This is a genomic window from Nibribacter koreensis (assembly GCF_039541795.1).
Classification (GTDB): domain Bacteria; phylum Bacteroidota; class Bacteroidia; order Cytophagales; family Hymenobacteraceae; genus Nibribacter; species Nibribacter koreensis.
Map to the genome: position 1 here is coordinate 1 of NZ_BAABGX010000003.1, position 57,671 is coordinate 57,671.

The following is a 57,671-nucleotide window of genomic DNA, read 5'->3' on the forward strand; positions in this document are numbered from 1 at the left end:
GGCTCTTGCTTTTTAACCATGCCCAGGTAAAGGCTCCCCCTTGCTTTTCACACTCCCTAAAGGTAGATTCTCCTACTAACAGTATCTGAATTTGTTTTTCTTATGAATAGAAGTCCTTATTCTTTATAGTTGACCTCTACTTTTATTTAACTTTGTTGGAATTTCCTCATTTGATATTTATATAAACAAGAAAGGCTCCGTATACGGAGCCTTTCTTGTTTATATAAATATCTCTTTAATTCCCTCCTGCAACTACATACAATAAGTTTTCCTTAGATATATACTTTGCAGCGGTTGCTGAAACTCTTTCTGGTGTCATATCTAAGAAAGATTTAACCAATGCATGATAATGGTCTGGAGCTAACTTTAAGAATACCGTTGATTTATACCTATCAACTTGATCAAATAGAGTTGCCTCATCAGAGATAAACTTACCGCTTAGGTGCTTTTTCACAGTATGCATTTCATCTTCTGTAACAGGTTCTTGTTTTAACCTATCTAACTCTGTCTCTATTTCAGCAATTGTCTCGTGAGTTTTATCTCCTTTAACTTCAGTGCCAATGGTAAAGGTTGAGCTATGCTCTTTTGTGGATAAGGAAGCATAGATGCCATACGTGTACCCCTTGTCTTCTCTTATATTTTTCATCAGTCTGGATCCAAAATATCCACCCAATAAGTGAGTAGTGAAATACAGGGCTGGAAAATCTTGATGGGAAGGTGATATAACTTCATTGCCAACCCGTAAGGCTGCTTGTAAGGTATTCTTAGTAGTTACTCTCACCAATGATGTGCTGACCGGTTTACTACTTAGTTCTTTGTGTGCTTGGTTAGGTTTTAAGGGGGGTACAGTTTCATGGTGAACTGCCTGTAATATTTGTTCTTTGGCTGAGGGAGATATGTCTCCTGTTAAAAATATATGGCAATCATGTAAATGGTAGTGTAAGGCATGAAAGGCTCTTACCTCCTGCAATGTAACTGCATTTATCTCTTCTTCAGAAATGAAAGTTGCGTAGGGATGATTAGCACCATACAGTTTTACTGAATACGCCTCTGATGCCAAATAACCATTTTTTTGCTTATCTACAGATAGTGCTTGATTCAACCTTTGTTTAAGTAACACCAATTCGTATTCAGGAAAAGAAGGAGCCTGAATGACTTCTAATACTAAAGGAATCAAATCCCCTAGGAATTTTGACAGACAGTATAAGGTAACCGTAGATCTATCAAATCCATGGGATACATCTAAGGTTGCCCCGTAGAAGTCAGCCATTTCTGCAATTTGTCTGGCTGTTCTAGTAATGGTCCCTTCTAACAACATTTTTGCTGTTAGTGATGCTATTGCGGGTTTAGGTTGAAACCACTTACCCGCTTTAAACACAAATTCAACCCGTGCTATGGGTTGAATTGTGTTATGAGCGATATGTATAACCGTACCAGAGTTGGTTGTAATTACCTCTGGGATGAGTAAAGGAATATCAGCTGTGTCAAGAATACCTGGTGCTACCGTACGATTCAAACTCATATAAAATTATTATTGCCCGTCAAACTTGAAATGTAAAGAGAATCTCAAAGTTTTAGATAATGGGTTATTCTGCTCATTTGGAATTAAGTAAGCCGCATCAAGTCCAAATTGTTGGTATCTGATACCTAATCCCATTGATAGATATTTTCTGCCGCCTTTTAACTCGTTTTCAAAAAAGTAACCAGCGCGGGCCGCAAAGGTATTATCATACCAATACTCTAAACCAGTAGATAGAGTGATTTCTTTAAACTCTTCACTTGCACCACCTGGGGCATCATTAAATGATTTAAAAATTCCAGCAAAGACATTGGTCTGGTCATTGGAAGAGGCGTCCTCTGGCGCAGAATATGGCACTAAGAGCTTGTTCCCATCAATGGCTAAGGTGATTTTGTTGTAAGGATCCATCTCCATGGTCAAGGCCGTTCCTAAGCGTAAATTAGTAGGCAGAAAGTCTTTTCTTCCGGCAGTGCTATAAGAGATTTTGGCGCCTAGGTTAGAGATGTTACCACCCAACGCTAGGTTAACATTTTTACTCCCTATGCTCAAATCTCTTGTATAATAGATACCCAAATCAACAGCGGCAGAGTTGCCAGGTTGTGACTCATAGTTACCGCTTGGATTCACTACATTGGTGTTGCCAGCCAAGTTGGAACGAATATATCGAGCTCCTACGCCCAAGCTCAAGTTTTCACTAAGCTTTTGGCCATAAGACACGCTTACTGCATATTCCTTTGGGTTAAAGGGTTGCTGGTCTGTGCCCGTTTGTGAAAACACAATTTCACCTAGGTCAAAATACATCAAGGAAACAGCGATGGAGGAATTAGGCGTCAGCCTTTTGTGACCTGACAGGTAGGCCAAGTACATATCATTGACAATTTCTTTTAACCAAGGAGTGTAGGACAAAGAAGCTTCAAAATCAGACTCTAGAAAGCCCAGTTTAGCTGGGTTCCAGTAAGGGCTGTTGGCGTCTGGAGAAGTGGCCACGCCGGCATCACCCATGGCCGCTGCTCTGGCATCTGGCGCTACTAACAAGACTGGCACCGCGGTGGTAATTGGGCGGTAATTTTCTACATTCTGACCAATTGAATTTTGACCCAACACAGTTAGGCCAGACGTGGCCACTAGTAGAAAACAAAGCAAGGTAGACCTGAGCATGGTATGGTTCATGTGGTATAGATTGGTATAGCGTAGGTGGTTATTTCAGTAAGACTAATTTTTCAAACGTAGAGGTAGAAGACCCGTCTACACGAGAACGGACATTCACCTTATAAATATATACTCCTTTCCCTAATTTACCATTATAATCATCTCTGCCATCCCATGTAAGGTCAGAAAAATGACTGCTTCCGGTGCTGGTGCCATGGAGCGTCTTCACTAATATACCTGATACGGTAAATATTTGAATAAGTATATCTAATTCCTGACCACTCCTATTGTGATCAAAATGGAAAGTAGTCTTCTCTAAAAACGGATTGGGGATGTTAAAAACATGGTCTAGTGCTAACTTCTCTGTAGAAGCAACAATAAACTCTATACGAGCCAGCGCAGAATTGTTATGCGTGTCCCAAGCTTTCAATTGCAGGGAATGCGGCCCCGGTGACAGATTCTTTAAAGAGTAACGGACCTTGCCAGATTGGTAGCTGTCAAGATCTGCGGTGTAAAAATCATTTAGTACCAATGGGTCAGAGGTTTTGTCATCCAGAATAGCCGTTATCTCATGGCCAATCCCCGCGCCGGCCGTGTTGATGCCATTCTCATCAGAGAGGTGAGCCAAGAGCACAGCATTGCTCCCCGTCGTCCCACCAGACACAAATGACTCGTCATTCATATACAACTGAATCTGCGGTATGGAATTGTCTGCTGCCACCTGAGCATCTGCTCCGCCCACTGGCACAAAAGATGCTCCGTTGCCATCTGTAGTAGAAGATAAGGCATAGAGGTGCACCTTGCCCTGACCAATCTGATAATTGATGTCCTTAGGCACGACAAAGGTGATTTGAAACAGTCCATTCTGTACGCTGGCAATGCCGTCATAAAGAAGATTATCCCGTATGGTTACCTTCCTGACAGGGTCTTGATCGCCTAGGGTAGAGATAGTATTGGGCTTGTCATACACAGACACATGCACCTTGCCTTGAAAAGCCTGTGCAATTTGACCTTGTGCATCTGTTACCTGCCCTTGCAACACCACCTTAGACAGTGCATGTAAAGTGTCTGTAGTGGCGGTAGAAGCGGGCTTGCCGTTTACGTGCGTAACCGCCACAGTTAAGGCCGGATACGCCAGTCGCATGGTAGGGTCTCCCAGCAACGCGAAGTTGCGGTTATTTACCTGTGACAAGCTGTTGTTTTTGGTATAGCGCGTCAGGTATCCTAAAGTAGGCATGGCACCAGAGGCCAACGGCGTAAAGGCAGCCTGAAAGAAACTGATATTCAGTTTACGGTTACCATCAGAATACACTGGCCGCGTGGTGGTCAATAAGCCCACGGCACCGCCCCCAGGGTGTAGTAAGGCTGTCTCTGCGCCTGAGTTTCTTCTGGGGTCATCATAGCGGCCAATCTCACAAGTAGCGGTGAGCAGAAACGTCAGCTTGTCAGGGTTCTTCCAGGCCAGAATCTCATTGATGGTTAGAATCTGTTCATCAGCCAGACTTACCTCGTTCCCATGCCCCGTATAATTCACAAGCAAAGCCCCCTTTTCAATGGCATCCTGTAAGGCCTTGTTAGTAGCTGGTGAACGCTTGCCATTAGGCACAGATATTTGCGGATACAAATCCAAGTACAGTTTCTGTGAAAGATATGCCGGATGGTTCTTCTCCACGTAGGCAGACAGGTTCTCCGCATCCCCTAAATGTTCGTTTACCTCGCCGTCATCTGCCAGGAACACTAAGCGGTTGCGCCAGTTGCCCTTAGAAGCCTCGCTTTCATATTTTAGAATCTTATCTACCAATAAATCAGCCTCGGCAGATGTCTTGGCCGGCAAGCGCCCTATGCCAATATCCAACATTTCTTGGGCAGAGAAATTGGTCTCAGACCATTCTCCCTCATGTGCGTCCAGTAACCCGAAGTAATCGTCTGAAGAATAGGAAAACACCGGATGCAACGATTCTCTGGACTGGTAAATAGGTACAAGATGCGCCGAAGCGTTGATTCTAAACCTTGGGTCATAGCTGGCGTCTCCCAGCAACAACAGATTCAGTTGTTGCTCACCCTGCTTCTGGCTGCGGTCATACAGCATCTTCATGAAATCCCGGATAGCCGTCCAATCCCGCTGTCCCGAGGCGAATTCCTCAAACACCTGCGGCAAGGACACTACTTCTACTTGTAAGCCGTTGCGCGACCTTCTGTGCGCAGCCAGGCGTTGCGCTTGGGGCAAGAAGGCAGGCGGCGCCAGAATCACCAAATCCAAATCGCCGGCCGTGTTCAAGCTGTGCAGATTCTGATTAGCCACCTTCCCAATGAAGGCAGGAGCCGGGAAGCTGTTGCCGGTAAATGCAATGAACTCCCGCAACTCTGTGCTGGTGGCCGAAAACTGACCACCGGCAAACACCTGCTGCACCGGTTCTGTCACATTGGTCACATCCCAGATTTGTGCCGAGGCAGGTACATTCCCAATTTGATACGTAGTGACGGGCTGTTGTAAACTGGCCATTGACCGGAAGGTAGTTTGCGAGCCGTACAACTTCAACTGCCGCTGCGCAAACAAAGAAAAGTAATTCAAGTAGCCCACCGCTGAAGAGCTTCTGCCTGGCTGAAAGGCATATGAAACCGCCAACTCTCCAGAATAAGCGAGGCTGTTAAGGTTCTGAACAAAGGTTTTAGAGTTATTGAAGCCAGCGTCATGGTAGGGGTCACCCGCGTCATAGCCCTGCATGAAATGCTCACCCAATACTGAACCGTTCAAAGAGACTTTAAACGAAGAGGTTTCTGGGGAGCTACCCATCACGGCAGAGGAGAGATAAAGCAGGCTGCTCGGTACCAAATCAGACGCAGAAAAAGTGAATGGGTTCTGTTGGGTAAACGCATTAAACTCTTCCCCGTACCACTCCCTACCCGATTGAATCATGTTCTTGCTGTCCACCTCATGGTGCCACCGCTCGTCAAAGCTGGACACCACAGGATATGAGCCGGGCACAGAAACTCTGGAAGCCACCCGTTTTCCCTCTGTGGGCCCAACCGTTAAGTAGTAATAGGTGGTGTCACTGAACAGGTTTTTGGAATGGACAAAAGGTGCCCCGCCGGCTGTGCTCACTGCCCAGGTGCTGGGTCCTTGTCCATAGAAAAGAAGGTAATCATTGGCATCAAAGGCGCCGTCCTGCTGGCCTTCTACCCAGATGGCATTCTCCGTCAAGTCATCGGGTCTGGGGGCGCTGTTGGCTTGGGGTAACATGCCGCCGCCGTTGCCAAAGAGCCGCAAGAATCTGGGGTTGAGGTTCTGCACGTTCACGCCCATGCTCTGCAAGGCGGCGCGGTCTAGTTTGTACATACCCGTAGCCGGTACGCCAATCTTAAACCACTCGCCAGAACTCAACACAGACCGCGTTACATTTCCTCTCAAAGGTTGAGGAACCGCACCGCCTGTTTTTCTGCTAGCTGGGGCTGGAGGACTACCCGCTCTATACCTGTAACTAAACTTCACCAATAGCTCCACCGCCCCGGTCTGCGCATTCAACCTATACGGCTGAAAAGAAACGGTGCTAATAGTCTGTCTATTGGAGGTACCCGTGCTTACCTGCGGCGTGATGTCCGTTTTTAGGCTGTTTTTAGGAAAAGAGCCCAAAAACGAAGAGGGCAGGGACGTAAATTCCTGATGCGTGAATTCAACCGAGGAGACGGCAACACCGGGAATAGTAAAATCATAAAAAGGAAGCGCTCCCGGTTGACTGTAGGAGGCTTCCTCAAAGGTTGGATGCGTAGAAATAGATTTGCCTGTAGTACCAGTGGCAGGTGTTGAACGCCAGGTAATGGTACGGGGCTCCTCCTGTTGGGCAAAAACAGCCGCAGCAGGAAACACCCAAAGGCAAAGGCCTATCAGTAGGTTTCTAAACAGGTGCATGTACGCGGGGTAAAGGTATTCACTCCGCAACACAGCCCATATAGCATAGGTTCAGCCAGATAGGGGCGTTTGGCAACAGAACGGTCTGCTTAGTTTGCTGTGAGACGGTAAGAAAACGACTCCATAATCATGTTGGCCAACAACTTCTTGCAGGCCTCTTCTACTTTCTGGGCGGCGGCCGCCTCGTCCTGCGCCTCAAGTTGCAGTTTAATGTGCTTTCCAATGCGCACATCAGACACTTGCTCCAGTCCCAAATGCTCCAGTCCCAGCATCACGGCTTTTCCTTGAGGGTCTAATAATTCAGCATGAGGCATGATGTCAATCTCGGCAGTGAATTTCATATAGAAGAAGGTTTTATGAGCGATAACAAAATGTATAGGGCCACCAGCAAAGGAACCGCGGTAAAGTTAAGCCAAGCCAGCAACACTATGGTCAAGATCATGAAGATAAAACGGATCTGGTTGCCTTCCCACTTAAGGTTCTTGAACTTGAGCGCAAACAGCGGCAGCTCAGATATAAGCAGGAAAGAAAACAGCACGGTGATGCCCAGCAAGAACCAAGGATTCAAGATGATGGGCGTGAGGCCGTAGGTGTCAAAGGCCAGGATCAACGGAAAGCTCACTATGAGCATGGTGGTGGTAGGCGTAGGCACCCCAATAAACGAATCTGTCTGGCGCGTATCTAGGTTGAACTTGGCCAGACGCAGGGCAGAGAAAACCGTCAAGATAAAACCAGCAAAAGGCAACAACGTGTCCAAGGTGAGCCCAAAGTAGCCGGACTGCACGCTTTTCTCCAGCAGCTTGAACATGACCATGCCCGGCACCACGCCAAAAGACACCATGTCTGCCAGAGAGTCTAGCTGCTTGCCAATCTCTGAGTGCACATGCAAGATGCGCGCCACCATGCCGTCCCAGAAATCAAAGAACACCGCCAGGGCTACCAGATAGGCGGCGCCCACTAACTGCCCCTGAAAAACAAACGTGATGGCCAGACAGCCGCAGAGCAGGTTCAGGCAGGTGATAAAGTTAGGAAGGTGTTTTTTCATGTGATGAATGGCTGGTGGTCGTTTTTGGCTTGTTTTCCAGAAACTAGGTCAAAAACGGATTATGCCTTTTCTCTTCGCCAATGGTGGTGCTTGGGCCGTGTCCTGGATGTACCGTCACATCATCAGGTAACGTGAAGAGTTTGGTTTTTATGCTTTGGATGAGCGTCTCGTAGTTTCCGCCGGGCAAGTCTGTGCGGCCAATGCTGCGCTGGAAAAGCACATCACCGCCAATCAGGTTCTTGGAGGCTTCGTGGTAGAATACCACGTGCCCCGGCGCATGGCCCGGCGCAAAAATCACGTCCAGTTCCGTATCGCCAAATGTTACCGCTTCGCCTTCCTTCAAGAATTTCTCGGGTAGCTGCTCTGCGTACATAGGAAAACCATAGGCGGCAGAATAGGTAGGCACGGCGCGCAGAACAGATAAATCGTCCTCATGAATCTCTAACGGCACGCCGTAGGTGTCTGCCACAAACTTGTTGCCCAGCACGTGGTCAATGTGGCAATGGGTGTTGAGCAAGCGTACCACTTTCAACCCCTCAGTCTGGATGAAATCCTTTAGTTGTTTTTCCTCTTGGGCGTTGGAACAGCCGGGGTCAATCACCACGCATTCTTTGGTGGCATCATACAACACGTAGGTGTTCTCAGAGAAAGGATTAAACGTAAAGCTCTTGATTTGCATAACAGAAGGTGCCTGCGCACATTTTGAAGGGGCTAAGTTACAGATTTCAGCGGCACAAGCCGTACCTTGGCATATGATTTATGATTACATGGTAGTAGGCCACGGCCTGGCCGGCGCAATTTTGACCTGTTTTCTGGAAAAGAACGCAAAAACGGTCCTGGTATTGGATGTCAACAAACCCAATGCCGCCTCAAGGGTGGCCGCTGGTCTCATCAACCCCGTAGCCGGCAAGCGCTTTGCCAAAAGCTGGCAGGTAGACGCCTTCCTGCCCGAGGCCAAGCAATTCTACCAGGAGCAATCTCAGGTGTTCCATACACCCTTCTTCCATCAGAAACCCATCTTAAAACTGTTCTCTACGCCAGAGGAGCAAAACACCTGGATGGGCAAATCTGCCGAGGCTATTTGGGACGATTACATTGAAGCCACGCATCTGCAGTTGCCGCCCTCAGATGACGTCCACCAGGAACTGGGCGGTTTGCTCATCAAACAGGGCGGTTATGTAGAACTGCGTAAGTTTTTGCAGTTACGGGAAGAGGCCTTGTCCCAGCGGCAAGCCATCCGCAGGGAAGCCTTTAACTTTTCTGAGTTAGAGCTGTTACCAGACGGAGTGAAATACCAAGACGTACAGGCCAAAAAAATCATCTTCTGCGAGGGAGCCGGCGCGGTCAAAAATCCGTACTTTAAGTGGTTGCCCTTTTCTTTGAACAAAGGCGAAATTCTGGACATTTCTGTTGAAGGATTTGCCGCGCCCTATATCTATAACAAAGCCGTTTACGTTGTTCCTTTAGGAGAAGAAAAATACAGAATTGGAGCCACCTATAATTGGCGTGATTTAGAGGAAGTTACCACGCCCGAGGGGCTGCAGGAACTGGTTCATAAAACAAAGGATATAATAAAGAAACCTTTGCAGGTCACAACACAGTATGTAGGAGTACGGCCCGCCGTGCGTGATCGTAAACCCTTGGTTGGCCTTCATCCAGAACTACCGCAGTTGGCGGTGTTCAACGGCATGGGGTCTAAAGGCGTTTTAATGGCTCCCTTGCTGGCGCAACAATTGATTGGGTTATTAGAAGGGCAGGAGCCGCTTTGGAGGGAGGTAGACATTGCCCGGTATTTTCCTTTATATTTAGCATCTAAGTCAACCATATGAGTCAACTCTATACGCGCTTTGTCTGTGTGCTTTGCCTGGTGCTTCTAGGACTAGGAGGCAACCATGCCGCGCAGGCCCAGGCTACCAGTCCAGATGATTTTGGCAAGAACCGCATCCAGTACAAACGGTTTGCCTGGCAGTACTACAGCACGCCCAACTTTAACGTGTACTATGCCCAGGGTGGCACAGAACTGGCCCAGCACGCCGCAGAGCACGCAGAGAAGGAACTCAAGCGCATCACGTCTCTCATTGGCTACTACCCTTACTCCAAGATCACCCTCATTGTCTACAACTCTGTCTCTGACTTAAAGCAGAGCAACATTGGCCTGGTGGATGACCCATACAAGGGCGGCAATGACGGCATGTTCATCAAAACCAAGATTGAGATACCCTATGAAGGTTCTCAAGCCGATTTGAAGCGCCAGATCAGCTACCGCATTTCTGAGCTATTGATTTCTGACATGATGTATGGCGGCAGCCTGAAAGAAGTCATCCAGAGTAATTACCTGTTGCGTTTGCCAGACTGGTTTGTGTCTGGCGCCGCCGCATACATCTCTGAAGGCTGGAGCGTGGAGATGGACAACTACGTGCGGGACATGATCTTGAAGACGGGCGGGCGCCGCGCAGATCCTTTGTTTGCACGCAACCAAAAAATGACCGGCCAGGCCATCTGGAATTACATCACAGAAAGGCATGGGCCCGCCGCCATCCAGAACATTCTCAACCTCACCCGCATCACCAGAGACATTGAGATTGGCATTGCCAGCAGCTTGAACATGCCGTACCGTCAGTTTGAAAAAAACTGGTTTGGCTATTATTTGCAGATGAACTCCTTTACAGAAGGACAGTTGGCCACGGCAGACAAGGACCACCGCCTCAGAAAAATCAACGCCCGCCATTACCAATTTTCAGAGCCGGTGTACAGCCCCAGCGGCAAGCAACTGGCCTACGTGATGTATGATCGCGGCGCGTATAAAGTGTTTGTGCGCGACATTGACCGCGGAAACCAGAAGCTCATCTACCGGGGAGGCTACAAAGTGCCCAATCAACAGACAGACCGCTCGGTGCCCATGCTGGCCTGGAAGTCCGAGACCGTCATTGGCATCTCAGACTACAGAAAGGGGGCTTTGAAACTACACCAGCAATCTGCCAGCAAGCGCTACTTCAGGTCCGTTGCTTCTGCCAAGCGTCTATTGGGCGGGGTGAACAATGAAATCAGCCTGAGCGGTTACAGCCAGATGACGGGTTTTGACTATTCAGATGACGGGCAGTTCTTGGTGATGAGCGCCGTCAAAAACAACCAGACGGATCTGTACCTGTTTAGGGGCAGCCGCCTGGCCCGCCAACTCACCAACGACGTCTATGATGACCTGCAGCCGGCATTCCTGCCGGGCACCGAGGGCAAGATAGTCTTCAGTTCTAACCGCATGGCAGATTCTTTGCAGGCCGCGCAGGGCAAGTTTGCCAACACCAACAACAACTTTGACATCTACCTGTATGACCCAACGGCTACCATTCAAAGGTTCTGGCAGCTAAGCTCCACGCCTGCCAAAGAAGAGATGCCCAAGGGGATTTCTGCCGAGGAACTGGTATACGTGGGGGAAGAGTCCGGCATCCGGTCATTGTATAGACACAACATCAACACCGGGGTCATTAACCGCGTGACTAACTTTGGGCAGAACATCAAAGCCTTTGACTACCATGCGGGTACGGGCAATCTAGCCTTTGTAGCGCTGGACCGCGCCAAAGAATACCCGTTTCTGTACCAAGGCCAGGCTTTGACGCCGGTGGGCACAGAGTTCAAGACAGAGCGGCAGCGCATCTTAGAGGCCCACTTGCAGCGCAGAAACCAACAAGAAGCAGACCGGTTAGCCGCGGCCCAGGCTACGCGCGCCCGGTTAGACTCCCTGGCCATGGCGCAGGTATCAGACTCTACTACTGTAACCACAGACAGTCTGGCTACTCCGCCAACTCCTGTCGTGACTCCACCACCGGCCAAACCCAGAACGGTGATGGCCTTGGGCTCTCCAGACTCATTAGACCTGCGCCGTTCCAGAGCCTATGACCTGCGCTTCGGCGTGAACAACATCGTCTCTTCTATTTACGCAGATCCGTTGCTAGGCTTCGGGTTTGTGATGGAGGTGGGCATGGCCGATTTGTTTGAGGATTACCGCATTAGAGGCGGCGTCTTTGCGCTCACAGATTTACGTACCACCAACTTCTACGCAGAATACTCTAACCTCAAAAACCGCTACGACTACCGCGTGGGCTATCAGAAGCAGAGCGTGTTCATTGATGAGGGAGGCGCCATTAGAAGACTCTCCAAGCATGAGATTCTCCCGGCGTTCAGCTATCCGTTGACCCACGCCATTAGCGTAAAAGTGTTGCCGCGGTACTCTAACATACGCTACACGGTTATTGAGAACTTCTCTGTGCCAGACGCAGTGCTGGACTTTGCCGGCATTGGCGGCGAACTAGTTTATGACAACTCTGTGGTGACCGGTATGAACATGCGTGAGGGCACCCGCATGAAAGTAGGCGTAACCCGTATGTATGGATTAGGCGCCGCATCAACCGGATTTGGCAAGTTCTACGCAGACCTTCGCCATTACCAGAAAATCCACAAGGAATTTGTCTGGGCCAACCGCCTGAGCTACGGACATTCTTTTGGTCCAGCACCCAAAAAGTACCTGTTAGGCGGGGTAGACAACTGGCTCACCGCCGATCAGGATGCTACTCCTATCTTTGACAATAACCTCACCATAGACACCTACCCAGCCGAGTTCTTCTACCTGGACTTTGCCACACCAATGCGCGGATTCAACTACAACGCCCGCAACGGTACGCGCTACGTGCTTTGGAACAGTGAACTGCGCCTGCCGGTCTTCCAGTACCTGTTTGAAGGGCCTATCAACTCGGGCTTCTTCCGGAACCTGCAACTGACGGGCTTCTTTGACGCCGGTACGGCCTACAACTCAGGTAACCCGTTCAGCGAGGACAATTCAGTGAATACCCAGCCCGTGCCGCGCCCTCCGTTTGAGGTGATTGTGCGCAACTTCAGGAACCCGTTCATGTTTGGCTACGGCGGCGGCGTGAGAACTACGTTGTTGGGCGTGTACGGCCGCTTTGACATTGCCTGGGGAGAGAAAGACTTGGTGCGCGAAGGACCTAAGCTATACTTCTCCATGGGCTATGACTTCTAAATCCGTTTTCGGCCTGTTTTCTAGAAAACAGGCCGAAAACGCCTAAAAGCAGAACGGCTTCTCTATCCAATAGAGAAGCCGTTCTGCTTTTAAAAAGTATCTGGTTTGTTTAGGCTTTTACAGTCTGGAGTAAGGCCTCAAACATCAGCCTTCCGTCAGTGTTGTTCAGCTCAGGATCTACGGCTCTTTCTGGGTGCGGCATCATGCCAAACACGTTCTTTCCAGCGTTAGAGATACCGGCAATGTTGTTGGCGCTACCGTTGCAGTTGGTGTCTTCGGTTACCTTTCCGTTGGCGTCACAGTACCGGAACATGATCTGCCCGTTGTCCTGCAGTTGTTTTAGCGTGTCTGCGTCTGCATGGAAACGACCTTCGCCGTGCGCAATCGGAATTTTATAGGCTTTGCCGGGCTCTAATAGAGAGGTTGGCAACAGGTCCGTGTTCTCTGGCGTGATGTACACGTTCTGGCAGATGAACTTCTGGCTGTTGTTGCGCAGCAAGGCGCCTGGCAACAAACCGGCCTCCGTCAAGATCTGGAAGCCGTTGCAAATGCCCCACACGTAGCCGCCGCTGTTGGCAAACTTGACCACCTCCTGCATGATAGGCGAGAAGCGGGCAATGGCACCAGAGCGCAGGTAATCTCCGTAAGAGAAGCCACCCGGCAACACTATAAAATCACAGTTCTGCAGGTCATGGTCTTTGTGCCACAGCCGTACAACTTCCTGCTCCGTGGTATGGCGCAGAGCATCAATTACATCTTGGTCACAGTTGGACCCCGGGAAAACGACAACTCCAAATTTCATGGCTCAAAGATAAAGAAAATACTAAGCTAGAACAGCCAGAAAACGGCCAATGTTCACTCTCTATCTTATCAACGATTAAATACCTTTATTTTTGTACTTTTACCTATTAAATACTTTTTCCAGAAGAGGTTATGCTACAATCCATGACAGGATTTGGGTCCGCGCAGTTGGAGACCGAATCATTTACCGTTTGCGTAGAAATTAAGTCACTGAACTCTAAGTCCATGGACCTGAGCGTGCGTCTGCCGCGCAGTCTATCAGATAAGGAGCTGGAAATCAGAAACATCGTCAGTAAGAGTTTGGTGCGCGGCAAGGTGAACCTATCAGTAGAGGTATCTAGAAACAGAGCCTCCGCCGGTCGCAACCGCATTAACACAGAGCTGTTGCAGACTTACTACAAAGAGCTGGAAGTTGCCGCCTTGAACTTGGGCGCCAAGTCCCCAGACTTGTTCAGGCTGGCCCTGCAGATGCCAGAGGTGCTACAGGCAGACACCGTAGAGGACAAAACCGAAGACCTGAACTGGGAGCAGGTGACGCCTTTGTTGCTGGAAGCCATTGATCGTTTGGTTGTCTTCCGAAACGATGAAGGCAAGGCACTCACCAATGAGATCATCTCCTACATTGACCGCATCAGAATCCTGCTGGCCGAGGTGGAAAAGCACGATCCTAGCCGCGTGGAGCAGATCAAGACCCGCATCCAGGGGCACATGCAGGAGTTGAGTTCTTCTGAGTCCTTCAACCAGAACCGCTTTGAGCAGGAGATGATCTATTACATTGAGAAACTGGACATTGCCGAGGAGAAAGTGCGCCTAATCAACCACTTGCATTATTTCACAGAAACCGTCTACCTGCCGGAACCAACCGGTAAGAAACTGGCTTTCATCTCTCAGGAGATAGGCCGCGAGATCAACACCATCGGGTCTAAAGCCAATGACTCTACCATTCAACACTTGGTGGTGGAGATGAAGGAGGAACTGGAGAAAATCAAGGAACAGCTCAACAACATTCTGTAAGCCTTTTTTCGTTTTTGCCCTGTTTTCTGGAAAATAGCCTAAAAACGCCCGCATGCTTAAAAATTTACTCTTCTCTGTTTGTCTTTTAGGCATGACCGTGGGCGCAAGCTTTGCCCAGTCCCGGGCCTGCGCCACCATGGAGTATGTGCAACTGCTAGAGAAGAACAGGCCGGGTCTGCGCGCGCAACTCAAGCAGCAGGCCAGAAACGTAAACCGCATAGACTACAAGCAACTGGACGGTAAACCGGTCTTAGGGCAGGTGGTCACCATTCCGGTAGTGGTGCACGTGCTCTACAACACCAACTCGCAGAACATCTCTGAGGCCCAGATCCAATCTCAACTAGACGTCCTGAACAAGGATTTCAGGCGCCTGAACGCAGATGCCAACAAAACGCCGGCTTTGTTCCAGGGCGTGGCCGCCGATGCCGAGATAGAATTCTGTCTGGCCAAGCAAGATCCCAACGGCGAACCCACCAACGGCATCACCAGAACTGCTACCACAGTCAAACAATTCTCTGGTCTTTCTGACTCTATGAAGTTTGACGGCTTAGGCGGAAAGAGTGCCTGGGACAGCAAGAAATACCTCAACATCTGGGTAGTGAACTTCTCTAATGATGCCAATATTCTGGGCTTCGCGCAGTTTCCTAATTCTGGGCCGGCGTCCACAGACGGCGTAGTGATAGATTACCAGGCCTTCGGGACTACGGGCACGGCCTTGAATCCTTATAGACTGGGCCGCACTACCACCCATGAAGTAGGCCACTGGCTCAACCTGTTCCATATCTGGGGCGATGAAAGCTGCGGAGACGATGAGGTACTGGACACGCCCACCCAGGAGGAAGAAAACACCGGTTGCCCCATCTTCCCCAAAGCTAGTTGCAGCAACACCAGTGACATGTTCATGAATTACATGGACTACACCAATGATGTCTGCATGAACCTGTTCACCACGGGGCAGAAGAACGTGATGCAGGCGGTGCTTAACTCAAGTAGAAGCGGCTTGTTGTCCTCTATTGGTTGCGTGGTACCGCAGGTGCCGGCCTTAGACGGTGCCTTGATTGGCTTTAAGGCACCCAGTGACATTGTCTGCAACAACAGTGTGGCACCGGTGGTGTATCTGCGCAACTGCGGGTCTTCGGCCTTGACCAACGTGCAACTCCAATACAAAATTGACAACGGCGTGGCCCAAAACTTTACCTGGACGGGGAATCTGGCCTCATTTACCACGCAAGAAATCTCTTTGCCTAGCCAGTCTGTGGCGGCAGGGGCGCACACCTTAACCGTTACCATTCTGTCTAGCAACGGACAAACCACAGACGGTAACAGTAGCAACAACACCGTGACGGTCAACTTTCAGGTGCAGGGCAATGCCTTGCCGCTGCTAGAAAGCTTTGAAGATGCCACGTTCCCGCCGGCGGGCTGGCGCATAAACAACCCGCAAGAGGACCTGACCTGGCAGCGTACTACCAAGGCGGCCTTTACCGGAAGCGCCTCGGCGTTCATGCAGAACATTGAGTATCCTGAGAATGGGCCAATAGATGAACTGGTATTACCGGCCATGGACTTGACGTCGCGCGCTGCGCCCAGGCTCACGTTCCAGTTGGCGTATGCCTTGCTTTCCAAAACAGGCTACTCAGACACTTTAGAAGTGCTGGTGTCTACAGACTGCGGTAACACCTACCAGCGCGTGTATAAGAAGTTTGGCCAGGCCTTGACCACCGTGACACCGTATTACATGGAGGATGAATTTGTACCCAATGGCACCTCAAAATGGCGTCTGGAGACGGTTGACCTCTCTGCCTTCAGTAACGCCAAAACCGCCATCATCAAGTTCAAGCACACCACTGACTTTGAGAACAACCTCTACCTGGATGATGTGAAAGTAGATGGCAATGCCTTGGGCACCGCTGAGGAGATAGCCTTGCAATCTGTCCAGATTGCCCCTAACCCTACCACTGAGTTGGTGCAGATTACCTCTTCAGAAGTAGCCATCAGTTCTGTGCAGGTATTAGATGCATTGGGCAAAGAACTACAAACCATCAACGTCTCCAGAACTGCCAAAGGCCAGCCTCTACAAGTGAATTTGGGCGGACTGCCAAATGGGTTGTACTTGCTGAAAGTAACCTCAGAAAAAGGCGTGACCGTGCGCCGGGTCGTTCTTTCTAAGTAGACTATTTAATGAAATCCGTCGGCTCGTTTTTAGCCTGTTTTCTGTAAAACAGGCTAAAAACGAGCCGACGGATTTTTAGTATAGACTGCTATTGAGGCAGGACCTGAGATGGATTGTTGGTGATAACACCAACAATGGCGACCAAGTGGAAGTGTTGAGGTGCCTAATTTTTTTTAGTTGGAAGAGTTTTTAGATTAAAAATAGTAAATAACCCTTGCCCTTGTTGGTGTTATCACCAACAAGCAGAACTACTTATCGGTTTAAATACAGGCCTGTATACCGGCGCAGATAATGACATCTCGCTTCTTTATAAGACCCTCACCTCCTGAATCAACAAAGAAAAGCACGTCGTTTTTGGCCTGATTTCCAGAAAACAGGCCAAAAACGGAAGGTGTATTTTTTCTGAAACGAAGCTTTTACAAAGCCTTGAAGAACGCCTGTATCAAGCCTATCACTTCCTTGAACTTGGTCAGGGGCAAGGTGCCGGCGGTATCTTTGGGGTGATGGTATTCTGTAGTGGTACCGCCTAATGTATAGAAGAAGAAAGAAGGAACGCCTTTCTCAGAGAAGAAATAATGGTCTGAGTTAGACGCCTTGCCGCGCACTTTCAAAGTAGGCAGAAACTGGTGCTGTTTGTTGAGTTGCTGGAGCAGGCTGAACTGCTTGGTAAAGACACTGCCGTTCACCACCATCATGCCTTCTTCGCCGGTGCTCATCAGGTCCAGGTTCAAGAGCATTTTGATGTTGGCTAGCGGGAACAGCGGATGCTCAGTATAATACTCAGAGCCTACCAGACCGGCTTCTTCGGCGGCGAAGGCTATGAAGGCAATAGAGTACCCGGGACGATTCTGAGGCTGGGCGTAATAGCGGGCCAATTCTAAGAGCATGGCGGTGCCGCTGGCGTTGTCATGCGCCCCCGGGAAGAGTACCTCTTTGCCGATGCGGCCTACGTGGTCATAATGCGCCGTCACTACCAGAAAAGAATCTGGCTTGCTGGTGCCGGGCAGATACCCAATCACATTCTGGCTACGGTAGTTTTTCTCCAAGCGCGCGTCCACGGCAAACTCTACTTTGTTGGCTTTGGCAGGCATTGAGCTTTCTAATACTTCTAGCACTGGCATTGGGTATTGGAAACTGCGCACCGTGCCCATCACCTTGGTGCCGGGTTGTAAGACAATGACCGCCGCAGCTTTCTGCAAATTCTTCTTGAACGGCTCGGGCAGGTTCATCAGATCCTGGAAGTGTCGCTGCCGCACCACCAATACCTGTTTGCGTAGGTTCTGGGTCAGGAAAGTCTGGGCTTCGTCTGGGTCTTGTAACAACAAGGTGTCAATGGGGTAGACAAAGCCAGAACCTTTGCCAGGGGCAGAGGCGGCGTACGCCAGAAAGTCTACACCCGGGGTCAATACCTTGCCATCAATCTTCAGGCTTAACTGATTGTCCAGGATGTTGACGGGCAGGGTGAAATGTTGCAAATAAGAACCGGCAAAAGACTTGAGGCCAATGCTGGCGTATTGTTGCTGTAGATAACTGGCGGCCAGACTGTCTCCTTTAAACGCGTAGCCTCTGCCGTGCATTTCCGGCGAAGCCAGTTGCGCAATGGTCTTCCGCACGCGCTGCATGTCCTGGGCAAAAGCGGGTAAGGCACTGAAAGCTAGAAGAAAGAAGATAAGCCGTTTCATGGCTACAAGATACGCAATTTCCGTTTTCGGCCTGTTTTCCGGAAAATAGCCTAAAAACGACGGCTCAGCCCCCAGAAGGCTAAGCCAAACACGCCGCCCACGGCATTGCTGATAGCGTCTACGGGACTGGTCACCCGGCCAAACGGCATGGCGCCCTGCAAGAACTCGGTGCCCACGCCAAAGCTGACGACGGCTAAGAAGGCAAGAAAAATAGTAAGAGAAGAGAGAGTCACCGATGGGTCTTTGTGCAAAGCCCAAAGCAAAAGAAACAGCTGGGTGCCGAAGATGATGGCATGGACCAGCGAGTCAAAGGTGAGAAAGTCCCACTCAGGAGCGGGCGGAAGCGCGTTGGCGGGCAGAAGCGTCCCAATTAGGATCACCACTGCCCACCCCAGCGCAGGTGCATAATAGCGTGTACGCACCCAGTTTTGCAATTAAGCTCCTACCAGTTCTTTGTACGCCTCGGCAGAAAGAAGCTCTTCTACTTCAGAAGCATTGTCAATGGACATCTTGATCATCCAGCCATCGCCGTAGGCATCTGAGTTCACCAGTTCTGGGTTGCCGTCAAGCTTGTCGTTGATTTCCATTACCTGGCCGCTCAAGGGGCTGAACAAGTCAGAAACAGTTTTCACCGCCTCAACGGTACCAAATACTTCGTCTTTGGCTACGTTTTTGTCTAGCGTGTCAATGTCTACATATACAATGTCACCCAGCTCACGCTGCGCGAAATCTGTGATGCCTACGTAGGCTACATCGCCTTCAATTCTTACCCACTCGTGGTCTTTGGTGTATTTTAGCTCTGCTGGAAAGTTCATGTGGTATGTGATTAAGTTTGCTTCAAAAATACATTCTTTTTTGGCTTGGAGGCAATGCTTAGTCAGATAAACTAAATCTAAGCTGAATACCACCCTCGGTCATGGTGTTTCTGAACGAGTTAGCCACTTTAGGGTCATTGATGTTCTTGGTGAAGTAGAACTGCAGGTTCAGGCGTTGGCTTACCACGTAGTCAATGGTTGGGCGTAACTGCACCTGCAAGCCACCGCTGGTCACCAGGTTGTTCTGGTATTCTTCGCCGTTAGAATCTACGCCAATGGTGCGTTGAATGGTCACGTTATCCCTGATGGTCAAGTCCAGGCGCATGGTCAATTCATTCTCCAAAGTTCTGCGCTGGCCGCCAATCCTGAACGGCACTCTAAAGTTGGTAGTGCTATACCCGATGCCCACTACGTAGTCCTTCACGCCGTTCTCGGTTACCTGCGCGTTGGTCATGTTCAAAAGCAAGGCGCGCTCGGTGCGGTATTCCATTCTACCCGTCAACTGGCCTTTTGTCCTGAAGTTAATACCAATCAAGGGCGCCATTGTTTCCGTGATGGACACCTGGTTGATGATGTGATACGGAATCACCTCGCCTAAGTCATTGACTCTGTCTGGGAAACCGGCCGGCTCAAACTGGTAGTCCAGCGATGAGCTGAAGTTGGCCAGCGTAAAGTTAGACTGGTACGAGTGGCTTAACGTGAACGAGCTGAAGTACTTCTGGAAGAACGGCACCTGTGACAGACCATTGTACTCCAGACGCCAGTTGGGCAACGGAATAGCATCAAACGGATCGCTAGGCTCAGCCTCATAGCCATCAATGCTCTTGCCTTGGTAGGCATGCACAAAAGATTGAATCAAGACATCTTGTGAGTTCAAGCCATACACCCCATTCGGGCTGACTGCATTGAGGCGGCTGGCCACGGTGGCGCGGTTTCTGATGAAGTTCTCAAATGCCGCAGAACGGTTGCCAGAATTAGATTCAAATAAGGTCTGCACCGCAATGAAGGACACGCGGTAAGAGCCCGTGGTGAACGGGTTCTGGCGCTGTACTACCTTGGCGGAGTCTCTTCTGTAGTACACCTCGTCAATCTCAGACTTGTTCATGGCCCCGTCCAGCGTGATGATGAAGTTACGGAATGGTTCTATGGTAGCCCGGGCGGTGATGTTGGTAGAAGACAGAGAGCTTAATGGCGTGTTCAGGTATTGGCTACTATCCGTGTACCAATTCTCACGGTCGGCGCGGTTATAGAGTTCATCTAGATTGTATTGCTTGCCCAAGACAAAGCCCAAGCCAGGTGCGCCAAAGCCATCCGCCAACCCGAAATTTCGGGCTGTCGGCAAGAAGCCCGGTAGCAAGGTACCCTCGGTCCTCGCGTAGGTCACGTTGATGGACCTGGCAGACATTAAAGTGCGCAGGATGCCGTTTAAGACTTTGCTATCTCGTTTCTGGGTAGTGTCTGCGGCCGCAGCGGTGCCCGGTCTGCCCACGGTTTTAGTATTGGTGGCGCGCAAGCCTGGTTGCGGGGTGGCTTCGTTTACCTTCTTCAAGATCTTTACCTTGTTGTAGAGACGCACCAAATCAATCTTACCCGTTAAGCTGGTCTGGGTGTTGTTTTCAATGGTGTTGCCCAGTTGCAGGGTGTCATTGTTGCGCAAAGCGGTAGAAGACGAGGTCCAGGTATACCCAGCCTCATACCGGGCATCCCCGCTAATCCAATCTGTAAGCGGGAACTTGTCCAAGGGCAACCGGTAGGTCATGGCCACCACCTGGTTGAAGTTGGTATTACGGCCAAAGCGTCTCAGGTTATGCCAAATGACTTTGTTCTTGTAGCGCAGAGAGTCAATCTCATTGTTCACGCGTCCGTCTGGCTCATCAATCACCGAGCGGTTGGTGGCCGTGTAATCCAGGCTTAGGCTACGGGTCAAATCCCACTTTACGTCATAGATACGGTTGAAGAAGAACGTTTTCTGGTACGTAGGCAGAATGCCGGCCGTGTCTGGCAAGGCATACGGACTGCTACGGCCCTGTAAGAACGTCTCATTGTAGCTCCTGTCCAGGTCGGCGCGCACGGCAATTCTGCTTGGCAACAAAGTCACGTTAAACTCCTTTAACCAGCGCAGGTACGGTGACTCAAAGGCAGCTATTTTAGCCAATGGCGTGTAGCTCTTCGGTGAGGCCGTGTAATTGTAAGCTACGCCCCCGCGGTGGCTCTTGGAGAAATTGCGGTCCGTGATGATGTCGGTGTGCAGAATCTCGCTGTAGGCATAGGAGAAGGAAAGGTTCTCAACATCGTAGAGACGTGATTTGGCCTCTGGGTTGGTCTTCTCCTTGCGTACGTTCAACAGGTTAATGCTCTTGGTAGTTGTCTGACTGACGACCTCCTTGCGGTAGGCGTCTCGTTCCTCGCCTTCGCCAAACTTGTCCAGGGACGTGTCTAGCGGGGTATCTCTGTCTAGTGGGTCATAGCGTGGTTCTGCCACCGTGGTACCATACTGCACAGACAGAGGCACTACTAGACCAGTACCGGCTGGTAAGAGCTTCTCTGCGGCAATGTTGGCGTTGATGTCAAACTGGCCGGTGTTCTCTCTGGAGCGCATGGCGGCTCTTTCCTGAATGCCGCCAAAGCCTACGGTGGTATAAGAACCCGTGGCGGTGATGTTGGCGAAGTCAGCGAGTTTCACGTTGGCTCTGGCGGTAGCCGCCCAACCGGCTTTGCGGTCAAAGTCAGACACGCGCAGCTCATTCAACCATAGACATACCGAATGCGACGCTCTGTCTGCGGTAGTAGGGTTCTGCAAGCCAATCATCAAACTCTGCACGTCTGAGAAGTCTGGGTTTCCTACCACCGTAATGGTCTTGCCGTTCACCGTGAGGCTGTAAGGCTTGGTGAGGTCAAATCCGGCGCGGTTTCGTTCAGATTTCACGCGCACAAACTCATCAAAGGCTACGTCAATGAAGTTGGCCTCGTTCCAGATAATGTTAGGGTCTTGGGTGCCTTCTGGCGTTATCTGCAACGGTATGGCGTACTCATAGTAGTTCTGGGTAAAGTCAGAGCCAATGCGCAGGAAGGCTACCATCTCACCGTCTCTGGTGCCGGTGGAACTTTGCGCGTGCACGTACATTTTCAGGCGTTTGTAAATGAGCATGTCTTGTGACACGTTCTTGTACACCGCCTTGCTGAAGTTGTCTCTCAGGTTCTCCACGCACAGTTGCAGGGACTGCTCGTTCTGGCGGCGGTTGTTAGCAGAAGAATAATCGCGTTGGCGTTCCACTCCCGGAGGTACTACATACGGGATGGTGCCTGCGTCTACCTCGCCGTTTTCTTCAATGTTGACGGTAGAGACCGTGAAGTTGTCTGCATCTGTCCCACAGTCTAAGCAAGGTGCCCCGTTGGTGAGTACCGAATTGTACGTTCTCCATTGGTTGGCCACAAACTGCATCTGCACAAAACGCAACACAACCGGCTGCTCAAACTGCGTCATGTACATACGCATGAACCGAATGGACTTGAACCCCTGAATGCCACCCACAGAGCCCGTAGGCTTGCGCACCGGAATCCTGAACTGGTACCAGCTTACGTTGGTGTTGTTGATTACCGTGTCTACTTTGTCTACAATGTAGTTCTGGCCCACGTTCATGGTAGAGGGACGCAGGTTCAGTTTGTACTCATAGTACTGCTCCAGGTCACTGATGACGTTGTCCCGGTTCAGGTCTTCCTTGTCTGGGAACGCGTAAGAAGACAAGTTGCTGTTGACCGGCGAGTTGCCCTCCATGCCGTTGAAGTTCTTGTAGCGCCCCAAGATGCCAATGTTTCGGTCATCATACGTCGCATCCAGGTGGTGCTTGAAATCATCTCCAGAAGGGTCAGTTAAGGTAGAATAGATGCCCTGGAAGAAGGCGCGTTCATCTGCGTTGTTTAAACCGTCTAACCCTATGTCCTGGAATTGTCTGGAGCTTGGGTTGTTGTCAAAGGCGTCTGTCAGGAACTGGTTACGGGTCACGCGGCCCCAGATGGTAGGGTCTGTGGTGGGTTGTGACGGATCTGTGGGCAGGCCGTTCTCAAACTGGTAGCGTTGGTCTTTGAGAATGTCTTCAGAGACGTTACCCAGGTTAAAAATCAGTTCGCCGCCAGTGCTGTTGTTGGTATTATTGCCTTCGCCGTCATTTATTCTACCACGGTCCCCGCTAATGAACGGATCCAGCATCCAGAACTCCAGGTACTCAATATTGGCGTTGTCAAAGTTGTTGTCAAAGGAAATCTCACGGCTAATGCCGGCCCAGTTTTGGCGTGGGTCACCCGGCAGGCGGTTGTTGCCTAGCAAGCCCGGGTTGTAGTTGTACTGCCCGCGTTCTGCTGGGTAATAGGCCAGGTCAAAAGTATACTCAAAGGTATTGCTGGCTTCGGGGTCACGGTTAGGGAACAACTCTCTACGCTGCACACCCCGGGTGTAATGGTTCTCTAGTTCCTCCTTGGTGATGTTGGACGGTCGTAGGTCATTAGGTGTATAGTAAATCTGGTCAATGGTATACCAGGCAATCTTGGCGCGTTTGAAGGCAGTCTCCAGGCCAGACGTTCCATTGGCAATAGGAGCCGGGGTAGCCGCCAGGCGCCAGATGTTGGTATTAAAGCCACCCAAGGAATAAGGCGTCTCTGCGTTCTCAAAGTCATCAATGTAAGAAACGCCGTCCTCGCCTTCAAACTCAGTGGTGTTAGGCACCAAGCGCGCGAACTCAGCTCCCAACGTCACGGTGGAGGGAGCTTTGGTAGTCAGGAAGGGGAGCTTATCAGTGAGGTTGGTCAGGAAGCGGGAATCACGGCGGTAATTGATGTCCATGCCGTAGATGGTGTTGTTGGTTGGCTCATCGCCAATGCTCACGCGGTTAATAAACGGCTGTTCGCCCTGGTGCATCACCGTCGCCCCAATGATTAGGTCATTGTCTACGCGGTAGTCAAATCGGGCACCCAATAGGGTTCTGGGTTGCACGTTTAGAATGTCTGCCTTCTCATACGTCACCCGCAGGTTGTTGGCATTGTTGAGGTAGCTGGGGTTCAGGATCTTTACGCGGCCTAAGTCATAGAACACCTGGTAATCCTGGCCTTCTACAAGACGTGTGCCACCAGAATAGACTGCCACAGATCCCTCGGCAATTCTAATGCCTGGCAACGTAATCTCATCTGTGCTGGAGGCTTGGTAGCGGCCGCGTAGAAAAAACTTGTTCTTCGCCGAAAACTGCTGCGCATCTGTCTGAATGGAGTCATACAAAGCTTGGAAGACGTATTTTTCGGTGAGAGGGTCTTGGGGGCCGGTGCCTAGTTTATTCTGTAAATAAGAACCAAATGGTTCCACCTCTGGGAAGTAGATACGGCCGTTCTCAGGGTCAATGGTGATGCCCGGCATGAAGTCAAAGTTACCATCGGCGGGCTTGTCATTATTAGTATTGACGTTGTCCAGGTTGAACACGCGCACCAGGGGAACGCCTTTAATGCGGGACTCGTCCTGCAAGCTGTTCAAATCGGCGCCAGTCTCATCATCTTTGTAGATAATGTTGAGTTGGAAGTTCTGGCGTTCTATCTGATTGGCGTTGAGTGCGTACACGTTCTTCATCATCAGGTCCCAGGTAGGAAACTGCAAACTAGGATTGGTAGCGCGCAGCATCTTCAGGAAGATGACCTGGTCTTCGGTGACGTTCTGATAGTCATCCTGCAATTCACCCACTTTATAGGTGCGGCCGTTCAAGGTGTACTCAAACGCCACGCCCAATACCTGCTCTGGCAACAGCGCCGAGTTCAACGAGATGTAGCCCAGCTGTGGGTTGAACTTGTACTCACGTTGATCTAGGCGGCGGGCGCGCACGTGCTCATAGTCCACGGTCTTCTGAAGACCCTGGGCGTCTAAGGCGCTTTCTACCTGGTTGTTGTTGCGTTGGCCTTTTACCGCGTTGAAGAGACTGTTTTGATTATTGCCGGCGGCGGCCCCGGTAGGCTGGTTGGTGTCAAACCGGTCCCTGAACGGGTCAGCCTCTCCAATGTCCATGAGGGCTACAATGTTCCGGAGGTTCTCTGTAGTACGGTTGTCATTGGTGATGTACACCTCCAGACGGCGGATTACAATACCGGAGTTAACCAGCGGCAGGTTTCTCAATGACTGGTCATACTTACCTCTAAAGAATTGCGCCAGGAAGAAGTGACGGTCCGCATCGTATTCGTCTGCCCTAATCTCAAAGTTGCGGTTCTGGGCGCCGTTCTGGATGTTCACCTGGTCAATGCTCCCGCGTTGGTTGGCGGCAATGGCAGTGACTGACAAGCGTCCTAACTGCAACTGCGTCTTTAAACCGAACAAGTTCTGCCCTCCGGTAATCAATGAGCTGTTGAGCGGCATGCTTACGTTACCGGCCTCAATCTTTCTAATGATTTCTTCTGGATAGCCGGTGTATTCCAGTTTTAAGTTGTTCTCAAAATCAAAGTTAGCCTTGGTGTCCCAGTTGGCCGTGATGCGCAGTTTCTCACCAATGCGGCCGTCAATGTTGAGGGCAATACTCTGGTCAAACTCAAAATCCCCCACGCTCTGCTGGCGCAACGGAATGGCCGGGTTCTCATTCTTGTTGAACAGCGCCCCAAATTTTAACGTGGCCAGACCATTGGGCCGGATGTCTACGAAGCTTCCGCCAAACAGACGGTCAAAGGTGCGGCCCCCAATGTCAATGCGCGGCACCAGACGGCGGCTGGGCGCGGCCGGGTTCTGCTCATCCAGGGTGGCAGACTTGGTGCGCCAGTAGTTTCTAATGGATTCGCGTTGCTGGTACCGTGAATATTCCTCAAAGGTCATGGTACTAGGCGTGCGGTACTCCAGGTCTCCCAACTGTTCCCGTATCTGGTAACGCTTGAGGCTGTCATCTGGCACCACTTCTATCTTTAAGTTAGAAGGCGGCGGCAGGATGAGGGGAGTAGTGGAAAAGGTATTGGAAAAAGGGTCTCCGGCGCGGTCCTTGAACTGGAGCTTGGGACGGCGCGAAGGGATGTATTTTATTTGTGTAGTGTCTTGCGGCTGTTGTTTTTCTACTTGTTCTGCGAGGGTGGTGGTAATGGTCTGTAGGCGGCTTTTCCAGTCGCGTAGAGACGTGTTTTGATGAGGCTCGGCTTGAGACAGCCACGCTGTCAAAGACACCAATCCTACGGCAGAGGCAAGAATGAAAGGCTTTCTTCTTCTAGTAAACACAAATGCAAATAAGGTGGCCTATGATGATTTGAGGGCAAGCTTGATCATGTCTTCCACGGTTAGCCCAGCGCCTTCGCGTTTTATAATATTGTCTAAGGTTTTCTCTGCCATGTTCTTGGCGAAGCCCAGCGTAACCAAAGCAGATAACGCCTCCTCTCTTGACGTATTGTGTGCCTCAAAGGAGACATGCAGCCCCTCGGCGCCCAAGCCTTTTCTAAACTTGTCACGCAGTTCCAGAATGATGCGCTGGGCCGTCTTGGCACCAATGCCTTTCACCTTCTGGATGGTGCGCACATCCTCGCGCACGATGGCCTGTTGTAACTCGGGCACCGTCAAATAAGAAAGAATCATGAGGCCTGTATTAGGCCCTACTCCTGAAATGGAGATCAAGTGCAAAAAGGCGTTCTTCTCCGCAGAATCAGAGAAGCCATAGAGCGTATGTGAATCCTCTTTGATGGCCAGGTGCGTGAACAAGCGGCAGCGCTCGCCTTCTGGCAGGGAGCCATACGTGTTCAAGGAAATGCGCAACTCATAGCCCACTCCGCCCACGTCAATGATGACGTATGTGGGATCTTTGTGGGCAAGACGGCCGTCTATATAAGCGATCATATGGCTGAGGTTGACAGGTAAAGGGTCAGGATTTGGTGTTGCTTTTAATAAACATCTGCGTTTTTGGCCTGTTTTCTAGAAAACAGGCCAAAAACGCAGATAAAAAAATGCTGTTTAGCGCAGAAAATGGCCTCTGCTAACTAACGCAGTACGTTTGGTACAATTTATAGTTTCCCGTTGGATGTTTGTGCATCTACCACAGATATAGCTACCATATTTACAATCTCCCGCACAGAACTGCCTAGCTGTAAAATGTGCACTGGCTTGCGCATACCCATCAAGACAGGACCAATGGCTTCGGCGCCGCCCATCTCTTGCAACAGCTTATAGGCAATGTTGCCAGCCTCTAACGTTGGGAAGATAAGCGTGTTGGCACCGTCATTGGCCAGTTCGCTAAACGGATAGTGTTCGCGTAGCAAGTCAGGGTTGAGGGCGGTGTTGGCCTGCATCTCGCCGTCAATCAGCAAGTCTGGGTATTTAAGCTTGGCCAATCTCGTAGCCTCACTGGTCTTAGCCGGAATTGGCCCGGTGCTAGAGCCAAAGTTGGAGTAGGAAAGAACGGCCACACGTGGATCTGTGTCAAAGAAGCGTACGTAACGGGCAGTCAAGCCAATGATGTCTACCATCTCCTCTGCGGTTGGGTTGAGGTTTACGGTGGTGTCTGCAAAGAAGAACGGCTCTTTTTTGCTTAGGATGATGTACATGCCGGCCACTTTGTTCACGCCTTCCTCTACGCCAATAACCTGCAGGGCCGGAAGGATGGTTTTAGAGTAGTCACGAGTCAAGCCAGATATCAGGGCGTCTGCCTCGCCGGTCTCCACCATCATACAGCCAAAGTAGTTGCGGTAGCGCATAAGGCGGCGGGCGTCAAACAGGCTCACGCCTTTGCGCTTGCGCTTCTCATAGAACATGTGCGCGTACTTCTCGCATTTGGCATCTTCCTCTACCGGGTCTACAATGCGGCAGCCCTGCAAGTCCAGCTTGTATTCTTCCATCAGCTCCTTGATGCGCACTTTGTTTCCTAATAAGATAGGGGTGGCGATGCCTTGGTCCAGCACAATCTGGGCCGCTTTGAGAATCTTGTAATGGTCCGCCTCAGCAAAAATCACTGTTTTAGGATTCTGCTTGGCCTGGTTCATGACACGGTTCATCAACTTCTGGTTGATGCCAATGCGGGCCTGTAGCTCATGATGGTAGCGCTCCCAGTTGGTGATCGGGTTTTTAGCGACGCCGGAGTCCATAGCGGCTTTAGCCACGGCCGGGCTCACCACGGTAATTAGGCGCGGGTCCAGCGGCTTAGGAATCAAATACTCACGCCCGAAGGAGATGGTATTGTCACTGTAGGCTTTGTGTACAATCTCGGGTACCGGTTCTTTGGCCAGTTCTGCTAAGGCTTTCACGGCGGCTAGCTTCATGGCCTCGTTAATCTCCGTAGCACGCACGTCTAACGCTCCTCTAAAAATGTAAGGGAAGCCCAGTACGTTGTTCACCTGGTTAGGATGGTCAGAGCGGCCTGTGGCCATGATCAAGTCTTTGCGGGTGGCCATGGCCACCTCATAAGGAATCTCAGGGTCTGGGTTGGCCAGCGCGAAGATGATGGGATTTGGTGCCATCAGTTTCACCAAGTCTGGGCTCAGCACGTTGCCGGCACTCAGGCCAATGAACACGTCTGCGTTCTTCATGGCTTCTGCCAGCGTGGTGATTTTACGCATGGTCACAAACTGTGCCCGGTAAATATCTAGGTCGTTGCGGTGCGGGTTGATGATGCCGTCCTTGTCAAACATGACGATGTTGTCCAGCTTCACGCCTAGGGCTACATATAACTTAGCGCAGGCAATGGCGGCAGCACCCGCGCCGTTAATCACCATCTGGATGTCACGTATTTTCTTGCCTACCAGTTCTAAACCGTTTAACAAGGCGGCGCTGGAGATGATGGCCGTGCCGTGCTGGTCATCATGCATGAGGGGAATGTTCATCTGTTCACGCAGAGCATTCTCAATCTTGAAACTCTCTGGGGCTTTGATGTCCTCTAGATTAATGCCGCCAAACGTAGGCTCCAGGGACTTTACTATCTGAATGAACTTATCAGGATCAGTCTCATTGATCTCAATGTCAAAAACGTCAATGCCGGCAAATTTCTTGAACAGTACGCCTTTTCCTTCCATGACTGGCTTAGAGGCTTCGGGGCCAATGTTGCCTAATCCTAACACGGCGGTGCCGTTGGAGATTACACCTACCAGGTTGCCCTTGGCGGTGTATTTATAGACGTCTTCTGGGTTGGCGGCAATCTCTTTGCAGGGCTCCGCCACGCCCGGCGAATAGGCCAGGGCCAAGTCCATCTGCGTGCTCACCATCTTTGTAGGAACCACTTCAATCTTCCCGGGCTGCCCTTGGCTGTGATAATTAAGGGCGTCTTCCTTGTTGATTTTAATCATATCCTTCTTCTCCTGTGGTAATGTGTAAAAATCAGCGGGATTGCCCTTTATAGAGGCAGGCGCTGGTGTAAAGCGTAAATTGTTAAGATTTTTCGGTTTCGCAAAGGTAAACGCGGTTTGTCTACTTTCCGTTTTTAGGCTGTTTTTCTCAAATGGAGCAAAAAAAAGCATCTCAGACGTGCGTCCGAGATGCCCTTTGAACTCTATAAAAATAGATTAGCCTACAATCAGTTTCATGCCGGGCTTGATCTCGTTGTCTTTTAAGTTGTTGGCCTTCTTCAATTGGTCAACGCTTACGTTGTTATAGCGCTTGGAGATGTTCCAGAGCGTGTCACCGGGCTGAACGTGGTGTACGGTGCCTCCCTTGAAGATTTCTTTGTTGGCCGCCTCTGATGTTTTAGCTGCGGGTTTCTTCTGAGCCACTAAAGCGGTGGCCGCATTCTCCTTAGGAGTACTATCAGCGTTAGGCCCGGCTACTTTTGTTTCCTTTTCTACGGCTGTCTCAGCGGAAGCCAACAAGGTAGACTCAGACTTCAGTTCAGGTTCTGGTTTTAGCGCGGCTGGCTGGGCAATGACTAGTTTCTGACTGGCCAGCAGGGTGGAGCCTTTCAACTTGTTCCAGGCTTTCAACTCCGCAATGGTAACGTCGTTGGCTTTGGCAATCTTGTCCAAGGTATCGCCTCGGCGCACGGTGTAATAGGTCTTTTTGGTTGCGCTGTCTGAGGGTACGGTAGGTTCTGCCTTGGCTACCATGGTAGAAGAAGCCGGTGCCATCATTTGAATTGGCGCTCTGTAACGGGCAGAATCCAAAATAGCCATCCGGTTCATGTCCAACACCGGTTTAGAAGCCACAGGAATGCGCAGCGGGAAGTTCTTCACCGTCTCTGGCAAGAAAGGCTTGCGCAAGGCAGGGTTTAAGTCTACCAACTGGTTGGCCGGCAGATTCAGTTGCTGGGCCAGTAGTTTCAAGTCCACGCCTTGGCTTAACATCAGCGTATCTACCGCAATTGGTTTGCGAATGGAATCTGGCTTTATGTTATGGTCAGGCGCGTGGTTCATGGCGTAGACAATGGCCGTGAACGAAGGCACGTAACTGCGGGTTTCTTTGGGCAGGTATGGGTAAATCTCCCAGAAGGTTCTCTTTCCGCCAGACCGAGTGATGGCTTTTCTGACGTTACCTGGTCCGCAGTTGTAAGCAGCCAGAGCCATCTCCCAAGACCCGAACATGCGGTGCAAAGACTTCAGGAACTTACAAGCAGCCTCGGTTGACTTCTCGGGGTCCATGCGTTCATCCAGATAGGAGTTCTGCACCAACTTGAAGTCATTGGCCGTAGGCGCCATAAACTGCCACAACCCCACGGCCTTGGCCGAAGACACTGCTTTAGGCAATAACGCTGACTCTACCACCGCCAAATACTTGAGCTCATCTGGCATGTTGTGCTTGGCCAAGTATTTCTCAAACATAGGAAAGTACAGCTGCTCGCGTTCCAGGATGCGGCGGGTGTACTTGCGGTTTCTAATGGTGAAATAGTCTATCAACCCTCTCACGTGCTTGTTGAACTCCAACGGAATCTCCTGCTCCAGACAGCTCAGTCGGTCCTGAATGAGTTCATTGGATTCTACTGGAATAAACTCCACGCTATCCAAGGGCATTCTAAAAGAGTCCTTCAACTCTACAATAGGTGCCTCTGGACCAATGGGTTTTTGGGCTTGGGCCGTAAAGCCTAGTCCTGCTACCAATAAAAAGCCAGTGAGAAGGGTAGAAATGCGCATTAAGCAGAAACGGTTTTTTGGTGGTCCATCAGTTGCTTAGAGAAGGCAAACAATTGCTCTTCGCCAAACGCTTTTGTCATCAGTTGCACCCCAATTGGCAGGCCTGCAGCGTCTTGCCCAATTGGTAACGAAATAGCCGGAACGCCCGCCAACGAGGCCTGCACCGTGAAGATGTCTGCCAAATACATGGCCAACGGGTCTTTGGTGTTCTCGCCTAGCTTGAAAGCCGTGGTAGGGGCGGTAGGCAATATCAAGAAATCATATTGCTTCAGCAACTCATCTGTCTTGTCTTTGATGAGGCGTCTTACCTGCTGGGCCTTGGTGTAGTAGGCGTCATAGTAATCTGCGCTCAATACAAAGGTGCCCAAAATGATGCGGCGCTGCACCTCCTCACCGAAGCCCTCTGAGCGGGTCTTCTTATAGAGGGAGGTCAGGTCCGTGACATTCTCACTGCGGTACCCGTACTTCACGCCATCATAGCGGCCTAGGTTAGAACTGGCTTCGGCGGTGGTTAAGATGTAGTAGGTGGGCACCATGTAGTCCAGGTACGGGAAGTCCACGGCCTCTACGGTGTGTCCTTCTTCCTGCAACCTGTCAATCACGCCCATCACGGCGTCTTTCACTTCGGGCTGCAAGCCTGGGCTTTCAATGGAATCCTTGATATAGCCAATGCGCGCAGGGCGGTCATAGGTCAGGTTCTGGCTGTAGGCCGGCACCGGGCGCTGGCTTACAGTGGCATCAAACTCATCGGCGCCCGCCATTACTTCTAATAAGAGAGCGGCATCCTCTACGCTGTGCGTCAAGACCCCAATCTGGTCAAAAGAAGAAGCATAGGCAATCAAACCGTAGCGCGAAATGCGGGAATATGTGGGCTTCATGCCAATCACGCCGCAGAAAGCGCCTGGCTGACGCACAGAACCACCCGTGTCTGAGCCAATAGAGGCCAAACACAGATGCGCTTGCACGGCCACGGCAGAGCCCCCAGAGGAGCCACCCGGTACGCGGGTATTGTCTGCGTCATTGAGCGCGGGGCCAAAAGAAGAGTTCTCATTAGAGGCACCCATGGCAAACTCGTCACAGTTCTGACGGCCAATCAAGATGGCGTCTTCCTGCAACAGGCGCTGCACGGCGGTGCCCGTGTACAAAGACTTAAAACCGTTCAGGATCTGGCTAGAGGCCTGGAGCGCATGGCCCTCATAGGCCAGCACGTCTTTCAGGCCAATGACCATTCCTGCTAGCTTGCCGGCGGTGCCGGCTTTTAGTTTAGCATCCACCTCCTCGGCTTGCCGAAGGGCTTCTTCTTCAAACACTTCTAAAAAAGCATTGAGGTGGCGCTTTTCTGATATGTTCTGCAAGTACTGCTCTACCAGTTTTTTACAGGTGAGCGAGCCTCGGCCTATCTCCTCACGGATAGCGTCAAGGGATGTGTAGTGCATGCTTAAACGTTGGGGTTGTTGGGAGTAGTTGGGTTTGGATTTACCGCAGGGTCATTGTTGTACGCGCCAGGAGCAGGGTTCTGCGGCTGGGTATAACCCGCGTTAGGATTTGGATTGTATGGGCCGCTATTGTTGGGGCGGTCGTTGGTGTTAGCCGACTTCTCAATGTCTGATTTAATCTCATTGGTGGCGTCTTTGAACTCACGGATACCCTTGCCTAGGCCACGGGCCAGATCTGGAATACGCTTTGCGCCAAAAAGAAGAAGAATCACCAACGCGATCAAAATCATCTCGCCGGTGCCCAGGTTACCGATAAACGCCAAAATGTTAGTTAGCATCATAGCTGTACTGTTAAAAGTGTTAGATTGCAAAATTAGGGTATAATTTCCAAAAGCTGGTAACTATCACCAAGTTTAAAACGATGGTGCGGTTTGGCAGGTCTGTGTGAGGGTCCAAGGACAGCTTCTGTTTTGGAGGTGTTTTCCTCAAACCAGGCCAAAAACGCTTCTCATGTACGAGGGGCAAGCCCTCTCCGGATTTTTTGCGTAGGTTTACTCCTGCTAGAAATTCTTTTTTTGTGCTGAAGACGCTTCTTTCTTTCCTGACCGCGCTGTCTACGGGCTGGCTTTTGGTAGGGGTTTTATGTCAATACGTGCCCCCGCATGTGTTTTGGCCGGCTGGCTTCATTGCCATGTCTCTGCCCGGGGCCCTGCTCTTTAATATTTTCATGGGCCTGCTCTGGCTTTGGAAGAGACCGCTCATGGCGCTCTTGCCTTTGCTGTTGATTGTCCTTTTCTGGAGCCAGCACACCCGTTATTTCACCTTAAACACCCCAGACGCAGAGCCTCACCCAGAACAACAGCGCGTGAGTGTGTTAAGTTACAACGTGCGGGTCTTTAACTCATATAAGCATCTTCATGTAGATGACCCAAGATTGCCAGAGCGCGAACTGGAATGGGTAGCTAACCATCCCGCTGATATTCTGTGCCTGCAGGAATTCTACCATGACAAAAGCGATAAGCAGTACAACACTAAAAAGCGCATAGGAACCAGCAAGGGAAAAGAATTTTATATTGGCAAAGCACTGGTGAACCACGTGGGCGCTGAGTTTGGGATGGCCATCTTCTCCCGTTATCCCATCGTGCACAAAGGCAGCGTGAAATTTGACCGACCGACCAAGAACCAAGTCATTTTTGTGGATGTGAAATTGCCCAACAAAGACACGCTGCGGGTCTACAACATGCACCTGGAGTCTATGAGCATTGAGGAGAAAGAAGTAGCCCAAGCCGTAGAAAGCGAGGCTGCGTTTAAAACCAAAGGTCGAGGCATTGCCCGAAGGCTAAAAGGCGGCTTCATTGCCCGTAGCCATCAAGTACAGCGTCTCATAGAGCATTTGCAGGAAAGCCCGCATCCGGTTTTAATCTGCGGAGACCTCAACGACGTGCCCAGTTCCTACACCTACCAGCAACTGCGCCGGCATCTGGACAACGCGTTTGAAGAGGGCGGAAGCGGTTTTGGATTTACCTACAACGGCAAGCTTCCTCTGCGCATAGACAACCAGTTCTTTAGTCCTACCATGCAGTTGCTGCGGTTTGACGTATTGAAGCATATTTCTTTTTCTGACCATTTTCCGCTGGAAAGCACGTATGTGTTGGAGAAGCGTCCCGAAGAAGAAGCCATAGAAGAATAGAGTAACTTATTACAAATGCCGTTTTTGCCCTGGTTTCCTGAAAACAGGGCAAAAACGCTTACTAACCTAACGTAAACCAACTGGGCCATACCAGCTCAACCAAGCCTTGGCAGAAGTACCAGTAAGTTTTATAATTTTGCCCCATGCAACACCCATTGTCTTTATATAATACGCTCACCCGCGACAAGTCAAACTTTGTACCCCTGCACAGCCCGTTCGTGGGTTTGTACGTCTGCGGGCCTACCGTCTACGGCGACGCGCATTTGGGCCACGCACGCCCGTACATCACTTTTGACGTGTTGCGCCGCTATATGCAGTACCTGGGCTACAAGGTGCGCTACGTGCGCAACATCACAGATGTGGGCCACTTGCAGAACGATGCAGACTTCGGCGAAGACAAGATTCAGAAACTAGCCAAAGCCGCGCACTTAGAGCCCATGGAAGTAGTGGAGAAGTATACCAACAGCTTCCACGCAGACATGGCCAGCCTGAATGTATTGCCGCCAGACATTGAGCCGCGCGCCTCAGGCCACATCATTGAGCAGATAGAGATGATTCAGGAGATTCTGGCCAACGGCTTGGCGTATGAGTCCAATGGATCGGTGTATTTTGACGTGCCCGCTTACAACAAAGAGCATAACTACGGCAAGCTGTCTGGCCGCGTGATAGAAGACTTGCTGTCCAACACCCGCGACAACCTGGAAGGGCAGGAGGAGAAGCGCTCGCCACTGGATTTCGCGCTCTGGAAAAAGGCTTCGCCTAGCCATATCATGCGCTGGAATTCGCCTTGGTCAGAAGGGTTTCCGGGCTGGCATTTGGAGTGCTCGGCCATGAGTAGAAAATACCTGGGCACGCAGTTTGACATTCACGGCGGCGGACTGGACTTGATGTTCCCGCACCATGAATGCGAGATTGCGCAAAGCCAGGCCAGCCACAACCATTCAGACGCGGCCCGCTTCTGGATGCACAATAACCTCATCACCATCAACGGCAAGAAGATGGGCAAATCCTTGGGCAACTTCATTACGCTGGGCGAGTTGTTCACTGGCCAGCATGAGGTATTGCAACAGGCCTATAGCCCCATGACCATCAGGTTCTTCATCTTGCAGGCGCACTACCGTAGCACGCTGGACTTCAGCAATGAAGGACTGCAGGCCGCTCGCAAAGGCTTCCTGAAAGTAGTGAACGGACTGCGCATCTTGGAGCAGTTACAGTACCCAGAAACTGCTGGTGAAATTGATGCCAAAGCCGAAGAGGACATCAAGAAGCAAGTAGCCGAATTATTTACTAGTTTGAATGATGATTTGAACACCGCCAAAGTAATTGCGGCCTTGTTCAACCTGCTCAAGAAAATCAACAGCATGTTCACGGGCGGCTTCAAGCTGGAGACCATCTCCAAAGAAGTATTTGAGCAGATGCGCACCGCCTACCAGACCATGGTGAAAGATATTTTGGGCCTAAAAGAAGAACAGACCGCTAATGCCATGGACATGCTCCAGTTGGTGCTCAGTTTCTACAAAGAAGCCAAGGAAGCGAAAGACTATGCCAAGGTGGATTTAATTAGGGCACAGCTCAAAGGGCAAGGCATTGTCATTAAAGATATGAAAACCGGGATTGACTGGGCTTATGAAGAATAACATGAAAGTAGCGGCACTGGCTCTGTTAGTGGCCGCCAACCTGTACGCGTGCAAAGACAAGAATACGGCCGCTACAGAGACTGGTGAACCTGCCACTAAAACCGCAACCGTGACACCACCCGCCTTCTCCGCTGACTCGGCTTACCAATACGTAGCCGACCAGGTGGCCTTTGGGCCGCGCGTACCCAACACACCCGCGCACCGCGCCTGCGGTGATTACCTGATTAACAAACTGAAAGGTTTCGGGGCGACGGTGCAGGTGCAGAGCTTCACGGCCAAGGCCTATGACGGCAAGACGCTGGAACTGCGCAACATCATGGGGCAGATTAACCCCAAAGCGTCCCGCAGAATCCTGTTGGCCGCTCACTGGGACACCCGCCACGTAGCCGACAAAGACACCCAGAACCGCGACAAACCCATTGACGGGGCCAACGACGGCGCCAGCGGCGTGGGTGTGCTTTTAGAAATCGCTCGCCAACTACAAGCTAATCCTTTAGCTGAAAATATAGGCGTGGACATCATGCTCTTTGACGGGGAAGATTATGGTCAACCCGATGACGCCGGTGACTACATTCCAGACACCTATTGCCTGGGTTCGCAACACTGGTCCAAGAACCTGATGCCCATTGGCTACAAAGCGCAGTACGGCATTCTTCTGGACATGGTAGGTGCCAAGGGCTCACGCTTCGCGCAGGAGGAAATCAGTAGAACCTACGCCAAAAACGTGGTGGACAACATCTGGAAGACGGCGCATAGCATGGGCTTCTCAGACTACTTCCCGTTTGTAAACAGTCCCAGCATTACAGATGACCACTACTACGTCATCCAAAATGCAGAAATCCCGATGGCTGATATTATTGCCTATGATTCTACCAGCCCGGACGGGTACTTCGGGCCGTACCACCACCGCCACGCGGATAACATGCAAATCATTGACAAGAATACGTTAAAAGCGGTTGGTCAAACAGTATTGCAAGTGGTCAAGTCAGAGAAGTAAGCAGGTTTTATAAAATCAGATATTTCATAGCTCCGTTTTTGGGCTGTTTCTCAGCAAACAGCCCAAAAACGGAGTTTTGCTTTTAGGCCTGCGTAAAGGCAAACGTCAATGAAGCACCAGCAGGCGTCACTTCCAACGTCACTTCGCGGCCTACTATCATGGCAAGGTTTCTGGTTACGTGCCCCACCGGGAAGTCAAAGCAGATAGGATAGCCATACCCGGCGCAATGTTCCAACACTATCTCCGTCACGTCTCGGCCAAACGGTACAGCCGTGTCCTGCATGTCTGAGAACTGCCCAATGACCAAGCCCGCTAGTTTTTGTAATCTGCCTAGGCGCTTGAGGTGTACAAAAACGCGGTCTACGTTATAATAGTATTCGCCCACGTCCTCTAAAAACAGAATCTTGCCCTCGTAGTCAATATCTGAGGCTGTGCCCACAATGTTATTGAGCAGAATCAGATTACCGCCTACCAGCTCCCCTACAGAAGTGCCTTCTACGTTCTGGGCATGCGCTGGAAGTGCGTAGGCGAGAGGTTCGCCAAACAAGGCTTGATGCAGGGTTTCGTCGGCTTCCTGCGTGTCTGGTTGGCCCATGAGCAGGGGCATGGTGCCGTGAATGCTCTCCAAACCCAGCGCGTGTAAGTGGCAGTGTAGGGAGGTAATGTCACTGAAGCCCACTATCCACTTCGGTTTTTCCTGTAGCGTGCTAAAATCCAGCGCATCTAGAATGCGGGTAGTGCCATAACCGCCGCGCGCCGAGAAGATGGCTTTGATGTCTGGGTTGTCCAGCATCTCCTGGAAGTCTGCCGTGCGCAGTTCATCGGTTCCCCCAAAGTAATAGTCTTCGGCGCCAATGGTTTTGCCCAGCACCACCAGCAGCCCCCAGCTTTCCAGCAATTGCACGCCCAGATGTATGTCTTCCAGGCTTACTTTTCTGGCCAGGCACACAATGCCAACGGTATCTCCTTTTTGTAGGGCGGGTATGTTCACGGTTCTCAAAGGCTAATGAATCTTGAAAGTAGCAAAAGCCTGCAAAAGTAAAGCCGTTTTTGGGCTCTTTTCCAGAAAACAGCCCAAAAACGGTACTGTAAAAGCATGGCATTAGCTGGATATTTCAATGAAATAATATGAGTCAGTTTAGTCTGATATTACTTAAAAGTAGGTAGTGTTTTTAATATTAAAGTATTTATACATTTAGTAAGTGGCTTACTGTAAGCAATATACTTCTCTTGTTAACTACATGCCTTATGGAAAACTATTACAAAAAGAATGTAGCCAACTCATATTGGCACAAAATCCTGGTACTTGGCATCTTGTTCCTGGCGTTGGCCTTGACCAGCCTAGCGCAAGGCAAGAAGACTTCTAGAGCCCACCAAGCGGCTAAGAAAGGGGCAGCCCTTAGAAAGGACGCCTCACAAAGGGTAGGTTTGAGCAATTTGTCAAGTCGCCGGACGGGTGACCCGGTCAGAAGACCGCAGAATGCCGTGTCCTATTCCTGGGGATCAAATGGCTGGAATGAGAATTACAAATACACCTATACCTATAACGCAAGCGGGCAGGTGACGCAAGAAATCACCACTGCTGGGTCTAGCAACACAAACCAGACAAAAACCACGTTTGCCTATGATCCTGCCACCAAGCAACTAACCGAGTACCTGTTTTATTATTGGCAGAACGGCGCATGGGCGCTTCAGTACGGGAACAAGTCTATCCTCACCGTCACCAATAACAGAGTTAGCCAAGAAATCTACCAAAGCTACGAGGAGGGTACCTGGAAGAATGTAGAGAAGGAAAATTACAGCTATGATGCCGCCGGAAAGCCCGTTGAGATCCTGTATTATGAAATGGAGAACGGAAACTGGGTGCCAGAAGAGAAAACAATCATAGAGTACGCGGGCGGCAGCGCCCTGCCCACCACCGTCACAGAGCAGGAATGGTCAGGTTCTGCCTGGGTGAATGATGAAAGAGAGGTTAACATGGTATGGGATGAGGCGTCCAAGGCCAGCACCACCCACTGGAGAGACTGGAATGTCATAGCCAGTGAATACCAGGAGTTTGTGAACGGCGCCTGGGTGAATGTAGACAAGCGGAGCACGGCTTTCCAGGACAACGGCAGTTACATAGAAACATGGTATGAATGGGTGAATAACGCCTGGGTGATTGATAGCCGTGATGTAGTGGTGTTTGATGCCAAGGGCAATGAAACCCTTAACCAATATGAGATAAGGGAAAACAACGCCTGGGTAATCAACTGGGGCATGAAATACCTGCATACCTATAACTCCACCAATGACATCACCGAGACCATAATGCAGATGTATGATACAGACCCCTCCAACTCCACCTATAAAACCTACGTGAACGCTGAGCGGTACGTGTACAGCAACTATCAAACAATCCTCTCTGCCAGAAAAGAGCTGGAGTTGGCGCACGTGGTGTACCCTAACCCGGTGCAGGATAGAATCTCCATCAAACTAGACAACATGGCCGGCGGCACCTTGCACGTGATAAGCCTCACCGGTCAGAAGATGCTGATCGCCCAGCTGAGCAGAACCAGTGCCTTGCAAGACATACGGGTAGACAACCTGCCCGCTGGTAATTACATCCTGCAGATACACGCAGAGGGCAACGTGCGCACCAAGAAGATTGTGAAGCTGTAGCCTGCTTTAATGCCTTACAGACAGCCTCGGTTCTCCTTGTGAGAGCCGAGGCTTCGTTTTTTGCCCCTTTCCCAGAAAACAGCCCAAAAACGCCTCATCACTATTTCACGGTTTCCCCAATTCCCTCGTATCTTCCCATTCTTAATTATCAATTACTAATTAACAGAACGTGGCCCGTATTCAGATTGACCTCCCCGCCAGCTATTCCTTCCAGACGCAACTGCCCATTAGAATCACGGATTTGAACTACGGCGGGCATCTGGGCAATGACGCGCTGTTGAGTCTCTTGCATGAAGCGCGTGTTCAGTTCTTGAAGCAGCACGGCTACTCAGAGCTGGATTTGGCGGGCGCGGGCTTGATTATGAGTGATGTGGCCATCGTCTACAAAGGCGAAGGCTTCTACGGCGACACGCTCACGGTGCAGGTGGCGGCCACGGATTTTAACAAGTACGGCTTTGACTTGGTGTACCTGCTCACCAACCAGAACGGCAAAGAAGTGGCCCACGCCAAGACCGGTATGCTGTGCTTTGATTACACTATCAGAAAATTAAAATCGGTGCCCCAAGAAGCCAGGGAGCGCCTGGAAACTAAAGCGTAAGATATTTTGTACCTTTGTGGTATGAGTACCACTTTGATTCCAGACATAGAGATTCTGAACCGCCAGGACATTAGAAAGCTTTCCTTAGACCAACTCAAGGCATGGATGACCGAGCAGGGCGAAAAGCCTTTCCGGGCCAAGCAAGTGTATGAGTGGATTTGGAAGCTGACGGCTACGTCGTTCGCAGAGATGAACAACATTGCTTTGCCCCTGCGCGAGAAGCTGGAACGTCATTTCACCATCAACAGCGTGGCCGTGAACACCAGCCAGCTGAGCGAGGACTACACCATTAAATCCACGTTCAGGCTATATGACGGCAACATTGTAGAGGGCGTACTCATTCCGCACCCTAAGCGCATGACTGCCTGTGTGAGTAGCCAGGTGGGTTGCTCCCTGACCTGTTCTTTCTGCGCCACCGGCAAGATGGACCGCATTAGAAACCTCAACGCAGACGAGATTTATGACCAGGTGGTGCGCATCAAAGAGCAGACCGAAGGCAACTACAACCGCCCTTTGACCAACATTGTGTACATGGGCATGGGCGAGCCTTTGCTGAACTACGCCAATGTCATGAAGAGCATTGAGCGCATCACCGCGCCAGACGGCTTGAACATGGCTGCGCGCCGCATCACGGTTTCTACCGCCGGCATTGCCAAGATGATCAAGAAGATGGCCGATGACGGCATCAAAGCCAACCTGGCCCTGTCTCTGCACGCCGCCAATGACGTGAAGCGCAATGAAATCATGCCCATCAATGAGACCAACTCACTGGAGGCCTTGAAAGAAGCGCTGGTCTATTACCACAACAAGTCTGGCCGCAAGGTCACCTATGAATACATTTTGCTCAGCCACTTCAATGACAACATTGAAGACGCCAAGGAGCTGCTGGAGTTCTCCAAGCTCATTCCGTGCAAGGTAAACATCATCGAGTACAACCCCATTGGCGACGGTCTTTTCCAGAAGTCTGAGGATGCCCGCCTGGAGCCCTTCATGCGCTACCTGGCAGACAGAGGTGTGCAAGTGAACGTGCGCCGAAGCCGCGGCAAAGACATTGATGCCGCCTGCGGACAGCTCGCCATCAAAGACCAACAGCAGGAAGCGTAAGTGTTCTTCTGATCTTATAAAAACAGAAAGCGCTACCCTTGGGTAGCGCTTTCTGTTTTTATAAGATTTCGTTTTTGGGCCGTTTTCTTCAAAATAGGCCAAAAACGAGAGAGTTTGCCAAAGCTGCGGTGTAAAATTTACAAATCTGTGAAAGTGGCGCTTACCAATAGAGACTTTCTTATATTAAGCATGTAAATCCTCTTTATATGCAGTCTTCTTTTCCTTATCCGGCAATGCCTACGGGCGTGGACGAGCGCGTGGTGCAACCTTCTGCTACATTCAAGAAAGAAGTAGGTAGGGTGGCCGGTGCCATTTTTCTGTTCTTCTTGGTGTATGTGGGCCTTATGGCAGGCGCCGTGCTTCTGGCTATTTTATGTGGTATTGGGGGCTTCCTGCTCATTAGCGTCCTAACCCATTTTATAACCATAATGCTGGGGTTAGGATTGGTGGGACTGGGGCTGATGGTCATTTTCTTCCTGCTTAAGTTCATGTTTAAGCGCCATAAGGTAGACCGGTCTGGCTTGATTGAAATAAAGGAGGCAGAGCAGCCAGTGTTGTTCGCTTTTATCAGAAAGATAACTTCTGAAACACAGACGCCCTTCCCGAAGAAAATCTACCTATCGCCAGAGGTGAATGCCTGCGTTTTTTATGATTCAAGTTTCTGGAGTATGTTCTTTCCTGTGCAGAAGAACCTGCAGATTGGTCTGGGCGTGGTGAATTCATTGAATGTTACCGAGTTTAAGGCAGTTCTGGCGCATGAGTTTGGGCATTTTTCGCAACGAAGCATGAAGCTGGGAAGCTATGTCTACAACGTGAACCAAGCCATTTATAACATGCTGTATGACAATGACGGCTACGCCAGAGCCTTAGACAAATGGTCTAATGCCAGTGGCTATTTCGCCATTTTTGCGGCTCTTACCATTAAGGTGGTGCAAGGCATCCAGTGGGTGTTGCAGAAGACTTATGTGCTGGTGAACAAGCCGTATATGAGCCTTTCCAGAGAAATGGAGTTTCATGCAGACGCCGTGGCGGCCTTTGTGACCGGCTCTGACCCATTGGTGACTTCGCTAAGGCGCACAGATGCGGCCGGCCTCTGTTATGGAAGCCTTATCAGTTATTATAATTCCTGGCTACCCCTTAACCTGAAGCCAGACAACATCTATCCGCAGCACCGCCAGATGATGGCTGTTTTTGCAGACCAACACCATATTCCTATGCAACATGGTCTGCCCCAGGTGACGGCGGCGGCTTCGGTGTATTTTAATCCTAGTAGGTTATTCATAAAAGACCAATGGGCGTCCCACCCCAGTACAGATGACCGCGAAGCGCATTTGGTTTCCCTGAACATTCCACATGAAGAAATGCCGCTGTCTGCCTGGGAGTTGTTTAAGGACGCAGAGCAAGTGCAACAACAAATGACAGCCCATCTGTTTGCTGACGTTAAATTTGAGCAAGAGCCACAGGTGGTATCAGCAGAAGGCTTCTATGCAAAGTTCTTAGAAGATAAGAAGGCCAGAGAGCTAGGCGAAGTGTACAATGGATTCTATGATGACCGCAATATTTCTGCGTTTGCTTTAGAAGAAGCGGTAGACAACGTGCCATCAAAGACATTTGCAGAGGTGTTCAATGATGCCACCTGTCAACTACCCAAGCAGGTGGTTGCCTTGCAACAGGATGTAGACCTGGCTACCTCTATCTCCAGGAAAGAAACAGATATTAAGACGTTTGATTTTGATGGTCAGAAATACAGCGTCAAAGAGATAGCACCGGTGCTGGCCCAATTAGAGCTGGAATTAAAGCAGGCCCAAGAAAAGTTGCAACAGGCCGACAAGGAGGCCTATCTGTATTTCTTGCACAGTGCCAGCCAAGCCGAACGGTCTGAGGAGTTAAACGCTGGATATGCCCAGCTATTCGCAGTGAATGCAGAGGTGGAGGAAGACATTGCGCTGTACCAAGAAATAATGGAAGCGCTTTATCCCATTTACAACACGTCCATGTCTGTAGAGGCGGCCTTAAAATACACGGCTATACTAAAGCAGAAAGAAGACAAGCTAAAGGAAAGGCTAAAAGCGTTGCTACCCAATGAGATTTACTCAAACTGCCTTTTCCCTCAGCAACAAGAGCGACTAGCTAGGTTGCTGCAAGAAGATAACGCGTATTTTGTTGCATCTACCTTTCAGGGACCACTGTTAGATGCTTTGGTAGAGGACGCCAGGGTGTTTATAGAGGCATCTATGGAGAGAGGCTTCCAAATTAAAAAAGGCCTTCTGGCGCTGCAGTTAAGCCTCATGGCTCCTGCCTCTGTGTGCATGGAAGAGGTAGAACTGCTTTAGCTCATATAATGGCATTGAGCCCCGTCCGTTTTTAAGGTGTTTTTTAGAATTCACCATAAAAACGGACGGGACTTTCTTGCATTAGGTCAATAGAAGGAACTTACAAAGTTGGCTTATTAGGTGCGCGCAGGGCGTCTCTAATCTCAGTGAGCAATACTTCTTCTTTGGTAGGCGCGGGTGGTACGCCCGGCGAGTCTGCTTTTTTGCGTTTGAGAGAGTTCATCAGCTTGACTACCATGAAAATGGCGAAGGCGATGATCATGAAGTCAATCAGGCTCTGGATGAAGTTACCGTAGTTCAAGGTCACGTCAGAGAATTTCCCCTCGGCATCTTGTACGCCTTTTTTCAAGACTACTTTCAAGTCAGAGAAATCTACGCCGCCCAAGAGTACACCTAGCGGGGGCATCAAGACATCTTCCACAAAAGAAGTAACCACCTTGCCGAAGGCCGCTCCAATCACAACGCCCACTGCCAGGTCCACTACATTGCCACGCATGGCGAACTCTTTGAATTCCTTCATCATAGACATATTCCTAATTTGGTATGTGAAGCTTGTTTAGAGAAGCCTCGGGTTGAACAAAAGTTGCAATTTTAAGGATGCCTGAGGAAGTAATCGGCTTAACAATCAATAGTGTAAATGCCCCTCAAGCAAAGCATTAGCTTTATGCAATATATGCGTATTTCCCGCAATTGCAAACAATACGTTTTTGGCCTATTCTCCAGAAAACAGCCCAAAAATTACAAAGCCGATGCGGGTGAGGCATCGGCTTTGCAATAGATGAAAATAAGAACAGGCTTACAGACCTTCCTTCTTGGTAGTGTCTTTAATGATGATGGCGTCTACGTTCTTGTTTCTAATAAGCTGGTTCAAGGCTGGAAGTTCTTTGGTGAACACCTGGTTCAGCTTCTGCAACTCCTTGTCAATCTCAGCGGTGATTTCCTTCTGGAATGCGTACTGTTGCTCCGTTGGGCGGTAATCTCCCTGCGACGCCTGAGAGGCTACGTTGGCCAGGCGGTTGTTCAGCTTGATAGGATAGTTCAAAGGGTCCTGACCTGAGCGGTTCTTGGTCTGGTACAGGGCTTCTTCTACTTCGGTCATGCGCTTGTTCAAGTCCTTGGCAGTGGCCAGCACATCTTTCATGTCCTCACGGCCCTGGAACTTAGACGTCACGCTGTTAATCTGGGTGCGGGCTTCACGTATCTTGCTGATGGCGTCGTTGGTCTCAGTCAGTTTGTCACGCACCGAAAGTAAGAAGTCAAACTGTGCTTTCAGGTCCGCTGGCTGGGTTTTACTGCGTGGGTCTTGCAGAATCTCAAAGTCGGTTTCCTGCTTCTGGCCGTTCACCGTCAGGCGCGCGGTGTAAGTACCCGGAATGGCTCTTGGTCCCTGCGTACCGCCTCCCCACAGAATCATTCCTTCAAACTTAGAAGCCTCTGGGTAGAGCATGTTCCAGACAAAGCGGTTCATACCGTCTTTCACGTCCAGTTTAGAGGCGCGGTCTTTGGCGTTGCTGGCGTATTTCTTAATCAGCTTTCCGTCTTTCTGTAGCAATTCTAAGGTCACGGTAGTAGCAGAATCTGGTTTCTGCGCCAGGTAATAGTGAATCATGACCCCACCCGGATGGTTCTGTCCTTCCAATTTAGGGTTGGCATTATTGCCTCCGTTCATGCGGTAGCTAGGCATGGGCTTGTACAAATGCACTTTGCTGGTGGCCACAGTGCTGTTCAACTGATGCAGAGGCGTCAAGTCATCAATAATCCAGAAGCTTCTACCTTGGGTGGCAGCAATCAGGTTGTCGTTTTTGATAGTCAAGTCAGTGATGGGCACCAACGGCAGGTTCAGCTGGAACGGTTGCCAGTTCTTGCCATCGTCAAAGGACGCATACATGCCGTACTCAGTACCCGCATACAGCAAGCCAGCTCGTTTTGGGTCTACACGCACCACGCGCGTGAAGTGGTTCTCATTGATTCCTTTGGTGATTTTAGTCCAAGACTTTCCATAATCATCTGTTTTGAACAACAGAGGCTGGAAATCTCCTTTCTTGTACAGCGTGGCTGCGAAGTACATCACGCCTTTCTGGGTTGGGTGAGGCTCAATGCTGTTCACCATGCTCCACTCAGGCATGTTTTTAGGCGTCACGTTCTTCCAGGTCTTCCCGCCGTCGCGGGTTACGTGCACCAGGCCGTCATCAGAGCCGGTCCAAATCACGTTCTCCTCAGCGGGTGACTCCGCGGCCGCGAAGATGGTACCGTAGTACTCCACGCTGGTGTTGTCCTTGGTGATAGGCCCGCCCGACGGCCCTAAGGTAGACTTTTCATTGCGTGTCAAATCTGGGCTGATATCCTGCCAGCTCTGCCCTTCATTGGTGGTCACGTGCAAGTGGTTGGACGTAGTGTACATCTTCTTGGGGTTGTGGGGCGAGAAGAAGATAGGGAAGTTCCACTGGAAGCGGTACTTCAAGTCTTCGGCACCGTGACCCATGGGGTTGTCTGGCCACACGTTGATGGTGCGCTCAAAACCGGTGCTGTGGTCTACTCTGGCTAAGAAACCGCCGTAGTTACCGCCGTATACAATCTCTGGGTTGGTGGGGTCCACCGCAATGTGCGCACTTTCAGCACCTGCGGTTTCTTCCCAGTCATGCATGCCAATGCTTCGGCCGGTGGTGCGGTGGGCAATGCGCACGGTAGAATTGTCCTGTTGCGCTCCGTAAATGCGGTACGGGAAGGCGTTGTCTGTCACCACGCGGTAAAACTGCGCCGTCGGCTGATTGTCTGGCGTGCTCCAGTTCTGGCCTCCGTCAAAGCTCACCTGCGCCCCGCCGTCATCCGCAATAATCATGCGTTTCGGGTCCTCGGGTGCAATCCATAGGTCATGGTGGTCACTGTGCGGAGACATGTAGTTTTTGAAGGTTCTTCCGCCGTCTGTAGAATGGTGGTAAGCCACGTTGAGCACGTACACACCGTCTTCATTTTTAGGGTCTGCCGTCACACGGGTATAGTACCAGGCGCGCTGGCGCAGGTTGCGGTCATCGTTGAGCTTGGCCCAGTTTTGTCCGCCGTCATCTGACCGGAACAGTCCGCCGTCCTCAGCTTCTACCATGGCCCACACGCGCTGGTTGTTCACCGGAGAAACGGCTACGCCGATGATGCCCAACGTACCCTTCGGTAAACCGGTATTTTTAGACAGTTCTTTCCAGGTGTCCCCGCCGTCGGTGCTTTTCCAGATGCCGGAACCAGGTCCGCCTGATGATAAGCTGTACGGTGTGCGTTGCATGCGCCAGGTGGTGGCATACAGGTTACGCGGGTTCACAGGGTCAATAGTCAGGTCAAAGGCGCCCACTTCTTTATTTACAAACAGCACGCGCTCCCAGTTTTTACCTCCGTCTTTGGAGCGGTACACGCCTCGCTGGTCATTGGGCGCATAGATATTGCCCAATACGGCCGCGTAGACCAAGTCAGGATTTTTAGGATGAATGCGCACGCGCGGAATGTGCTTAGAATCCTTCAGACCGATGTGTTTCCAGGTAAGGCCGGCGTCTTCCGACTTCCACATACCAAAGCCCGAGGACACGTTGCCACGTACCGTTTTCTCGCCTTCGCCCACGTAAATCACGTTAGGGTCAGACTCTGCTACGGCCACCGCGCCAATAGAACCCCCGAAGAACTTGTCAGAGATATTCTCCCAGCTGGAACCGCCGTCTTTGGTGCGCCAAACGCCACCGCCCGTCGCCCCGAAGTAGAACAAGTTGGGCTGGCCCGGTACGCCGACCGCCGTGCCTGAACGTCCGCCCCTGTATGGCCCAATAGAGCGCCAGGTCAAAGCATTGTATAGTTTTTCATCAAAGCCTTCTTTGCTGGCTTTCGACTTTGTGGTTTTAGAAGTGGCAGGTTTCTGTTGCGCCTCACTGGGCAAGGCTGGCAACAAGAGCAATCCGCCCAGTAATACGGGCATGGACTGGCGCAGGAACCGTTGCGGGAAAGGGTTCTTCATGGGAGATTCTAGTTTGTTAGGTAGTGTATAGGATTGAGTGTCTGAAGCTAAGCAAAAAAGCCATTGCTTGGATAGGTGGTGCGCGTTTTTGGCCTGTTTTCTGGGAATTAGGCTGAAAATGAAGTTGCTCAATTTGTAAGTTGGGCAACTTCACAATTAAAATATCTCCCTACTAGATATTTGATATCTTTCTAACATCGAATCATAATCTATACTCATGGTAAGGATTTGCATACTGCTTTTTGTAATTAGTTTGACTGCATGTACCACCAAACAGGCAGAACCAATATTTGAAGTTTCCACTGCTCAAGAACAACCAGTACAGGTAGACTCTACCATGCAGGAAGCACCGGTCACGGCACAAGAACCAGTCTTAGAAGGTTTAACGCCCGAAGAAAAGCTAGATAGTGCAGAAGTAGAGATGGCAGTCAAACGGATGCAACCAAGAAACGATAGCGGAGAAGGAGAGTGGATATTAACGGGCTATGTGGGCAGTAAGAAATTCATTGAAGACCCTGACGTGCTTACATTATTGCCAAATGGCAAATACTTTGTCTTCAATGACTTTTATGGGAAAGCCAATTTTCCAGTAATTGAGAAAGGTCTTTATGAGCTTGACTCAAAGGCTAAAACTCTAACTCTAAAAAGCAGGAAGCTTTCTAAGAATGGCTATTCTTTCCTAGAAGATGAATCGACTGCCGTAAGAATTAAAATTAGCGAGTTAACCGATGATAAGATAATTCTGTGCTTCGCGCCAGATACTTGCGGTGAGTTTGAAAGGCTTTCTGATTATCTAAATAAAAGGGGATTGTAAATTTCAACCAAGCCCTTTTCTCATTTTTGACCTGTTTTCTGGGAATTAGGCTGAAAACGATTTACAGTGTTAGTTTTATTTCTCGTGAATTAAAAAGTACTCCGGTTACTTCGTCTCCAATTGGTAAGGTGAATAGAAGTGTAAAGCCTTTTTTGAATTTTATTTTATTGCCAAACTTAAGCGATATAGGTGAACCTGATTGCATAGGAATAATTCCGACCAACTGGTGTTTTTTATCAAAGACTTTTACATCAAAGTACTGGCTAATTTGATACCTGTTTTCTGCTAGTTCACCTGTCTGTGAATTAAATAGTTGAAATTTAATTAGCTTACTGGCTAATATGTTTTGTTTGGGAAGTTCCACTTCAATAAGGGGAGGTGCAAGGGCTTTAAACGTGGCTATTACTTCAGATAGGTGTTTTCTGCCACTTTCAATAATGGTACATATCGCCTTAACTGTTACTGGCCCTGGAGCAGTTGGAACAATGTATAGAATAAAGCCCTCTTCAGGGTTATGTTGTAGAGAATCAAGATAACCATTAGTGATTTGGGTAATTTTAAGGAAGTCATGACAAGCAACTTCTTGATGTTGCCTAACTACCATGTGTTTTAGAGGAAAATCGAATGGATAAGTATCATATGTAACAATAAAAGGTTGATGGCTCTGGGGGTAGGCGTGATTAAATATTAAGCACAATGCGGCAACTAAAAAGAGGCTACTACTTTTCATGTTTCTCATACTTTCTTCTTCTTATCCATATCTTTCAACAACCGCAGGGTCATATAACCCAAGCCAATGGCCACTACGCCAATTACCGCCCACATGAGCATCTTAGAACCTTGTGATTTAGGCTTTTGCTCTTTGAGTAGCGTGATTTGCTGAACCGTAACAATAGGCAAATTAGTCGGGATGCTATCCTGGAAGAACTGTAAATCATACCTAGGCGCTTCTACATCTTCATCTCCAAAACGCAAAGTGTAGGCTTTGTTGGGTTGGAGTTGGGCTACGGCGTATCGGTTTAATTGCAGGACTTGCATCGAGTCAATTCTAAGAGGCGGGTTGTCTTCGTTCTGAAGCTGGATGACCAAACGCTCTACTTTCTGGCGGGGCAGGTTGACTTGGGCTGGTGCGTTGGAATGCAGGGTGAATGGCTCAAAAATAAGATGTGTGTTGTTGCGTCGTCGTCTCTTTCTCTGGCGACGCGAACCGTCAGTGCGTTCGCCCAGAATCACTTTCCCTTCGCGGTAATACAATTGGGGAGCAGAGATGTAAAAGACCAATTGCTCTGGGTGCACCGTTTGCCCGAAGTCTAGGCTCAAGTACGTAGTTTTATCAGTGCTGTCTTTGCGGGAGAAGTGCTGGATGGGAATGCGGGTGTATTTGCCGGCCTCAGAATAGGTGTCATAGTAGCCGGCTTTTAAGATGTTGAGCGGTGCACTGGCAGAATCGTTAAGCTGTAGCCTGAAGTAGCGGTACTTGCTCAGCGGGAAGTCCAGCAACTTGACCTCGGCGGTCTGCTTCTCATTTTTAATGGCGTACAGCACGTCCTGTTCTTTAAGCACGTACCAATCCTGCTGGTTGTCGCTGCCGCTCAAGGCCACCGTTTTCCGGACTTCGGCGTTGCCAATGAGCAGGCTGATGTTGTTGATGCTCCGTTGTTCTGGGTTGTGGATGAGCAGTTCAGAAAGGCCGCCGGGCTGACGGGTGTAGCGCAGAATCTGGTAGGGCTTGAAAAGGGTCCGGTACTGCACCGGTTCTTCGGTCTGCAAGAGATAAGGCACTTCTTTTCCGTCTGTGCCATAGAGTCGCAAATCTTCCAAACCCGCTTGCAAACGCCCGGTCACGGAGGCAGGCAAAAGCACCCGGTGCCAGCCTTGCGTAGCCACAGGAGACAAGGTCGCCTTCCAGCCGAAGTCCTGGGCCTGGGCAGACGTCCAACCCAGCAAAAAGGCCAGAAGAAACAGGCTACGCTTCTGGGGAAGGAGAGGAAGAATCAGGCGCATGGGCATCATCAACAAGAATGAGGTTTTTGAGTTTTTGGTACATAAAGGACACCACCAGCAGGATGACGCCCAGGCAGATGAAGGCCGCAATCTTGCCGCCCTCCGAGATGCCCCTGATGTCAAATAGGAACAGTTTCACCAAGGTCAGGAAGAACAAGGAGAGCGAAATGATACGCAAGGTCTTCAGCTTTTTGGACATGCCCAAGGCCATCAAGACAAAGGAAGCCACGCCCCAGAGAATAGGGAAGCCAATCTTTCTGATATGTTCCTGCAAGGCGTAGATGCCAGTCTTAGCCTCAAAGAATAGGATCATCCACCAGTGCTCCAGTTCAGCGGAGGCTAAAAACACCGCCACAAAACTCACCAGCCATAAGCCAATCTTTCCCAGCCTGCTGTGCAGTCCCACCATCCTTTGCAGCAGACGCACCATAGCCACCAGCAACACCAGAATCAGCAGAAATGGCAGATAGTGCAGCAGGAAGGAGGCCATCGTTTCGCCTTGTTGTAACAAATACGCGTTGCGGGTTTCTATGGTAGTGGGGTGCAGGATGACCAGATAGGAAAGAATGGCCGCCAGTGAAAACGCCAAAGCGCCCCATTGGTACACAGGGTTGCCGCGGCGCTGTCCCCACCAGACCAAGCCTAATAAGTACAGGTAATGGAATAAGCCTAAGACCAGTGTCTGGGCGTTTCCGGTTAAAGAAGAATAGCTCAATTGGTGGTCCAGTTCCAGCACCAGCACCAGGTACAAGCAAATGACCAACGCCGTGCCCACCAGTTGGCGGTAGCGGTGCCAGAACCTGGGCTGCTGTGCACTGACTTCCTCTTTGCCCAGCAACCACCAGGTGCCCGCCAATCCGACCACGGCCACAGCGCCCGTGATGAACAGTTTGTTGATAAGCGGCGACAGTTGCGTTCTGGTGATGGTATACCCCATCCAGTCCATGGCCAGGCTCACCACCATCAAACCCAGCACCAACACCGAGGCTGATTTGAGCAGTTGAATGCCCGACCGCTGGAACAACCATAACAGCAGAACCGCCTCCAAAGCCCAGAACAGTGTGATGTAATTGCCCTCCAACTGCACCGGTGCCGTCAAACTCACAAACGTGAGCACTAGGCCAATGAGCAGATACACCAGGTTGCGGTCCACCTGCTGGCGGCGGTACAAGGCAAACGCGAAGACAAAGTTGAACACCGCCAACAGAATGGTGAAGAGCCCCTGGTACTGCCCTTGGCCCAGATAGGTCAAAATGTACATGCCCGCCGCGTAATACAGGAAGCTGTTGCTGAGCAAGACCAGAATCTCGGGGGCGGTGAAGCGCCTGCTTTCTTTGAGGTTGTAGACCATGTTCATTAAAAAGAACACCAGGTAAAAGAGCGTCGCGAAGAGCAGGGCGCCGGCCAACGGGGCGTTGGGCACTGAGACTACTTGGGTGCCCAGCCAACCGCCGTACAGAATGATGGTGAAAACGTAGGCAATGAGGTTGAGCAAGTTCCATTTCTTGAAATACGCCAGCACCAGAATACCCACGTTCAAGACCAGAATAAAACTGAAGAGCACCACGTAATTGCCTTCGCCGGTGCTGAGCATGAACGGACTGCCAAAGCCGCCAACCAGGGACAGCACCGCCAATTCAATCCTGTCATAGGCAATGGATAGGAAAATGGTAAAACCCGTAATGGCCACCATCAACAAAAACCCCGCCGTCTGACTGAACAGCTGGTACTCATGAAACGCAATGGCAATGGTGAAATACAGAATGGCCATACCGCCACCCACCAGCACAGAACTGAATGCCTTGTACTCCACGCGTAGTCTGTGGGCGACCGCAATCAAGGCACCACCGGCCAAGAGGCCAATGGCTACGCGGCCTATCTCATTTATCCAGTCCTGGTCAATGGCATATTTCACGAAGAACCCGATGCCCAGCACCAGAATGGCAATCCCCAGCTTGTTGATGAGGTTCTCCCCAATGAACTTCTCCCAGTCCAGATTCTCTGTGAAGGAAGAAAAGATGTTTTTGCGGGGTTCAGATTCGGTTTCGGACACTGGCGTGAAAGCCGCCGTAGCCTGGCGTTCAGGCACGTACGGCTCAAACACCGGCGATTTTGGGGTAGGTCTGGGAGGCGGCGGCGGAAGCGGGGCGGGTGTAGGAACAGGCGGGGGAGTTGTTTTTTGAACCGGGGTGCTGGTAGAAGCCGTGTCCCGTTTAGCGGCAAAGGAAGCGGCATCCCAAGACGGTGCAGAAGGTTTCTGAGCCTGTTGCTCGCGTAGCAAGCGCACCTCGTCTTGTAGTTTTTGCAAGGTGTAGTGCTGCTGGTCCAGCCGTTTGACCAACCGGTTCCCAACCACTACCAGCAGAACCAGCAACACTACAAGCAGTACAATTTCCATAGAATCCCGTCACATATATTAGATTCTATATTACGACTTTATCTTGGAAAAACCTGTTCAAAGGCGGCTTGGAGCGAAGTGTCCAACTATTAGGTAGGCGTTTTTGGCCTGTTTTCCGGAAAACAAGCTAAAAACGTTCTTCAATCAGTTCTTTGTTGAGCATGGCTCCGGCTTTGGTACCGGCGGCCACAGCCACAGAGACGGTGCGGATCATGGTGGTGGCATCTCCGGCGGCATAAATACCAGGCACGGTAGTTCTAAAGAACTCATCTACCTGCAGAAAACCTTGTTCAGTCAAGACACAGCCTAATTCTTCTGGAAGCTTGCAATGTTGCGTCATAGCCGGTCTGGCAAAAACGGCGGCCAATGGGAGGGTAGTGCCGTCATTGAAAACTACGCTTTGTAGATTTCCCTGTACATGCGCCAATTCCTTAATTTCCCGTTCGTCTATCTGGATGTGGTGATGTGCTAAAGCCTGGCCTTGTTCTGCGGTGAGGGTGCTTTTGCCGTTGGTGAGCACGGTTAGGGAAGGCGACCAGTTGGAGATGAGCCGCGCAAACTCAAAGGCCATGTCCCCATTGGCCAAAACCGCCAGGTTCTGGTGGTGGACTTCATAGCCGTGGCAGTACGGACAATGTAACACGGAGATACCCCAGCATTCTGCGAAGCCTTTCATCTCTGGCATGAGGTCCTTCACGCCGGTGGCAAAAAGGAGTTTATGAGCCGTGTAGGTCTCACCCGCTGACGTACTTACCTCAAAGGCGTTGTTTTCTCCGGTGGCGTGTACGGCTAAGGCGTTTTTAAACACCACAGTAGGGTAGGCCAGTACCTGTTCTCTGGCTTTCTGGGAAATGGCCGCGGGCGTTTCACCGTCTTGGGTGATGAAGTTGTGCGAGTGCGGCGTCTGTCTGTTGCAAGGTTGTCCGCTGTCCAGTACCAGCACGTTTCTAAGCGACCTGCCCAAGGCCATGGCCGCCGACAGGCCCGCGTAGCTTCCCCCAATGATGATGGCGTCAAAGTCTTTTCTCTCTTCCATAATGCTATTGTTTCATAAGCTACTTCAAATGAATAAGGGCCATATTGCTGAAGAGTACTTGTCATAGTAATCAAGCCGTGGGCGGTGTTCACCGTGAAATAGGTTTGGCAAATGTAGAGATGTTTTATATTATTGCAACAATGTTGCATTAATAAAATTTATGAAGAGACGAAGCACCCCCACCCAGCAGTCCATCTTGTCTTTGTTGCAGACGGCGGGCTCTGCCCTGAGCCAAGATATGATTGAGCAAAAACTGAAGGGTGAGGCTGACCGGGTGACCATTTACCGGGTGCTCAACCGCTTTTGCGAGGACGGCATTACGCACCGCATCGTCTCAGATGACGGCAAATACTACTTCGCGCTGTGCCGCAGTTGTGAGAAGCACCACCACACCCATGACCACTTCCATTTCAAATGCGTGACTTGCCTGCGGGTGGAATGCTTGCCAGAGCAGGTGAAACTTACCCTGCCCCAGGGCTACAAAGCAGAGCAGGTGAATTGCTGGGTTTCTGGATACTGCGCCAGCTGTCAAACGGTGTAATCGTTTTTAGCCTCTTTTCTGGAAAATAGGCTGAAAACGACTTTTCATATCGCATCCATCCTGGAATTCATGGCGCATAAGAAAAGCCCCACTGCTGGCAGTGAGGCTTTTCTTATTAAATTACGCAGAATTGATTAACCGTTGGCTTTCGCGTAACGGTTGTTTACTTCGTCCCAGTTGATGAGGTTGAAGAACGCTGTGATGTACTCTGGTCTGCGGTTCTGGTATTTCAAGTAATACGCGTGCTCCCAAACGTCCAATCCTAGGATGGGTAAGCCGCCGCAAGAGTCAACGCCTTCCATTAAGGGGTTGTCTTGGTTAGCGGTAGAGCAGATTTGCAGCCCGCCGCCTTCAACAGCACATAGCCAAGCCCAGCCAGACCCAAAGCGGGTGGTAGCGGCCTTGGTGAATTCTTCTTTGAACGCGTCATAAGACCCGAATGCCTTTTCAATGGCCTCGGCCACGGGACCGGTTGGGTTGCCGCCGCCGTTCGGGCTCAAGATGGTCCAAAACAGGTTGTGGTTGTAATAGCCGCCGCCGTTGTTTCTGATTGCTGGCGTCTTGGCCGCATCACGCAACAACTCCTCAATGGTCTGACCTTCTTTGTCAGTGCCCTGGATGGCGTTGTTCAGGTTGGTCGTGTAGGCCTGGTGGTGCTTGGTATGGTGAATCTCCATGGTCTGACGGTCAATGTGCGGTTCAAGCGCATCGTACGCATACGGAAGTTGCGGAAGTTCAAATGGCATAGTTTTACAGGTTAAGGTTGTACAATAAATGATGTCTGTATAGACATACGGACTGCGCCAAAGTTAATCTAAATTCTTTTCGCTCTAAAGAAATCAGACATCAGCTGACTGCACTCGTTGGCCAGGATGCCGGCCACCAGTTCGGTCTTAGGGTGCAAAAGGTTCACGCCCAATCTGCGGTAGCCGCGCTTCTCATCTGCCGCGGCATAGACTACGCGCTTAAGCTGGGACCAATAACTGGCCCCAGCGCACATTACGCAGGGTTCTACGGTCACATACAAGGTGCAGTCATGCAGGTACTTGTTGCCCAGGTGGTTGGCGGCGGCGGTAAAGGCCAGCATCTCGGCGTGGGCGGTGACGTCGTTGAGCTTTTCGGTCTGGTTATAGGCACGGGCTATGATCTTGTTCTGGCAGACAACGACGGCGCCAATCGGGATTTCCCCCTCTTCTAAAGCATATTGGGCCTGTTTGTAGGCCTCGCGCATGAAATGTTCGTCTGAGTGTACACTGAGCACGGCTGGGTTGGGTTAAATGAGAACGGGTAGCTCTTTTTACCGCTACCCGTTCTGCTATGTTACAAAGGCGTTTTTGGCCTGTTTTCTGGAAAAGAGGCCAAAAACGGAATACTCTACTTGACTTGGGCGCTGGCCATCACAGCTTTGGCGGTCTCCTGCCACTGCGGTTGCAATTGCGCCGGGGCGTTAAAGCTGAAGATGAGCATCTGGTCCTTTAAGAAGGTGTACTGGATGATGGTGTACTTTCTAACCGGGGCTAATTGCTGGGTCTTGCGTTCGTCCTTTACGGTAGACACAAACTCAAACACTAAGAAGTCGCGGCCGTTGATCTTCTGGCTTTCCTCTTTGATGAACTTCACCTCAGAGAACATGCGTTGGATGGAGGCCTTGTAAAAAGACTGCATCATCTTCACGTCTCCCTCCGGGAAAGTGCTGGGGCGCTGATTGACGCTAATGTCTATTTGGCCGTCTGGGCTGGTGAAGACGCCCAGCGGTTTACGGGCCGAAGGGTACTCGCGGGCAATGCCGTCATCTGGCATCACGGCAAACGTTTCTGGTATGGCCAGGCTCACGTTCTTGGTAATGGCTATTTTCTTAAGTTTTGGTCCGTCAAAGGCCAATAAGAAGGGCAGGAGGAGGGCTATGAGATATTTTTTGTTCATGTTCTTATATAAAGGTGTTGTTGCCACGCTGGCAAAAGCAAATACCAGGCCGGTAAGTTCCAGAAGAAGGCGGGGCAAAGGTAGGGGAGAAAACAGCAGCTTTTCAAATGCGCGGCGGGCAGAGAAAAAGCCCGGCTAAAATAACCGGGCTTTTGCCATGTTTGAAGAAAGCTTTAATAATTCAAACAGGGAAAGCGTAGCGTCTGAGGGGGAGACCGCTAAACCTTATGAGAACATTCATGTTCTACTATGTAAAGAAAGAATTTTTTTGAGAATAATAACAGCCAAGGCCGGAAATATTTAATTATTTCTAAAAGGAATATCGTTTGCCAAAGAAGATTTAAGAAAAAGCCAAGTCTGGGCAGCAGTATCCTTCGGTTCAGTGAGCATTCTCTATTTTCCTTTGAATCTTAGGTAATAGTGCCTAATTTTGCCACCTAATTTGCTTTATTATGGAACCGACAGCAACTGCGCAATATGTACCGGGCGATTTCCTGCCCATCGTGATTCAGTTCGCGGCCGCTCTGGGCTTTGTGGTTTTTGCCATGGTGGTGACGCACCTCATTGGCCCTAAGCGCCACAGCAAAGTAAAAGACGCTTCCTGGGAGTGCGGTATTGAGTCTAAAGGCGATGCCCGTGCCCCTATCTCCATCAAATATTTCCTGATTGCCATCCTGTTTGTACTTTTTGACGTGGAGGTGATCTTCCTCTACCCTTGGGCGGTCAACTTCAAATATCTGGGAATGGACGGCTTTGTGTGGATGCTGGTGTTCATGGGCTTACTTTTGACCGGCTTTTTCTACGTGCTCAAGAAGGGCGTCCTTAAGTGGGAATAGAATTGCATTTTACCTGCGCCGCTAACAAACTATTATAAGCTTACAGGTGTTCTAGAGAGCAGGCGTTTTTAGCCTCTTTTCCAGAAAACTAAGCAAAAACGAACATGAGCGATAACAAAAGCGATATTACCCTGGTGAATGCCCCAGAGGGCATTGAAGGTGCTGGCTTCTTTGCCACCTCTATTGAGAAGGTGGTAGGCATGGCCCGTAAGCACTCTTTATGGCCTTTGCCGTTTGCCACGTCTTGCTGCGGTATTGAGTACATGGCCACCATGGGTTCTCATTATGATATTTCCCGTTTCGGGTCTGAGCGTCCCAGCTTCTCCCCGCGCCAGGCAGACTTGCTGATGGTGATGGGTACCATTGCCAAGAAGATGGCACCGGTGGTAAAGCAGGTGTATGAGCAGATGGCCGAGCCCCGTTGGGTGATTGCCGTGGGTGCCTGCGCCAGCAGCGGTGGTATCTTTGACTCTTACAGCGTATTGCAGGGCATTGACCGCGT

At 50.4% G+C, this 57,671-nt stretch carries 41 protein-coding genes (1 of these 41 running past the window's edge); 15 read left to right on the forward strand and 26 right to left on the reverse strand.

The genetic code is table 11. The features are described from left to right. Positions 1 to 235: 235 nt before the first annotated feature. The 6 genes from ABD880_RS15520 to ABD880_RS15545 form a co-directional block, all read right to left on the reverse strand. Positions 236 to 1,522 carry a M16 family metallopeptidase gene (locus ABD880_RS15520; protein WP_345168111.1) on the reverse strand — a complete coding sequence of 429 codons (1,287 nt, stop codon included), beginning with the start codon at positions 1,520 to 1,522 and terminating at the stop codon, positions 236 to 238. A gap of 9 nt (positions 1,523 to 1,531) precedes the next feature. After that, positions 1,532 to 2,689: a type IX secretion system outer membrane channel protein PorV gene (gene porV / locus ABD880_RS15525; protein ID WP_345168114.1), complete on the reverse strand. Its 1,158-nt coding sequence runs from the start codon at positions 2,687 to 2,689 to the stop codon at positions 1,532 to 1,534. 28 nt (positions 2,690 to 2,717) lie between these two features. Further along, a complete protein-coding gene (gene porU / locus ABD880_RS15530) occupies positions 2,718 to 6,575 on the reverse strand; it encodes a type IX secretion system sortase PorU (RefSeq protein WP_345168117.1) in 3,858 nt (1,285 codons plus the stop codon). Between the two features lie 89 nt (positions 6,576 to 6,664). Beyond that, positions 6,665 to 6,916: a phosphoribosylformylglycinamidine synthase subunit PurS gene (purS, locus tag ABD880_RS15535; protein ID WP_066506154.1), complete on the reverse strand. Its 252-nt coding sequence runs from the start codon at positions 6,914 to 6,916 to the stop codon at positions 6,665 to 6,667. Then, positions 6,913 to 7,620 (reverse strand): CDP-diacylglycerol--serine O-phosphatidyltransferase, encoded by a 708-nt coding sequence (gene pssA / locus ABD880_RS15540; protein ID WP_345168122.1) that lies wholly within the window; start codon positions 7,618 to 7,620, stop codon positions 6,913 to 6,915. Before pssA ends, purS begins: the two co-directional genes overlap by 4 nt. Positions 7,621 to 7,663: 43 nt before the next feature. Continuing rightward, entirely contained in the window at positions 7,664 to 8,299 is a 636-nt protein-coding gene (locus tag ABD880_RS15545) for an MBL fold metallo-hydrolase (RefSeq protein ID WP_345168124.1), read from the reverse strand. 73 nt (positions 8,300 to 8,372) lie between these two features. Here ABD880_RS15545 and ABD880_RS15550 point away from each other — a divergent pair, with 73 nt between their 5' ends. Next, on the forward strand, positions 8,373 to 9,449 hold the full coding sequence (locus ABD880_RS15550) for an NAD(P)/FAD-dependent oxidoreductase (protein ID WP_345168126.1): 1,077 nt from the start codon (positions 8,373 to 8,375) through the stop codon (positions 9,447 to 9,449). After that, complete coding sequence (locus ABD880_RS15555; protein ID WP_345168128.1) at positions 9,446 to 12,652, forward strand: hypothetical protein; 3,207 nt, start codon at positions 9,446 to 9,448, stop codon at positions 12,650 to 12,652. Before ABD880_RS15550 ends, ABD880_RS15555 begins: the two co-directional genes overlap by 4 nt. Before the next feature lie 109 nt (positions 12,653 to 12,761). Here ABD880_RS15555 and purQ read toward each other — a convergent pair whose 3' ends face one another. Further along, positions 12,762 to 13,454: a phosphoribosylformylglycinamidine synthase subunit PurQ gene (gene purQ, locus ABD880_RS15560; protein ID WP_345168132.1), complete on the reverse strand. Its 693-nt coding sequence runs from the start codon at positions 13,452 to 13,454 to the stop codon at positions 12,762 to 12,764. A gap of 131 nt (positions 13,455 to 13,585) precedes the next feature. Here purQ and ABD880_RS15565 point away from each other — a divergent pair, with 131 nt between their 5' ends. Both ABD880_RS15565 and ABD880_RS15570 read left to right on the forward strand, forming a co-directional pair. Beyond that, positions 13,586 to 14,467 carry a YicC/YloC family endoribonuclease gene (locus ABD880_RS15565; RefSeq protein ID WP_345168134.1) on the forward strand — a complete coding sequence of 294 codons (882 nt, stop codon included), beginning with the start codon at positions 13,586 to 13,588 and terminating at the stop codon, positions 14,465 to 14,467. A 52-nt stretch (positions 14,468 to 14,519) separates the two neighbouring features. After that, positions 14,520 to 16,637: a T9SS-dependent choice-of-anchor J family protein gene (locus tag ABD880_RS15570; protein ID WP_345168137.1), complete on the forward strand. Its 2,118-nt coding sequence runs from the start codon at positions 14,520 to 14,522 to the stop codon at positions 16,635 to 16,637. Between the two features lie 416 nt (positions 16,638 to 17,053). On the opposite strand, the gene ABD880_RS15575 is transcribed toward ABD880_RS15570, so the two are convergent. From ABD880_RS15575 to tatA, 9 genes are all read right to left on the reverse strand, one after another. Then, positions 17,054 to 18,319 (reverse strand): M28 family metallopeptidase, encoded by a 1,266-nt coding sequence (locus ABD880_RS15575; RefSeq protein ID WP_345168139.1) that lies wholly within the window; start codon positions 18,317 to 18,319, stop codon positions 17,054 to 17,056. Between the two features lie 50 nt (positions 18,320 to 18,369). Next, positions 18,370 to 18,741, reverse strand: coding sequence for a VanZ family protein (locus ABD880_RS15580; protein ID WP_345168141.1), 372 nt, complete (start codon positions 18,739 to 18,741; stop codon positions 18,370 to 18,372). A 12-nt stretch (positions 18,742 to 18,753) separates the two neighbouring features. After that, positions 18,754 to 19,134: a glycine cleavage system protein GcvH gene (gene gcvH, locus ABD880_RS15585; protein ID WP_345168142.1), complete on the reverse strand. Its 381-nt coding sequence runs from the start codon at positions 19,132 to 19,134 to the stop codon at positions 18,754 to 18,756. 58 nt (positions 19,135 to 19,192) lie between these two features. Further along, positions 19,193 to 26,353 carry a T9SS outer membrane translocon Sov/SprA gene (gene sov, locus ABD880_RS15590; RefSeq protein ID WP_345168143.1) on the reverse strand — a complete coding sequence of 2,387 codons (7,161 nt, stop codon included), beginning with the start codon at positions 26,351 to 26,353 and terminating at the stop codon, positions 19,193 to 19,195. An 18-nt stretch (positions 26,354 to 26,371) separates the two neighbouring features. After that, entirely contained in the window at positions 26,372 to 26,962 is a 591-nt protein-coding gene (gene ruvA / locus ABD880_RS15595; RefSeq protein ID WP_345168146.1) for a Holliday junction branch migration protein RuvA, read from the reverse strand. A 164-nt stretch (positions 26,963 to 27,126) separates the two neighbouring features. After that, positions 27,127 to 29,397, reverse strand: coding sequence for an NADP-dependent malic enzyme (locus tag ABD880_RS15600; RefSeq protein ID WP_345168149.1), 2,271 nt, complete (start codon positions 29,395 to 29,397; stop codon positions 27,127 to 27,129). A 216-nt stretch (positions 29,398 to 29,613) separates the two neighbouring features. Further along, positions 29,614 to 31,170: a lytic transglycosylase domain-containing protein gene (locus ABD880_RS15605; RefSeq protein WP_345168151.1), complete on the reverse strand. Its 1,557-nt coding sequence runs from the start codon at positions 31,168 to 31,170 to the stop codon at positions 29,614 to 29,616. Then, positions 31,170 to 32,606 (reverse strand): Asp-tRNA(Asn)/Glu-tRNA(Gln) amidotransferase subunit GatA, encoded by a 1,437-nt coding sequence (gatA, locus tag ABD880_RS15610; protein WP_345168154.1) that lies wholly within the window; start codon positions 32,604 to 32,606, stop codon positions 31,170 to 31,172. Before gatA ends, ABD880_RS15605 begins: the two co-directional genes overlap by 1 nt. A 2-nt stretch (positions 32,607 to 32,608) precedes the next feature. Beyond that, positions 32,609 to 32,947, reverse strand: coding sequence for a twin-arginine translocase TatA/TatE family subunit (tatA, locus tag ABD880_RS19130; RefSeq protein WP_425575841.1), 339 nt, complete (start codon positions 32,945 to 32,947; stop codon positions 32,609 to 32,611). A gap of 236 nt (positions 32,948 to 33,183) precedes the next feature. Between tatA and ABD880_RS15620 the strand changes: the two genes are divergently transcribed. The 3 genes from ABD880_RS15620 to ABD880_RS15630 all read left to right on the forward strand — a co-directional run bounded on the left by ABD880_RS15620 (position 33,184) and on the right by ABD880_RS15630 (position 36,930). Then, positions 33,184 to 34,296, forward strand: a complete 1,113-nt coding sequence (locus ABD880_RS15620) for an endonuclease/exonuclease/phosphatase family protein (protein ID WP_345168157.1) — start codon at positions 33,184 to 33,186, stop codon at positions 34,294 to 34,296. 143 nt (positions 34,297 to 34,439) lie between these two features. Further along, complete coding sequence (cysS, locus tag ABD880_RS15625; RefSeq protein WP_345168159.1) at positions 34,440 to 35,933, forward strand: cysteine--tRNA ligase; 1,494 nt, start codon at positions 34,440 to 34,442, stop codon at positions 35,931 to 35,933. Between the two features lies 1 nt (position 35,934). Continuing rightward, on the forward strand, positions 35,935 to 36,930 hold the full coding sequence (locus ABD880_RS15630) for a M28 family peptidase (protein WP_345168160.1): 996 nt from the start codon (positions 35,935 to 35,937) through the stop codon (positions 36,928 to 36,930). An 82-nt stretch (positions 36,931 to 37,012) separates the two neighbouring features. On the opposite strand, the gene ABD880_RS15635 is transcribed toward ABD880_RS15630, so the two are convergent. Further along, the gene (locus ABD880_RS15635) at positions 37,013 to 37,921 is read right to left on the reverse strand and encodes a S66 peptidase family protein (protein WP_345168162.1); all 909 of its coding nucleotides are present in this window, start codon (positions 37,919 to 37,921) and stop codon (positions 37,013 to 37,015) included. Between the two features lie 257 nt (positions 37,922 to 38,178). Here ABD880_RS15635 and ABD880_RS15640 point away from each other — a divergent pair, with 257 nt between their 5' ends. From ABD880_RS15640 to ABD880_RS15655, 4 genes are all read left to right on the forward strand, one after another. Beyond that, positions 38,179 to 39,591: a T9SS type A sorting domain-containing protein gene (locus tag ABD880_RS15640; protein ID WP_345168163.1), complete on the forward strand. Its 1,413-nt coding sequence runs from the start codon at positions 38,179 to 38,181 to the stop codon at positions 39,589 to 39,591. Between the two features lie 169 nt (positions 39,592 to 39,760). Next, a complete protein-coding gene (locus tag ABD880_RS15645; protein WP_345168166.1) occupies positions 39,761 to 40,189 on the forward strand; it encodes an acyl-CoA thioesterase in 429 nt (142 codons plus the stop codon). A 21-nt stretch (positions 40,190 to 40,210) separates the two neighbouring features. Further along, the gene (gene rlmN / locus ABD880_RS15650; protein WP_345168169.1) at positions 40,211 to 41,293 is read left to right on the forward strand and encodes a dual-specificity RNA methyltransferase RlmN; all 1,083 of its coding nucleotides are present in this window, start codon (positions 40,211 to 40,213) and stop codon (positions 41,291 to 41,293) included. A 206-nt stretch (positions 41,294 to 41,499) separates the two neighbouring features. After that, entirely contained in the window at positions 41,500 to 43,626 is a 2,127-nt protein-coding gene (locus ABD880_RS15655; RefSeq protein WP_345168171.1) for a M48 family metalloprotease, read from the forward strand. A gap of 100 nt (positions 43,627 to 43,726) precedes the next feature. Here ABD880_RS15655 and mscL read toward each other — a convergent pair whose 3' ends face one another. Continuing rightward, positions 43,727 to 44,155 carry a large-conductance mechanosensitive channel protein MscL gene (mscL, locus tag ABD880_RS15660; RefSeq protein WP_345168173.1) on the reverse strand — a complete coding sequence of 143 codons (429 nt, stop codon included), beginning with the start codon at positions 44,153 to 44,155 and terminating at the stop codon, positions 43,727 to 43,729. A gap of 267 nt (positions 44,156 to 44,422) precedes the next feature. After that, positions 44,423 to 47,617, reverse strand: a complete 3,195-nt coding sequence (locus tag ABD880_RS15665; RefSeq protein WP_345168175.1) for a WD40/YVTN/BNR-like repeat-containing protein — start codon at positions 47,615 to 47,617, stop codon at positions 44,423 to 44,425. 253 nt (positions 47,618 to 47,870) lie between these two features. Between ABD880_RS15665 and ABD880_RS15670 the strand changes: the two genes are divergently transcribed. After that, positions 47,871 to 48,431: a hypothetical protein gene (locus ABD880_RS15670; protein WP_345168178.1), complete on the forward strand. Its 561-nt coding sequence runs from the start codon at positions 47,871 to 47,873 to the stop codon at positions 48,429 to 48,431. Positions 48,432 to 48,492: 61 nt separating this feature from the next. On the opposite strand, the gene ABD880_RS15675 is transcribed toward ABD880_RS15670, so the two are convergent. The 4 genes from ABD880_RS15675 to ABD880_RS15690 all read right to left on the reverse strand — a co-directional run bounded on the left by ABD880_RS15675 (position 48,493) and on the right by ABD880_RS15690 (position 53,869). Next, entirely contained in the window at positions 48,493 to 49,161 is a 669-nt protein-coding gene (locus ABD880_RS15675; RefSeq protein ID WP_345168181.1) for a hypothetical protein, read from the reverse strand. Positions 49,162 to 49,166: 5 nt separating this feature from the next. Beyond that, positions 49,167 to 50,435 carry a hypothetical protein gene (locus tag ABD880_RS15680; RefSeq protein ID WP_345168184.1) on the reverse strand — a complete coding sequence of 423 codons (1,269 nt, stop codon included), beginning with the start codon at positions 50,433 to 50,435 and terminating at the stop codon, positions 49,167 to 49,169. Continuing rightward, positions 50,398 to 52,833, reverse strand: a complete 2,436-nt coding sequence (locus ABD880_RS15685) for a DUF2339 domain-containing protein (protein WP_345168186.1) — start codon at positions 52,831 to 52,833, stop codon at positions 50,398 to 50,400. The genes ABD880_RS15680 and ABD880_RS15685 overlap by 38 nt, the downstream gene beginning before the upstream one ends. Before the next feature lie 127 nt (positions 52,834 to 52,960). Beyond that, on the reverse strand, positions 52,961 to 53,869 hold the full coding sequence (locus ABD880_RS15690) for an NAD(P)/FAD-dependent oxidoreductase (RefSeq protein ID WP_345168189.1): 909 nt from the start codon (positions 53,867 to 53,869) through the stop codon (positions 52,961 to 52,963). A gap of 160 nt (positions 53,870 to 54,029) precedes the next feature. Between ABD880_RS15690 and ABD880_RS15695 the strand changes: the two genes are divergently transcribed. Next, positions 54,030 to 54,410 carry a Fur family transcriptional regulator gene (locus ABD880_RS15695; protein ID WP_345168191.1) on the forward strand — a complete coding sequence of 127 codons (381 nt, stop codon included), beginning with the start codon at positions 54,030 to 54,032 and terminating at the stop codon, positions 54,408 to 54,410. Between the two features lie 134 nt (positions 54,411 to 54,544). Here the strand turns inward: ABD880_RS15695 and ABD880_RS15700 are convergent, their stop codons facing one another. The 3 genes from ABD880_RS15700 to ABD880_RS15710 form a co-directional block, all read right to left on the reverse strand. Beyond that, positions 54,545 to 55,156: a superoxide dismutase gene (locus ABD880_RS15700; RefSeq protein ID WP_345168194.1), complete on the reverse strand. Its 612-nt coding sequence runs from the start codon at positions 55,154 to 55,156 to the stop codon at positions 54,545 to 54,547. Positions 55,157 to 55,224: 68 nt separating this feature from the next. Then, complete coding sequence (locus ABD880_RS15705; RefSeq protein WP_345168196.1) at positions 55,225 to 55,671, reverse strand: nucleoside deaminase; 447 nt, start codon at positions 55,669 to 55,671, stop codon at positions 55,225 to 55,227. A 113-nt stretch (positions 55,672 to 55,784) separates the two neighbouring features. Then, positions 55,785 to 56,333, reverse strand: a complete 549-nt coding sequence (locus ABD880_RS15710; protein WP_345168199.1) for a hypothetical protein — start codon at positions 56,331 to 56,333, stop codon at positions 55,785 to 55,787. 452 nt (positions 56,334 to 56,785) lie between these two features. Between ABD880_RS15710 and ABD880_RS15715 the strand changes: the two genes are divergently transcribed. Together ABD880_RS15715 and ABD880_RS15720 are read left to right on the forward strand one after the other, a co-directional pair. Further along, on the forward strand, positions 56,786 to 57,169 hold the full coding sequence (locus ABD880_RS15715) for an NADH-quinone oxidoreductase subunit A (protein WP_345168201.1): 384 nt from the start codon (positions 56,786 to 56,788) through the stop codon (positions 57,167 to 57,169). A 104-nt stretch (positions 57,170 to 57,273) separates the two neighbouring features. Continuing rightward, a protein-coding gene (locus tag ABD880_RS15720; RefSeq protein WP_066506071.1) for an NADH-quinone oxidoreductase subunit B crosses the window boundary here: on the forward strand, positions 57,274 to 57,671 show its 5' portion. 157 nt of this gene lie beyond the right edge of the window; 398 of the gene's 555 nt are visible here — the first part of the coding sequence; the start codon lies at positions 57,274 to 57,276; its stop codon lies beyond the right edge, outside the window.

Bases quoted from the DNA above. Each gene is read 5' to 3' on its own strand.
- porV (WP_345168114.1), bottom strand. From the start codon at position 2,689: ATGAACCATACCATGCTCAGGTCTACCTTGCTTTGTTTTCTACTAGTG.
- mscL (WP_345168173.1), bottom strand. From the start codon at position 44,155: ATGTCTATGATGAAGGAATTCAAAGAGTTCGCCATGCGTGGCAATGTA.
- ABD880_RS15665 (WP_345168175.1), bottom strand. From the start codon at position 47,617: ATGAAGAACCCTTTCCCGCAACGGTTCCTGCGCCAGTCCATGCCCGTA.
- ABD880_RS15700 (WP_345168194.1), bottom strand. From the start codon at position 55,156: ATGCCATTTGAACTTCCGCAACTTCCGTATGCGTACGATGCGCTTGAA.
- rlmN (WP_345168169.1), top strand. From the start codon at position 40,211: ATGAGTACCACTTTGATTCCAGACATAGAGATTCTGAACCGCCAGGAC.
- ABD880_RS15555 (WP_345168128.1), top strand. From the start codon at position 9,446: ATGAGTCAACTCTATACGCGCTTTGTCTGTGTGCTTTGCCTGGTGCTT.
- ABD880_RS15710 (WP_345168199.1), bottom strand. From the start codon at position 56,333: ATGAACAAAAAATATCTCATAGCCCTCCTCCTGCCCTTCTTATTGGCC.
- ABD880_RS15680 (WP_345168184.1), bottom strand. From the start codon at position 50,435: ATGCGCCTGATTCTTCCTCTCCTTCCCCAGAAGCGTAGCCTGTTTCTT.
- ABD880_RS15630 (WP_345168160.1), top strand. From the start codon at position 35,935: ATGAAAGTAGCGGCACTGGCTCTGTTAGTGGCCGCCAACCTGTACGCG.
- ABD880_RS15575 (WP_345168139.1), bottom strand. From the start codon at position 18,319: ATGAAACGGCTTATCTTCTTTCTTCTAGCTTTCAGTGCCTTACCCGCT.
- gcvH (WP_345168142.1), bottom strand. From the start codon at position 19,134: ATGAACTTTCCAGCAGAGCTAAAATACACCAAAGACCACGAGTGGGTA.
- tatA (WP_425575841.1), bottom strand. From the start codon at position 32,947: ATGATGCTAACTAACATTTTGGCGTTTATCGGTAACCTGGGCACCGGC.
- ABD880_RS15715 (WP_345168201.1), top strand. From the start codon at position 56,786: ATGGAACCGACAGCAACTGCGCAATATGTACCGGGCGATTTCCTGCCC.
- ABD880_RS15605 (WP_345168151.1), bottom strand. From the start codon at position 31,170: ATGCGCATTTCTACCCTTCTCACTGGCTTTTTATTGGTAGCAGGACTA.
- ABD880_RS15655 (WP_345168171.1), top strand. From the start codon at position 41,500: ATGCAGTCTTCTTTTCCTTATCCGGCAATGCCTACGGGCGTGGACGAG.
- cysS (WP_345168159.1), top strand. From the start codon at position 34,440: ATGCAACACCCATTGTCTTTATATAATACGCTCACCCGCGACAAGTCA.
- ABD880_RS15675 (WP_345168181.1), bottom strand. From the start codon at position 49,161: ATGAAAAGTAGTAGCCTCTTTTTAGTTGCCGCATTGTGCTTAATATTT.
- purS (WP_066506154.1), bottom strand. From the start codon at position 6,916: ATGAAATTCACTGCCGAGATTGACATCATGCCTCATGCTGAATTATTA.
- ABD880_RS15600 (WP_345168149.1), bottom strand. From the start codon at position 29,397: ATGATTAAAATCAACAAGGAAGACGCCCTTAATTATCACAGCCAAGGG.
- ABD880_RS15695 (WP_345168191.1), top strand. From the start codon at position 54,030: ATGAAGAGACGAAGCACCCCCACCCAGCAGTCCATCTTGTCTTTGTTG.
- ABD880_RS15690 (WP_345168189.1), bottom strand. From the start codon at position 53,869: ATGGAAGAGAGAAAAGACTTTGACGCCATCATCATTGGGGGAAGCTAC.
- ABD880_RS15640 (WP_345168163.1), top strand. From the start codon at position 38,179: ATGGAAAACTATTACAAAAAGAATGTAGCCAACTCATATTGGCACAAA.
- purQ (WP_345168132.1), bottom strand. From the start codon at position 13,454: ATGAAATTTGGAGTTGTCGTTTTCCCGGGGTCCAACTGTGACCAAGAT.
- ABD880_RS15565 (WP_345168134.1), top strand. From the start codon at position 13,586: ATGCTACAATCCATGACAGGATTTGGGTCCGCGCAGTTGGAGACCGAA.
- ABD880_RS15545 (WP_345168124.1), bottom strand. From the start codon at position 8,299: ATGCAAATCAAGAGCTTTACGTTTAATCCTTTCTCTGAGAACACCTAC.
- ABD880_RS15685 (WP_345168186.1), bottom strand. From the start codon at position 52,833: ATGGAAATTGTACTGCTTGTAGTGTTGCTGGTTCTGCTGGTAGTGGTT.
- porU (WP_345168117.1), bottom strand. From the start codon at position 6,575: ATGCACCTGTTTAGAAACCTACTGATAGGCCTTTGCCTTTGGGTGTTT.
- pssA (WP_345168122.1), bottom strand. From the start codon at position 7,620: ATGAAAAAACACCTTCCTAACTTTATCACCTGCCTGAACCTGCTCTGC.
- gatA (WP_345168154.1), bottom strand. From the start codon at position 32,606: ATGCACTACACATCCCTTGACGCTATCCGTGAGGAGATAGGCCGAGGC.
- ABD880_RS15550 (WP_345168126.1), top strand. From the start codon at position 8,373: ATGATTTATGATTACATGGTAGTAGGCCACGGCCTGGCCGGCGCAATT.
- ABD880_RS15520 (WP_345168111.1), bottom strand. From the start codon at position 1,522: ATGAGTTTGAATCGTACGGTAGCACCAGGTATTCTTGACACAGCTGAT.
- ABD880_RS15570 (WP_345168137.1), top strand. From the start codon at position 14,520: ATGCTTAAAAATTTACTCTTCTCTGTTTGTCTTTTAGGCATGACCGTG.
- ruvA (WP_345168146.1), bottom strand. From the start codon at position 26,962: ATGATCGCTTATATAGACGGCCGTCTTGCCCACAAAGATCCCACATAC.